General features: G+C 72.6%; 47 protein-coding genes (2 of these 47 only partly in view). 25 read left to right on the top strand and 22 right to left on the bottom strand.

The genetic code is table 11. The features are described 5' to 3' along the window. The 4 genes from ACFZB3_RS46505 to ACFZB3_RS46520 all read left to right on the top strand — a co-directional run. Positions 1–3,165: the 3' portion of a DNA polymerase III subunit alpha gene (locus ACFZB3_RS46505; RefSeq protein ID WP_391389251.1), read on the top strand. Its footprint begins 288 nt before the window's first position; 3,165 of the gene's 3,453 nt are visible here — the last part of the coding sequence; its start codon lies off the left edge, out of view; the stop codon is at positions 3,163–3,165. Between the two features lie 14 nt (positions 3,166–3,179). After that, a complete protein-coding gene (locus ACFZB3_RS46510; protein WP_391389253.1) occupies positions 3,180–4,160 on the top strand; it encodes an ImpB/MucB/SamB family protein in 981 nt (326 codons plus the stop codon). Between the two features lie 344 nt (positions 4,161–4,504). After that, a complete protein-coding gene (locus ACFZB3_RS46515) occupies positions 4,505–5,284 on the top strand; it encodes an alpha/beta fold hydrolase (RefSeq protein WP_391389255.1) in 780 nt (259 codons plus the stop codon). A gap of 520 nt (positions 5,285–5,804) precedes the next feature. Then, entirely contained in the window at positions 5,805–6,665 is an 861-nt protein-coding gene (locus ACFZB3_RS46520) for an alpha/beta fold hydrolase (protein WP_391389257.1), read from the top strand. A 73-nt stretch (positions 6,666–6,738) separates the two neighbouring features. Here ACFZB3_RS46520 and ACFZB3_RS46525 read toward each other — a convergent pair whose 3' ends face one another. Further along, complete coding sequence (locus ACFZB3_RS46525) at positions 6,739–7,689, bottom strand: lytic polysaccharide monooxygenase (RefSeq protein ID WP_391389259.1); 951 nt, start codon at positions 7,687–7,689, stop codon at positions 6,739–6,741. A gap of 181 nt (positions 7,690–7,870) precedes the next feature. Between ACFZB3_RS46525 and ACFZB3_RS46530 the strand changes: the two genes are divergently transcribed. Beyond that, a complete protein-coding gene (locus ACFZB3_RS46530) occupies positions 7,871–8,320 on the top strand; it encodes a GNAT family N-acetyltransferase (RefSeq protein WP_391389261.1) in 450 nt (149 codons plus the stop codon). 20 nt (positions 8,321–8,340) lie between these two features. Here the strand turns inward: ACFZB3_RS46530 and ACFZB3_RS46535 are convergent, their stop codons facing one another. Further along, positions 8,341–8,475, bottom strand: coding sequence for a hypothetical protein (locus ACFZB3_RS46535; protein WP_089102986.1), 135 nt, complete (start codon positions 8,473–8,475; stop codon positions 8,341–8,343). A 140-nt stretch (positions 8,476–8,615) separates the two neighbouring features. On the opposite strand from ACFZB3_RS46535, the gene ACFZB3_RS46540 reads away from it, so the two are divergent. Then, positions 8,616–9,230: a methyltransferase domain-containing protein gene (locus tag ACFZB3_RS46540; RefSeq protein WP_391389264.1), complete on the top strand. Its 615-nt coding sequence runs from the start codon at positions 8,616–8,618 to the stop codon at positions 9,228–9,230. Between the two features lie 36 nt (positions 9,231–9,266). Here the strand turns inward: ACFZB3_RS46540 and ACFZB3_RS46545 are convergent, their stop codons facing one another. Beyond that, positions 9,267–9,776, bottom strand: a complete 510-nt coding sequence (locus ACFZB3_RS46545; RefSeq protein WP_391389268.1) for a DUF402 domain-containing protein — start codon at positions 9,774–9,776, stop codon at positions 9,267–9,269. Beyond that, on the bottom strand, positions 9,757–10,686 hold the full coding sequence (locus tag ACFZB3_RS46550; protein WP_391389270.1) for a GNAT family N-acetyltransferase: 930 nt from the start codon (positions 10,684–10,686) through the stop codon (positions 9,757–9,759). Before ACFZB3_RS46550 ends, ACFZB3_RS46545 begins: the two co-directional genes overlap by 20 nt. Before the next feature lie 70 nt (positions 10,687–10,756). On the opposite strand from ACFZB3_RS46550, the gene ACFZB3_RS46555 reads away from it, so the two are divergent. Beyond that, the gene (locus ACFZB3_RS46555; RefSeq protein WP_391389272.1) at positions 10,757–11,128 is read left to right on the top strand and encodes a GntR family transcriptional regulator; all 372 of its coding nucleotides are present in this window, start codon (positions 10,757–10,759) and stop codon (positions 11,126–11,128) included. 213 nt (positions 11,129–11,341) lie between these two features. Here the strand turns inward: ACFZB3_RS46555 and ACFZB3_RS46560 are convergent, their stop codons facing one another. Together ACFZB3_RS46560 and ACFZB3_RS46565 are read right to left on the bottom strand one after the other, a co-directional pair. Then, positions 11,342–12,112 carry a DUF72 domain-containing protein gene (locus tag ACFZB3_RS46560; RefSeq protein ID WP_391389274.1) on the bottom strand — a complete coding sequence of 257 codons (771 nt, stop codon included), beginning with the start codon at positions 12,110–12,112 and terminating at the stop codon, positions 11,342–11,344. Positions 12,113–12,127: 15 nt separating this feature from the next. After that, the gene (locus tag ACFZB3_RS46565) at positions 12,128–13,222 is read right to left on the bottom strand and encodes a DUF5925 domain-containing protein (protein ID WP_391389276.1); all 1,095 of its coding nucleotides are present in this window, start codon (positions 13,220–13,222) and stop codon (positions 12,128–12,130) included. 205 nt (positions 13,223–13,427) lie between these two features. On the opposite strand from ACFZB3_RS46565, the gene ACFZB3_RS46570 reads away from it, so the two are divergent. Then, positions 13,428–14,852, top strand: coding sequence for a xylan 1,4-beta-xylosidase (locus ACFZB3_RS46570; RefSeq protein WP_391389278.1), 1,425 nt, complete (start codon positions 13,428–13,430; stop codon positions 14,850–14,852). 24 nt (positions 14,853–14,876) lie between these two features. Here ACFZB3_RS46570 and ACFZB3_RS46575 read toward each other — a convergent pair whose 3' ends face one another. From ACFZB3_RS46575 to ACFZB3_RS46600, 6 genes are all read right to left on the bottom strand, one after another. Beyond that, on the bottom strand, positions 14,877–18,692 hold the full coding sequence (locus ACFZB3_RS46575; protein WP_391389280.1) for a lipopolysaccharide biosynthesis protein: 3,816 nt from the start codon (positions 18,690–18,692) through the stop codon (positions 14,877–14,879). Then, a complete protein-coding gene (locus tag ACFZB3_RS46580) occupies positions 18,685–19,485 on the bottom strand; it encodes a polysaccharide deacetylase family protein (protein WP_391389282.1) in 801 nt (266 codons plus the stop codon). Before ACFZB3_RS46580 ends, ACFZB3_RS46575 begins: the two co-directional genes overlap by 8 nt. After that, positions 19,478–20,467, bottom strand: coding sequence for a glycosyltransferase (locus ACFZB3_RS46585; RefSeq protein ID WP_391389284.1), 990 nt, complete (start codon positions 20,465–20,467; stop codon positions 19,478–19,480). The genes ACFZB3_RS46580 and ACFZB3_RS46585 overlap by 8 nt, the downstream gene beginning before the upstream one ends. Then, positions 20,464–21,285, bottom strand: a complete 822-nt coding sequence (locus ACFZB3_RS46590) for a glycosyltransferase (RefSeq protein WP_391389286.1) — start codon at positions 21,283–21,285, stop codon at positions 20,464–20,466. The genes ACFZB3_RS46585 and ACFZB3_RS46590 overlap by 4 nt, the downstream gene beginning before the upstream one ends. 425 nt (positions 21,286–21,710) lie before the next feature. Continuing rightward, a complete protein-coding gene (locus ACFZB3_RS46595; protein WP_391389288.1) occupies positions 21,711–22,154 on the bottom strand; it encodes a hypothetical protein in 444 nt (147 codons plus the stop codon). Between the two features lie 156 nt (positions 22,155–22,310). Next, positions 22,311–23,519, bottom strand: coding sequence for a S8 family serine peptidase (locus ACFZB3_RS46600; RefSeq protein WP_391389290.1), 1,209 nt, complete (start codon positions 23,517–23,519; stop codon positions 22,311–22,313). Between the two features lie 327 nt (positions 23,520–23,846). Here ACFZB3_RS46600 and ACFZB3_RS46605 point away from each other — a divergent pair, with 327 nt between their 5' ends. Further along, positions 23,847–24,650 (top strand): GDSL-type esterase/lipase family protein, encoded by an 804-nt coding sequence (locus tag ACFZB3_RS46605; RefSeq protein WP_391389292.1) that lies wholly within the window; start codon positions 23,847–23,849, stop codon positions 24,648–24,650. Between the two features lie 31 nt (positions 24,651–24,681). On the opposite strand, the gene ACFZB3_RS46610 is transcribed toward ACFZB3_RS46605, so the two are convergent. The 4 genes from ACFZB3_RS46610 to ACFZB3_RS46625 are packed head-to-tail and all read right to left on the bottom strand — an operon-like array spanning position 24,682 to position 31,254. Further along, complete coding sequence (locus ACFZB3_RS46610; protein ID WP_391389294.1) at positions 24,682–26,286, bottom strand: protein kinase; 1,605 nt, start codon at positions 26,284–26,286, stop codon at positions 24,682–24,684. 45 nt (positions 26,287–26,331) lie between these two features. Beyond that, on the bottom strand, positions 26,332–28,113 hold the full coding sequence (locus ACFZB3_RS46615) for a nickel transporter (protein WP_391389296.1): 1,782 nt from the start codon (positions 28,111–28,113) through the stop codon (positions 26,332–26,334). Continuing rightward, entirely contained in the window at positions 28,110–29,681 is a 1,572-nt protein-coding gene (locus ACFZB3_RS46620; RefSeq protein WP_391389357.1) for a tetratricopeptide repeat protein, read from the bottom strand. The genes ACFZB3_RS46615 and ACFZB3_RS46620 overlap by 4 nt, the downstream gene beginning before the upstream one ends. 46 nt (positions 29,682–29,727) lie before the next feature. Continuing rightward, positions 29,728–31,254, bottom strand: coding sequence for a DUF4331 family protein (locus ACFZB3_RS46625; protein ID WP_391389297.1), 1,527 nt, complete (start codon positions 31,252–31,254; stop codon positions 29,728–29,730). 206 nt (positions 31,255–31,460) lie between these two features. On the opposite strand from ACFZB3_RS46625, the gene ACFZB3_RS46630 reads away from it, so the two are divergent. The 3 genes from ACFZB3_RS46630 to ACFZB3_RS46640 all read left to right on the top strand — a co-directional run bounded on the left by ACFZB3_RS46630 (position 31,461) and on the right by ACFZB3_RS46640 (position 33,210). Then, positions 31,461–32,003, top strand: coding sequence for a sigma-70 family RNA polymerase sigma factor (locus ACFZB3_RS46630; protein ID WP_362594403.1), 543 nt, complete (start codon positions 31,461–31,463; stop codon positions 32,001–32,003). Beyond that, entirely contained in the window at positions 32,000–32,803 is an 804-nt protein-coding gene (locus ACFZB3_RS46635) for an anti-sigma factor domain-containing protein (protein ID WP_391389300.1), read from the top strand. The genes ACFZB3_RS46630 and ACFZB3_RS46635 overlap by 4 nt, the downstream gene beginning before the upstream one ends. Positions 32,804–32,940: 137 nt before the next feature. Then, the gene (locus ACFZB3_RS46640; RefSeq protein ID WP_391389302.1) at positions 32,941–33,210 is read left to right on the top strand and encodes a hypothetical protein; all 270 of its coding nucleotides are present in this window, start codon (positions 32,941–32,943) and stop codon (positions 33,208–33,210) included. 23 nt (positions 33,211–33,233) lie between these two features. On the opposite strand, the gene ACFZB3_RS46645 is transcribed toward ACFZB3_RS46640, so the two are convergent. The 4 genes from ACFZB3_RS46645 to hmgA form a co-directional block, all read right to left on the bottom strand. Next, positions 33,234–34,424, bottom strand: coding sequence for a CoA transferase (locus ACFZB3_RS46645; RefSeq protein WP_391389304.1), 1,191 nt, complete (start codon positions 34,422–34,424; stop codon positions 33,234–33,236). A 69-nt stretch (positions 34,425–34,493) separates the two neighbouring features. Continuing rightward, positions 34,494–35,645 (bottom strand): type ISP restriction/modification enzyme, encoded by a 1,152-nt coding sequence (locus tag ACFZB3_RS46650; RefSeq protein ID WP_391389306.1) that lies wholly within the window; start codon positions 35,643–35,645, stop codon positions 34,494–34,496. 12 nt (positions 35,646–35,657) lie between these two features. Continuing rightward, the gene (locus ACFZB3_RS46655) at positions 35,658–36,407 is read right to left on the bottom strand and encodes a UTRA domain-containing protein (RefSeq protein ID WP_391389308.1); all 750 of its coding nucleotides are present in this window, start codon (positions 36,405–36,407) and stop codon (positions 35,658–35,660) included. 26 nt (positions 36,408–36,433) lie between these two features. Further along, positions 36,434–37,804, bottom strand: coding sequence for a homogentisate 1,2-dioxygenase (hmgA, locus tag ACFZB3_RS46660; RefSeq protein WP_391389310.1), 1,371 nt, complete (start codon positions 37,802–37,804; stop codon positions 36,434–36,436). Positions 37,805–37,961: 157 nt separating this feature from the next. On the opposite strand from hmgA, the gene ACFZB3_RS46665 reads away from it, so the two are divergent. The 12 genes from ACFZB3_RS46665 to ACFZB3_RS46720 all read left to right on the top strand — a co-directional run bounded on the left by ACFZB3_RS46665 (position 37,962) and on the right by ACFZB3_RS46720 (position 55,576). Then, positions 37,962–38,561, top strand: a complete 600-nt coding sequence (locus ACFZB3_RS46665; protein WP_391389311.1) for a hypothetical protein — start codon at positions 37,962–37,964, stop codon at positions 38,559–38,561. Positions 38,562–38,625: 64 nt separating this feature from the next. Further along, positions 38,626–39,243 (top strand): TetR family transcriptional regulator, encoded by a 618-nt coding sequence (locus ACFZB3_RS46670; protein WP_391389313.1) that lies wholly within the window; start codon positions 38,626–38,628, stop codon positions 39,241–39,243. Between the two features lie 66 nt (positions 39,244–39,309). Continuing rightward, positions 39,310–40,185, top strand: a complete 876-nt coding sequence (locus ACFZB3_RS46675) for a hypothetical protein (protein ID WP_391389315.1) — start codon at positions 39,310–39,312, stop codon at positions 40,183–40,185. A gap of 24 nt (positions 40,186–40,209) precedes the next feature. Then, complete coding sequence (locus ACFZB3_RS46680; protein ID WP_391389317.1) at positions 40,210–45,642, top strand: caspase family protein; 5,433 nt, start codon at positions 40,210–40,212, stop codon at positions 45,640–45,642. Between the two features lie 172 nt (positions 45,643–45,814). Continuing rightward, positions 45,815–48,082 carry a molybdopterin-dependent oxidoreductase gene (locus ACFZB3_RS46685; RefSeq protein ID WP_391389319.1) on the top strand — a complete coding sequence of 756 codons (2,268 nt, stop codon included), beginning with the start codon at positions 45,815–45,817 and terminating at the stop codon, positions 48,080–48,082. Between the two features lie 122 nt (positions 48,083–48,204). Then, positions 48,205–49,626, top strand: a complete 1,422-nt coding sequence (locus ACFZB3_RS46690) for a citrate:proton symporter (protein ID WP_391389321.1) — start codon at positions 48,205–48,207, stop codon at positions 49,624–49,626. A 72-nt stretch (positions 49,627–49,698) separates the two neighbouring features. Continuing rightward, positions 49,699–50,943, top strand: coding sequence for an MFS transporter (locus ACFZB3_RS46695; protein WP_391389323.1), 1,245 nt, complete (start codon positions 49,699–49,701; stop codon positions 50,941–50,943). Between the two features lie 101 nt (positions 50,944–51,044). Next, positions 51,045–51,806: a hypothetical protein gene (locus ACFZB3_RS46700; RefSeq protein ID WP_391389324.1), complete on the top strand. Its 762-nt coding sequence runs from the start codon at positions 51,045–51,047 to the stop codon at positions 51,804–51,806. Then, positions 51,793–52,449 carry a class F sortase gene (locus ACFZB3_RS46705; RefSeq protein WP_391389326.1) on the top strand — a complete coding sequence of 219 codons (657 nt, stop codon included), beginning with the start codon at positions 51,793–51,795 and terminating at the stop codon, positions 52,447–52,449. Before ACFZB3_RS46700 ends, ACFZB3_RS46705 begins: the two co-directional genes overlap by 14 nt. A gap of 87 nt (positions 52,450–52,536) precedes the next feature. Further along, positions 52,537–52,989: a DUF3574 domain-containing protein gene (locus ACFZB3_RS46710; protein ID WP_391389328.1), complete on the top strand. Its 453-nt coding sequence runs from the start codon at positions 52,537–52,539 to the stop codon at positions 52,987–52,989. 96 nt (positions 52,990–53,085) lie between these two features. Further along, positions 53,086–54,474 carry an aldehyde dehydrogenase family protein gene (locus ACFZB3_RS46715; protein ID WP_391389330.1) on the top strand — a complete coding sequence of 463 codons (1,389 nt, stop codon included), beginning with the start codon at positions 53,086–53,088 and terminating at the stop codon, positions 54,472–54,474. A 13-nt stretch (positions 54,475–54,487) separates the two neighbouring features. Further along, complete coding sequence (locus ACFZB3_RS46720) at positions 54,488–55,576, top strand: zinc-binding dehydrogenase (RefSeq protein WP_391389332.1); 1,089 nt, start codon at positions 54,488–54,490, stop codon at positions 55,574–55,576. A 7-nt stretch (positions 55,577–55,583) separates the two neighbouring features. Here ACFZB3_RS46720 and ACFZB3_RS46725 read toward each other — a convergent pair whose 3' ends face one another. Further along, positions 55,584–56,531, bottom strand: coding sequence for an EamA family transporter (locus ACFZB3_RS46725; protein ID WP_391389334.1), 948 nt, complete (start codon positions 56,529–56,531; stop codon positions 55,584–55,586). A gap of 274 nt (positions 56,532–56,805) precedes the next feature. Next, on the bottom strand, positions 56,806–57,462 hold the full coding sequence (locus ACFZB3_RS46730) for a TetR/AcrR family transcriptional regulator C-terminal domain-containing protein (RefSeq protein ID WP_391389335.1): 657 nt from the start codon (positions 57,460–57,462) through the stop codon (positions 56,806–56,808). Positions 57,463–57,523: 61 nt separating this feature from the next. On the opposite strand from ACFZB3_RS46730, the gene ACFZB3_RS46735 reads away from it, so the two are divergent. Next, on the top strand, positions 57,524–57,671 hold the beginning of the coding sequence (locus tag ACFZB3_RS46735; RefSeq protein ID WP_391389359.1) for an acyl-CoA dehydrogenase family protein. It continues 1,004 nt past the right edge of the window; 148 of the gene's 1,152 nt are visible here — the first part of the coding sequence; it begins with the start codon at positions 57,524–57,526; its stop codon lies beyond the right edge, outside the window.

The following is a 57,671-nucleotide window of genomic DNA, read 5'->3' on the forward strand; positions in this document are numbered from 1 at the left end:
CTGCGGTTCGTGCTGCTCGCCCAGGACCGGGCGGGCTGGGCGCGGCTGTGCCGGATCACGTCGGCCGCCCACGTCGGTGCCGTGTCCGGTGTGCCGCCGGTGGTGCCGTGGGAGGCGCTGCGCGAGCACGGCGGCCCCGGCCTGACCGTGCTGCTCGGCCCGCTCTCGGAGCCGGTGCGGGCGCTGTCGGTCGGCCGGGAGGACGTCGCGATGAGGCTGCTGGCGCCCTGGCAGGAGATCTTCGGAAGGGATGTTCGATTGGAAGCCGTTGCGCAGAAACGTTCCGGCATGGGTCCGGGATCCCTGCGCCTGGCCGCCCGCACCCTGGCGCTGGCCGACCGCACCGGCACGACCGCCGTGCTCTCCAACGCCGTCCGCTATGCCGACCCCGGCCAGCACCGCCTCGCCGACGTCCTGGACGCCGCCCGGCTGCTGCGCCCCATCGACCGGCGCCGGCTGGACAGCGGACAGCGCTGGCTCAAGGACGAGGGAGGGATGGCGGCCGTCGCCCGCATGATCACTGACTGCGCCGGAACGGACCCGCGCAGGGCCCGCCGGCTGCTGGCGGACACCGCCGCCACCGCGGACGCGTGCACCGTCGACCCGAAGGCGGACCTCGGCCTCGGCACCCCGCACCTCCCCGAACCGGCGCTCTTCGGCGCCGGGCCGGAAGCGGGCGGTGCGGCCCGGCTGCTGCGGCAGAAGTCCGAGGACGGCCTGGCCCGACGCGGCCTCGGCCGCGACCGGGAGGCGCTCGCCCGGCTGGACGAGGAACTCGCCGTCATCTCGCACTGGAACTACGACGCGTACTTCCTCGCCGTCGGACAGGTCGTCGCCGACATCCGGGCCAAGGGCATCCGGGTCGCGGCCCGCGGCTCCGGCGCCGGCTCCCTGGTCTGCCACGCCCTGGACATCGCCACCGCCAACCCGCTCGACCACAGCCTGCTGTTCGAACGCTTCCTCAGCAGGCGCCGGGAGTCACTGCCCGACATCGACATCGACGTGGAGTCCGCCCGCCGCCTGGAGTGCTACGACACCATCTTCGAACGCTTCGGCAAGGAGCGGGTGGCGGTGACCGCGATGCCCGAGACCTACCGGGCGCGCCGGGCCCTCAGGGACACCGGTCTCGCGCTGGGGATCGCCCCCGCGGACGTGGACCGGATCGCCAAGAGCTTCCCGCACCTGCGCGCCTGCGACATCACCGGCGCGCTCGCCGAACTGCCCGAACTGCGGCAGTTGGCGACGGAGGCGCACCGCTACGGACCCCTGTGGGAGCTCGCCGAGGGCCTGGACTCCCTGGTCCACGGCATGGCCATGCACCCCTGCGGCGTGGTCGTCAGCGACGCCGGCCTCCTGGACCGGCTGCCGGTCCAGCCCACCCCGCAGGGCGACTACCCCATGGCCATGGCCGCGAAGGAGGAGATCGAGGCGCTGGGCAACATCAAACTCGACGTCCTGGGCGTGCGCATGCAGTCCGCGATGGCCCACGCGGTCGCTGAAATCGAACGCACCACCGGCGACCACATCGACCTGGACGACCCCGGGCAGGTACCGCTCGACGACGTCTTCGCCTTCAAGCTCATCCGGGCCAGTCAGACCCTCGGCCTGTTCCAGCTGGAGTCACCCGGTCAACAAGATCTTTTGTCGAGACTGCAGCCGCGTGACGTGCAGGACGTCATCGCCGACATCAGCCTCTTCCGCCCCGGCCCGGTCGCCGGTGGCATGCCCGAGCGGTACATCGCCGCCCGGCACGGCGGTGCCCCCGCGTACGCCCACCGGGACCTGGAGCCGGTGCTCGCGGACACCTACGGCGTGACCATCTGGCACGAGCAGATCATCGAGACCCTGCGGGTGCTGACCGGCTGCGACCGGGCCTTCGGGGAGATCACCCGGCGGGCGCTCGGCGACAAGGAGCAACTGCCCGGGATCAGGGACTGGTTCCACGAGAAGGCACGCGCGCGTGGCTACAGCGCGGCGGTGCGGGACGAGGTGTGGAAGACGGTCGAGGCCTTCGGCGCGTACGGCTTCTGCCGGGCCCACGCGGTCGCCTTCGCCGTGCCGGCGTTGCAGAGCGCCTGGCTCAAGGCGCACTACCCGGCGTTCCTGCTGGCCGGCCTGCTCGAACACGACCCCGGGATGTGGCCCAAGCGGGTCCTGGTCTCCGACGCCCGCCGGGGCGGGGTTCCCGTGCTGCCCGTCGACGTCAACAACTCCCAGGTACGGCACACGGTGGAGAAGGCCGACGGGGACCGGTGGGGGGTGCGGCTCGCGTTGTCCGGGGTGCGCGGCATCAGCGAGGCGGAGTGCGCGCGGATCGAGGAGGGGCAGCCGTACGGGTCGCTGTCGGACTTCTGGCAGCGGGCCCACCCCAGCAGACCGGTCGCCGAACGCCTCGCCGAGATCGGCGCGCTCACCTGCCTGCACGACGGCCGGCTCACCCGCCGCGACCTGCTGCTCCAGATCGCCGAACTCCATCGCCAGTCCCGCAACCGGTCCGCGCACGAGGGCCAGCTGCCCATCACCACGGACGCGGTCGGCGGAGCCGAACCGAGCGGGCTGCCGGAGATGACCGGACGCGAGGCCCTCAGCGCGGAGCTGAACACCCTCGGCATCGACGTCTCCCGGCATCTGATGGAGCACCACCACCGGCTGCTGCGGGAGATCGGCGCGACCGACGCGGCGCACCTGGCCGGGATGCGTGCCGGTCAGCAGGTGCTCGTGGCCGGGGTGCGGGCCTCGACCCAGACCCCGCCGATCGCGAGCGGCAAGCGGATCATCTTCGTCACTCTGGAGGACGGCTCCGGCCTGGTCGACCTGGCGTTCTTCGAGGACTCCCACCCGGCCTGCGCGCACACCGTCTTCCACAGCGGGCTGCTCCTCGTCCGCGGCACGGTCCAGGTGCGCGGCACCCGTCGTACCGTCGTCGGCACCATGGCCTGGGACCTGGACGAGATCGCCGCGGCCCGCCGCGACCACGGTCCCCAGGCCGCCCTCGCCCTCCTCGGCGCGAGCCGCCCGCACCCGACCCCCGCCCAGCCGCACCGCACCCTGGCCGACGGCACCGCGGGCGCCCGCCTCCACCCCTACGCCGACCTCCAGCCCGCCGGCACCCGCTCCGCCGACCTGAAGAAGTTCGGCCACCGAAGCCCCGGGAGCGCGGGATGAGCGGAACGAGTGGGATGAGCACGCGTCAACGGCATATCGCCCACCTCCACCTGCACGCCTCACTGAGCGAGGCGCAGTACACCGACGTGATCGAATACCTGTCCGGCATCACGCCGCACGTCCAGGCCGTCCCGCCCGACGCCGTGCAGCTGGACCTGACGTCGGCGCTCCGGTACTTCGACCTGTCCCCGTACGACATGGTCCAGACGACGATGATGAGGTTGCAGGCCCTCTACGGCATCGACTGCAGTGCCGGGCTCGCGGGCAACCGCATGCTGGCGGCGATGGCGGCCGACGCCTCCGTGCCGGGGGAGACGACCTGGGTTCCCGCCGCCGACGCGGCCGACTGGCTGTATCCGCGGCCGGTCACGGCGCTCCCGGGGATCGGCCGGGCCACGGCGCAGACGCTCGGCAGATACGGCCTGCACACCATCGGCCAGGTCGTCGACCTGCCCGCGGGGACGCTGCAGCGGCTTCTCGGCGCGGGCCCCGCCCGGCTGCTGGCCGAGCGCGCCCGCGGCCGCGACCCCCGGCCGGTCGTCCCGTCGGAACCGGCGGCGCACCTGGCCGCCGACGTCGTGCTGGACCGGGACTCCCTCGACCCTGCCCGGCATCACCGCGCGGTACTGGGACTCGCCGACCGGATCGGCCAGCGCCTGCGCGGCGAGCGCCAGGTCGCCGGCCGGCTCACCCTCACCGTGCGGTACGCCGACCGCAGTTCCACCACCCGCACCCGTGCCCTGCCGGAACCCACCGACCACTCACCGGCTCTCGCCGCGGCGGCCCTGGGGCTGCTGGCCTCCCTCGGGCTGCAGCGCGCACGGGTCCGCGCCTTCGCGATCCGCGCCGACGGACTGCGGCCGGCCGACAGCGCCTACCGGCAGCTCTCCCTGGACCCCGGCGACGCCCGCGCCCACGCCGCCGAAGCCGCCGCAGACCGCGCCCGCCGACGCTTCGGACCGGAGGCCGTACGGCCGGCCGCGCTGGCCGGTTGACCGGCCGACGGGCCGATCGCCGAGCCGGCCGACGGGCCGATCGCCGAGCCGGCCGACGGGCCGATCGCCGAGCCGGCCGACGGGCCGATCGCCGAGCCGGGCGGTGACGGCCGTGTTCGGGGCGCCCGGCAAGCAGACCGCCCTGCCCGTCCGCGACTTCGACGGCGCCGGGGAGGCGTGGCGTGGACCCGATCGGCGGCAGCGTATCCGCCGGGCACCGGCCGCCACCCCACGATAAAATAGCTCTTTGGAGACATTCCGGCCCCTGGTGAAGGGCGCCGGGACCTGTCCGGCGTGCCCATCGGTCATCCGCCCCGTACACAGCCGTACATCAAAGGACGGTCATGATGGTGATCAGTCGTCGTCAGTTCTCTGCCCTCGGCGCCGGAGCCGCGGCCGTCACACTCTCCGGGGCGCCGGCGGCCCGGGCGGCAGGCCGTGACCGCAGGCCCGCGGTACGCAATGTCGTACTCGTGCACGGCGCCTACGCGGACGGGTCCTCCTGGTCGAAGGTCATCCCGCTGCTGCAGGCGGCCGGAATGAACGTCGTCGCGGTGCAGAACCCCCTCACGTCCCTCTCCGACGACGTCGCCGCCACGGACTTCGCGCTGGCCCGGCAGGACGGGCCCACGGTCCTGGTCGCGCACTCCTACGGCGGCACCGTCATCTCCCAGGCCGGGCTCGCGCCGAACGTCACCGGGCTCGTCTACGTCGCCGCCCGCGCACCGGAGGCCGGTGAGGACTTCGCGGCGCTCTCCGCGAAGTTCCCCCCGCCGCCGGTCAACTCCGGAATCGTCACCTCGCGCGGTTTCAAGTTCCTGAACCAGGAGGCGTTCCTGCGGGACTTCGCGAACGGCGTGCCCCGGAAGGAAGCGCTTGAGCTGTACGCCGTCCAGGGGCCGCTGTCGACCGCGCCGCCCACCACGAGCGTCGCCGCCTGGCACCGGAAGCCGACCTGGTACGCGGTCTCGAAGGACGACCGCACCATCAACCCCGAGCTCGAACGCTTCATGGCCAGGCGGATGAAGGCCACCACCGTCGAGGTCGACGCGGGCCACCTCTCGCTGGTCACCCACCCGGAAGCGATCAGCAGGCTCATCATGCAGGCCGCGGCCCCGAACTGACGGCGCCGCCACCGGTTTCGCGAGTCCTGCGCGCTCGCCCGTTCCCGTCGGCGGTCCCGACCGTGCGGCGCTGCTGACCTGCCGGGCGCGCGGGCACGCAGGCCCTGCCGCCGCGCCGCGCCGCCGGTTCGCCGCGGCTGCACGTGCCGGACGGCGGCGAGAAGGCCGCCGAGTTCGCCGCGCTGCCGGATTCCCGGGACCTGTACCACCCGCCGACCGCCCCCCGGGGATGTGCGGGTGCGGAGGTCGTGCGGGGCCTGGGTGATGTGCCGGGGGAGGGGGAAGTGCGCGTGTTGCGGGAGTGTTTGGGGTGGATCGCGCCCTATGGTCCCCTCAGGCCCAGCTGGTGACACCCCGTCAGGCGAGTGGCGTGCGGCCGGTTACTCGGAAGTTTTACCGACGCGTAACTTCACGCTTGCACTACTCGTCCGTAACTTGATGAGTGAACAGCATCCTTCGTGATCCGGATCACAGGGCGTAAGGCCGTCGTACCTCCCTTGAGCCGCAAGGAGATCACCCGATGCTGCCCTGGAAACGAGTGCTCAGACCCCTCACCGCGCTGCTCCTCGCCGCTGCCGTCGCCACCGTTCCCGCCGCCACCGCCCACGCCTCCAGTGCCCCCACCACCGGCTGGAACGACTACTCCTGCCGCCCCTCCGCCGCCCACCCCCGCCCGGTGATCCTGGTCCACGGCACCCTCGGCAACTCCGTCGACAACTGGCTCTCCCTCGCCCCGTACCTGGAGGACCGCGGCTACTGCGTCTTCTCCCTCGACTACGGCCAGCTGGACGGCGTCCCCGTCTTCTACGGCCTCGGCCCCATCGACAAGTCGGCAGAGCAACTCTCCGCCTTCGTAGACAAAGTGCTCGCCGCGACCGGCGCCGCCAAGGCCGACCTCGTCGGCCACTCCCAGGGCGGCATGATGCCCCGCTACTACCTGAGGTTCCTCGGCGGTGCCGCCAAGGTGAACGCCCTCGTCGGCCTCGCCCCCGACAACCACGGCGCCACCCTCAGCGGCCTCACCAACCTGCTGCCGTACTTCCCCGGCGCCTCGGACCTGATCAAGGCCACCACCCCCGGCCTCGCCGACCAGATCCCCGGCTCCGCCTTCCTCACCAAGCTCAACGCGGGCGGCGACACCGTCCCCGGAGTGCACTACACGGTGATCTCCACCAAGTACGACGAGGTGGCCACCCCCTGGCAGAGCCAGTACCTGACCGGCTCCGACGTCCACAACGTCCTGCTCCAGGACCTCTGCTCGCTCGACCTCTCCGAGCACGTGGCGATCGGGCTCTTCGACCGGATCGCCTTCCACGAGGTGGCCAACGCGCTCGACCCGGCGCACGCCACCGCCACCACCTGTGCGTCGGCGTTCAGCTGAGCCGCTGCCCAACTGAACGCCGCCGGGGCCTGTCCGGCCTGAGCCGCCGGTCAGGCCCCGGAACCATGAGGGATCAGCGCCGTGGCGCCCGCCGCCGTACCGACAGGAAGAGCGCGCTGGAGCCCAGCGCCAGGGCGGCCGCCCCGCCGATCGCCAGGTAGGGCGTGGAGCCGTCGCCGCCGGTCGCGGCGAGCGTCGTCCCCGCGTTTCCGGCGGGCTCGGGCGCGTCCGCCGCCGTGACCGGTTCGGCCGAGGTGCTCGCGTCGTCGTCGCCGTGACCGCCGTGCTCGACCGTCGACTTGCCGGCACCGGCCGCGATCTGCTCGTCGGTGGGGGCGGAGGCGGCCGGGGCCGGGGAGGCCGTGGTGGCCGTACCGGTGTGGGCGTCGTCACTGCCCCCGAAGTCCACGTCCGAGCAGGAGTAGAAGGCCTCCGGGCTGTCTGAGCGCTGCCAGACCGCGTACAGCAGCTGGCGGCCGGTGCGCTCGGGGAGGGCGCCGGAGAACGTGTAGAAACCGCCGGCGGCGACCGGGTCGGTTGCCGTCGCCACCGGGTGGTCGAGGTCCAGGTCCGCCCAGGCCGGCGGCTTGGCCGGGTCGTAGCCTGCCTTGGTGAGGTACACCTTGAAGGTGCCCTTGTGCGGCGCGGTCACCCGGTACCTGAAGGTGTACGACCCGCTGCTCACGTTCGTCGCCGGCCAGTCGGCGCGGGCCAGGTCGAGTCCCTTGAACTCGTCGTTGCCCGCGCTGCACAGCTTCCCGTCCGGTATCAGCGCCTGGTGCCGCCCGTTCGCGTCGCCGATGCGGATGCCGTTCCAGTCGTAGAGGGCCTGCGTGCCACCGGCCGCCACCGCCGCCCTGCACGCGTCCGACTTCGGGCTCTCCGGGTTCTCCGCATAACACTGGGCGACCCGGCTGACCGGGTCGCCCATCGTGCCGTGCGCGGCCGCGGGCGCGGCGGCGCACGTGACCGCACCCATGCCGAACACGACGGCGGCGGCGACCTGACGGCGTGTTGCGCGCATGCGGAGACTCCTCGGAACGGTCCTCGGGGGGCTCGGTCCAGCCGGGCCGGATCCCGTGGGGGCGATCAGAAAGCTAGCCCCAAGAAACCGTGAAATCGCCTGCTGGCGGCGGGCGACGGAGATCCTTATGGTCGCCTTAAGGGAGTGTTCGGACTGCGCTGAGGTAGCTAGCGTTCCCGCCATGACGAACGACGAGATCCGGCCCGCCCGGGCCGCCGACGTACCGGCCGTGAAGGCCGTGACCGACATGGCCTACCACCACTACATCGCGCGGATCGGGGTGGTGCCGCAGCCCATGGAGGCGGACCACATGGCGAATGTGGCCGCGGGCCGGGTGTTCGTCGTCGGGAAGCCGGTGGTCGGGCTCGTCGTCATCGAGGCCCACGAAGACCACCTGTTCCTCGACAGCATCGCCGTCCACCCCGACGCGCACGGCACGGGGGTGGGACGGCGGCTGCTGGAGTTCGTGGACGCACGCGCGCGTGCGCTGGGCCTGCCCGAGGTCAGGCTCTACACGAACGCGCTGATGTGGGAGAACCGGAAGATCTACCCGAAGTACGGGTACGAAGTGGTCGAGCGGCGTACGGACGGGCCGTACGACCGCATCCACTACCGCAAGCGGCTGGACTGAACGGCGCCGGGGGCGCACGGTCAGCCGTCCGGCCACCAGGTGCGTGCGATGTCCTTGCGCACCTCGGGGCGTCCGGCGGGGCGCTCGTCGGCCTCCTCGCGGATCCGGCGGCTGTCCGTCCTCTTCAGGGGCTTCTGCACGGTTGTGCGGCGCATGGCTGCCTCCTTCAGTGCCTACCGAGATCCGTGTTGTCGCGGAGGTAGACGCTTTTGGCGAGAGTTCCTCATCGGTGCCGGTCTGTCAGTGGTCGCTGTCACATGGATCGAGTGTCAGTGGTGGGTGTCACGCTGGGGGCATGAGGAATGAAAGTGATCGGACGGTTGCGGTGAGTGTCGACTGGGATGCCGAGGCGGCCCGGTTCGACGAGGAGCCGGATCATGGCCTCGGCACGCCCGAGGTCCGCGCGGCCTGGGCGGCGCGCCTGAGGGCGTGGCTGCCCGCACGCCCCGCCGACGTCCTCGACGCCGGCTGCGGCACCGGCAGCCTGGCCCTCCTCGCCGCCGAGCAGGGCCACCGCGTCACCGGGGTCGACAGCTCCCCGGCGATGGTGGCGCGGGCCCGCGCCAAGCTGGCCGGCCGTGACGCGGTGTTCCTGCTCGGCGACGCGGCGGCCCCGCCGGTGGGCGATCAGCTGTTCGACACCGTGCTCGTACGGCACGTGCTGTGGGCGCTGCAGGACCCCGCGCGCGTGCTGCGGCACTGGCGCGGCCTGCTGCGGCCCGGAGGACGGTTCGTGCTGGTGGAGGGGGTGTGGGGGACCGTGACCCCGGTCGGCATACCCGCCGACCGGCTCACCGCGCTCCTCGCACCGCTCGCCGCGGACGTGCGCGTGGAGCCGCTGTCCGCGGCGGCGGTGCTGTGGGGGAAGGAGGTGGACGACGAGCGGTACGCGGTGGTGGCGACGGTGTGAGAGGGCTGCACGGCAGCAGGGACACGTGAGGGGGCGTCACGGCAGCAGGGACAGCAGGGCGGCGAAATCCGGCTTCCGGGCCAGGGACTCCAGCGTGTCGAGCGCGGTCACAGCCGCCGCCGCGGCCCCCGGGTCCCGCTCCGCAAGGCCGCTCTCGGCGAACTCGTCCTCGTCCAGGCGCCGTACGTCCGTGCCGTCGGCGGAGCGCCACAGGTCCAGGTCGAGGTCCTCGACGACCAGCCGGCCGCCGGCGAGCGTCGCCGGACGGGTCACGTCGCAGTACCAGCCCTTCAGCGTGCCGTCGGCGGCGCGGACCTCCTTCACCGCGTACCAGCGGTCCCGCCAGTAGAACTCGGTGAAGACGTCGCCCTGTTCGAAGCGGACGAAGCCGAAGTCGCGGGGCGTGTCACCGGCCCAGGGGGCGCGTACGGCGATCCGGTTGCCGTCGTCGCGCAGCAGCTCGGCGGGATAACGGATCTTCGTACGGCCCGCCTTGACCAGCACGACGTCCACCGTGCCCGCCGGTTCAGCCGAGTTCACGGACATACCTGACCTCCGTCGCGCAGATCTCGTACCCGAACCACTTGTTGATCGCGAGCATCGGGCCGTTGCCGCTGTCGTTGCCCGTGAACGCCTCCGTGCAGCCGGCGGCGCGGGCCCGGTGCAGGGAGTCGTTCTTGGCGAGCTTGGCCAGACCCCGGCCGCGGAAGGCGCGGGCCGTGCCGGTCATCACGGTGCCGTACCGGGTGCCGCCGTCGGTGCGGGCCGCGCTGAAGGCCGCGGGGCGGCCGTCGGCCACGACGACCGAGGTCAGCTCCCGGCTGAACAGCGGGTGCCGCCAGGTCCCGTCCAGCCAGGCCTCGAAGTCGGCGAACTCCGTGTCGATGTCGCTCGGTTCGTCCAGCGTCGTCTCCGCGTCGAGGGCGAAGAGCGGGCGCGGGTCGTCGGCGAAGTCGGCGGCGGTGCGCAGCTCCACGCCGGGCGGGGGAGTCCGCGGCGGGGGGAGGGCGCCGTGCGCGAGGTCGAGCCGGAGGAAGTGGGCGGACCGGCTCGCCCGGTAGCCGCGCCGCTCGGCGAAGGCGCGGTTGGCCGGGGCGTCCAGGACCCAGGCGTACGACGTGCTCGCGCCGACGGCCGAGAGGTGCGCCTCCGCCGTACGGGCCAGGAGGGTGCCGGTGCCCCGGCCGGTGCGCTCCGGATGCACGTACACGTTGGCGAAGCCCTGGCCCGGCTCCGTGCTCTCGTGCGCGAGACCGACCTGGGCGGTGCCGACGACCTCGCCGTCCTCCTCCGCGACCAGCTGGCGGAAACGGGCGTCGGGGTGGGTGTGCGTGAGGTCGTGGACCAGGGACTCCGGGGTGAACAGCATGAAGGGCAGGGCGAGCTGCCGGACCCGGGCGAAGCCCTCGGCGTCGGACCGGACGTCGGGGCGCAGGTCACGCACGATCACTGTCATGGGCCGCACGGTATGCGGGGCGTGAGACCGGATGCCTCTCATTTTCCGGCGGGTGCGGGAGAATCGGGCCGTGACCTTGAAGATCCACATCGATGACAGCGCGCCGCCGTACGAGCAGGTAAGGGCGCAGATCTCCGAGCAGGCGCGGGGCGGGGTGCTGCCGGTGGGGTACCGGCTGCCGACGGTCAGGGGGCTGGCCGAGTCGCTGGGCCTGGCGGTGAACACGGTGGCCAAGGCGTACCGGGCCCTGGAGACGGACGGGGTGATCGAGACGCGGGGGCGCAACGGCACGTTCGTCGCCGCGGCGGGCTCGGCCGCGGAACGCGAGGCGTCGCTGGCCGCCCAGGCCTACGCCGAGCGGGTGCGGCGGCTGGGGCTGGGGGAGGAGGAGGCGCTGTCCGCGGTGCGGGATGCGGTGCGGGCGGCGTACGGCGAGCGCTGAGGACGGCTCGGCGCCGCCGGAACGCGCCGTCGTGGCCGGTCGCCGTCGCGGCGGAAGGAAATACGCCGGCGGCGGCCGGGCCGGACGCCCCTCCTCCGCCGAGCCCCCCTTTTTCCGCCGCGACGGTGTCCAGCCACGACAGCGGTGCCCGGCGGTGCCCGGCGGTGCCCGGCGGTGCCGGACCCGGCTCGGCCCGACGCCGGAAGCACGGCGTCAGCCGCTCGTGCTCAGCTCCGGCGTCCTGGTCACCGTCAGCCCCGCACGCTCCGCCACCCTCCCGAACGCCACCGCGTCCCGTACCGCCGCCCCGCCCGGGTCGTTGTTGAAGTACGCGTAGACGTCGGCCCTCCCGGGGTACGCCGTGGCGATGCGGTCGATCCAGGTCTCCAGGGAGCGGCGGCCGTAGCGGGGCCAGGGGCGGGCCCGGCCCTGGTGGAAGCGGACGTAGGCCCAGTCGGTGGTGCGCCAGAGGGGGCTCATGGGGTGGGCCTGGACGTCGGCCCAGCACAAGGCCGCACCCCGGGACTCCAGGACCTCGCGGGTCTCCCGCGTCCACCAGGAGTCGTGGCGCGGCTCCACCGCCACCCTCGTACCGCGCGCGAAGCAGGCCAGGCAGGCGTCGAGCAGCGGCGGGTCCGCCCTGAGCGTCGGCGGGAGCTGGAGGAGGACCGGGCCCAGCCGGTCGCCGAGGCCCGCCGCGTGGGTCAGCAGGCGGTCGACCGGCTCCGCCGGATCCCGCAGACGTCTGACATGCGTGAGATAGCGGCTCGCCTTGACCGCGATCACGAAGTCCGGCGGGACCCGGTCCCGCCAGGACTCGAAGTTCTCGCGGGTCGGGAGGCGGTAGAACGCGTTGTTCAGCTCGACCGTCGTGAAGTGCGCCGCGTACTCCTCCAGCCAGGCGCGCACCGGCACATCGGCCGGGTACAGGACGTTCCGCCAGTCCTTGTACTGCCAGCCCGAGGTGCCGACGAACAGGGGCATACCCTCATCAAAGCACTACAGGTACAGCCCCGCGTCCGCGCCCTCCCGCGCCCCCGGCACCGAGGTCGGCGCCGTGCCCCGGCGCAGCGCGTACAGCTCCGCCAGCGTCGCCCCGTCCCGGCCCACACCTTCCTCCGTACCGAGCCAGCCCACGGCCTCGCGGTGCGTCAGCGGGCCCACCTCGATCCGGGCCAGGCAGCGGCCGGGGCGGACCACGGCGGGGTGCAGCCGCTCCAGATCCTCGTTGGTGGTGACGCCGACCAGGACGTTGCGGCCCTGGCCGAGCAGTCCGTCGGTGAGGTTCAGCAGGCGGGACAGCGCCTGGCCCGCCGTGTGCTTGGCCTCGCCGCGGATCAGTTCGTCGCAGTCCTCAAGGAGCAGGAGCCGCCAGCGGCCCTTGCCGGCGCCGTCCTCCTCGCCGATCGCGATGTCCATCAGATAGCCGACGTCGGAGAAGAGCCGCTCCGGGTCGAGCACGCAGTCCACCTGGCACCAGTCCCGCCAGGAACGGGCGAGGGTGCGCAGGGCGGAGGTCTTGCCGGTGCCGGGCGGGCCGTGCAGCAGCAGGAGCCGGCCCGCGATGTCCTCCGGCGTCGTCTTCATCAGGCGGTCCATCGCGTCCGCGACCGGCGCCGTGTAGTTGGCGCGGACCTCGTCCCAGGTGCCCGCGGAGATCTGCCGGGTGGTGCGGTGCGGGCCGCGGCGCGGCGAGACGTACCAGAAACCCATGGTGACGTTCTCCGGCTGCGGTTCCGGCTCGTCGGCCGCGCCGTCCGTCGCCTCGTTCAGCACCTTCGCGGCCAGTTCGGCGGTGGTGGCGGTGACGGTGACGTCGGCGCCCCGGTTCCAGCGGGAGACCAGGAGGGTCCAGCCGTCGCCCTCCGCGAGCGTCGCGCTGCGGTCGTCGTCGCGGGCCACCCGCAGCACCCGCGCCTCCTTCGGCAGCAGGGTCGCCCCGGACCGCACCCGGTCGATGTTGGCCGCGTGCGAGTACGGCTGCTCGCCCGTCGCGAAGCGGCCGAGGAACAGCGCGTCGACGACGTCGGACGGGGAGTCGGAGTCGTCGACGTTGAGCCGGATCGGCAGCGTCTCGTGCGGCTTGGCAGACATGCCGCCATGATCCGCCACGGATGTGCTGCGCGCACGGCATTTCCCTCGGATGGCAGCGCCGGTCCGGAATGCCTGGGCGGCCGCGGGGCCGGGCGGGCCCGCGCGGCGCGGCCGCATGCCGAACAGGACCCCGCGCCCCTTCGGGCCGGGTGCGTGTGCCCAAGACCCGCCCCCGGGACGATTTCCGCCACTACTCTTGTCCCTGATGGCACGTCATGGGTGGAATTCGGGGGCTCGGCGGTGGCGGCTCACCGCCCTGCTCGGGGTGGGCGTGGCCGCGCTCGCCCTGATCGTCACACTGGTCAGCACACTTCCCGGGGGCGGCGCCGACACCGCGGGCACGACCCGCGACGGCGACAAGGTGCACGGCACCCCCGCCACCCCGCCGGACACCACAGGGCCGTCCGTGGGCTGGGGCTTCACCCACACCCAGTACAGCGCCGACGAGGGCAGTACGACCGCCACCGAGCGTGTCGAGGACCGGCTCTCCCAGGACGCCGGTATGCCGCAGGACCAGGCCATCATGGGCTGGGGCGCCGACAACCCCGAGCCGGTGAAGGGGCGTTACGACTTCGGCGCACTGGACCGGCGGGTCGACTTCATGCGCAGGTCGGGCGGCACCCCGGTGATCACCCTGTGCTGCTCGCCGGACTGGATGAAGGGCGGCAGGGCGGGGGTGGACAACACCGACTGGAGCCAGGCCGCCCTGGAGACCGCGCCCACCCCCGACCACTACCAGGACTACGCCGACCTCGCCGCGACCGTGGCGAGGCGCTATCCGGACGTACGGCACTTCATCGTCTGGAACGAGTTCAAGGGCTTCTGGAACAACGCGAAGGGCCGCTGGGACTACGAGGGCTACACCGAGCTCTACAACCTCGTCTACAAGGCGCTGAAGGCCGTGAACAAGGACATCATGGTCGGCGGGCCCTACCTCGTGATGGACAGCTTCGACCCGCGCCAGACCGAGAACGCCTCCACCACCCTCAAGGGCGACTGGGGCGTCCTGGACCAGCGGGTCGTCGACGCCTTCGACTACTGGAACACCCACAAGGCGGGCGCCGACTTCGTGGTCGTCGACGGGTCCAGCTACACCAACGACGACGACCTGCTGCCGGACGAGTTCGCCGCCACGGAGAAGCTGACCTACGTCAGTGAGTGGGTGCGGAAGCAGACGCACGACCTGCCGCTGTGGTGGGCGGAGTACTACGTCGAGCCCGCCGACGGCCGGGACGAACGCGACGGCTGGACCGAGGACCACCGGGTCGCCGTCCAGGCCGCCGGCATGATCGCCCTGGTCAGGGGCGGTGCCGACTCCGGTTTCTACTGGAACCCGGAGAACGAGAAGGGCGGCGACTGTGCCGGCTGCCTGTGGACCACGACGGACAGCGGGGACGGCGGGCAGCCGCTGCCCATGTACGACCTGGTGTCGCGGTTCGGCAAGGCGTTCCCGCCGGGGACCAGGTACGAGACGGTCTCCGTCGCCGAGGACGACGTGCCCAACGTCCGCGTCCTCGCCAGTGACAGGACGGTCCTGGTGGTCAACACCCTCGACCGGGCGATCAGCGCGCAGGTGGACGGGAAGCGGTTCGACATGAAGGCGTACGAGGTGAAGTGGCTCACCAGGTGAACCCGGCGAGCCACTTCGCTCCCGTCACTTGAGTGTCAGGAACCGCTGCGCCAGCGACGCCAGCACCACCGCGAGCAGCGGCAGCGAGAACCAGAAGCTGCCCTGCAGCCACCGCAGCTGACGCACCCCGGGCCGGACCGCGACCCGGACCACCTCCCGGGCCGTCAGCAGCAGGATCAGCGCGACGGCGGCGAGACCGCCGATCACCGACCACGGCGTCCAGGTGATCCGCGGCCCGATCGGCCCCGGATCCGGCTTCGCCACCGCGCCCGCGGGCTGCGTGCGCAGCGCGTACACGGTGACGTCGTCGTTGACCAGGACCTTCGTCAGGTCCTGCCGGTCGTCCAGGTTCCGGATCAGCCGGCTCTCCCAGGTCGCCGAGTACCCGGCGTCCATCCGGAGATAGACCACCTGGCTCCTGTTGACCATCAGATAGGAGTTCGGGCCCGCGTCCTTCAACGCCTTGACCAGGCCCGACACCAGCACCGGGTCGGTCGGGGCCAGTGTCGGCAGGTAGTCGACCCGCTCCATGTCCTTCGCGCCCCACGGGATCGCCGGGGTCACGTCGTTGACGGTGTCGTTGCTCAGCCACAGCAGCCGTACCGTCGGCCTGTCGTGGGCGTAGACGTAGTCCATGGCGGCGACCTCGCCGGGCCGGACCCGCTCGAAGGACTCGTTGCCCCAACGGGCCACCAGGAAGCCGCCCATGAGCAGCAGCCCGGCCATGAGCGCGGCCACCGGGGCCAGGCTGACCCTGTCCTTCTCACGCTCCTTCGCCGTGGCCCCGGTGCGCGGGAACAGGGCGAGCCCGGCCAGCAGGGCCGCGCCCGGCACGGCGAACATGAAGACGCGCAGCGCCATCTCGCCGCCGTACGACTGCATGCCGAAGCCCAGGAACGGGACGAAGGTCAGGACCAGCAGGGAACGCTCGCGGTACTTGTGGAAGCGGCGGCGCCACCAGCCCCAGACGGCGAACGCCATCATGCTCCCGGCCAGCAGGACCCGGACGTAGAGGACCAGCTTGTGGGTCGAACTGCCACCCTGGATACGGCCGGAGACCGAGGTGGAGACGTTGCTGCCGACCCCGCCGACCCCGCCGAACAGCTCGTTGAAGTGACCGGACCAGTACGGCTCGGCCATGAAGCCCAGCCAGACGGCCGCGACCACCCCGAACAGCAGCGGCAGACCGCGCAGTTCGGACCTGCCGACCAGCACCAGGACCGCCAGCACGCCCAGCATCACGAACGGGGTGAGCTGGTGCGCCGGGACCGTCGCCGCGTACAGGCCGATCAGCACCATGAGCAGCACGGCCTGCTGACGGCGGTTCGCCGGCTCGACCTCCGCCTCGCCCGGCCGGAACCTCGCCCAGACGACGTGCGGGGCGCGGAACCAGACGAGCAGGATCGCCACGAACATCAGATAGAGCAGGTACGTGAAGCCCTGGGGTGAGAAGTAGTCCTGGCCGACCCAGCCGCACAGCACGAAGAACCAGATGCCGGTCCACTTCGCCCGCCAGCTCGCCCGCAGCGAGCGTACGAGCAGGAGCATCGGTGCCAGGTAGGCGAGTTGGATGAACGTCGGCCACCAGCGGATGACCTCGGTGAAGTCCGTGATCCCGCACGCCCGGCCGATGAACGCGGCCGCCGCGAAGAAGCCGGGCCAGCTCCAGCGGGCGTCCAGGTCCGGCACCGCCGAGCCGGTGCGGTCGATGTAGTCGATGAAGCCGAGGTGCTGCCAGGCGGTCGGGAAGCGCGGCTCCGTCTCGATCACCGCGGGCAGGGCGTGCAGCGACACGACCGTCGCCAGCAGCGTGACCAGGAGCAGTGCCTTGTGCTCCCGGCGCAGCCACAGCAGCGCGGCGAACACCGCGACCAGCAGCGCCGCCCCGACCAGCGTGGGCAGCGGCAGCACCGAGATCAGCCCGAGCCCGCCCATCCGGTCCAGGTCGGCGTCGTCGAGCCGGGCCGCCGGCACCCAGTAGAGCAGCAGGGCGGCGACCAGCAGACAGCCGAGGACGACTCCCGAACGGGTCGGCGTCAGCCGCTCCCGCAGCGAGCGCGCCGGCGCGGGCTCCTCCGGAGCCCCGGCCGGTACGGCCGCCTCCTGCGACCCTGCCCCCGGCTCCGGTACGACCGCCTTTCCGAACGGCGCGTCGACCTCCGCCTCCTTCAGCAGCGACACCTCGGCAGGCCCCAGCGAGGCCTCCGCGTGCGGCTCCCTCTCCTCCACCGGCAACCCCAGGTTCCGCGGCGGCCGAAGCGCCCACGTCGGCCGGTCCTCCGGCCGGACAACGGGCGTACCGGTGGGCGGAGTTCCCGGCCCCGGCCGGACGTCGGGTCGCCGCTCCACATGGTCGAAGTCCACATGGATGCCGAGGGCGAGGGTGTCGGTGTCCAGCGCCCAGGCCGGGCCCCGCCTGCGCGGTGCGGCGGCCGGGACCTCCCGTGCCCCGAGATCGGCGAGGTCGCCGTCCGGAGCCGTGCCCGCGGGGATCTCCGCCGGGGCGGCCCGGAGCGTCCGCCACAGCCGGGGCGCCGCGATCGCCACGATCACCGCGAGGCTGGAGATCTCGGCCACGCCCGCCCCGGTCAGCCCCATCCGGGGCAGCAGGAGCAGCGTCAGCCCGAGCACCAGCACGCACAACAGGCCCTGCAGCCAGGCCAGTCCGGAGGTGCGGCTCTGTGCGCGCAGCACCGCGAAGTAGGTCTCCATCACGACCCTGAGCAGTGCGCCGACCGCGAACCAGCGCAGCAGCGGGGTCGCCGCGTCCGCGTAGCCGGGGCCGAACACGCCGAGGATCCAGGGCGCCCCGAAGAACAGCAGCGCGCAGATGGGGATCATGATGCGGGCCATCCGCCTCAGCGCGGCCCGGGTGTTGCCGGCGAGGCGGGCCGGGTCGTGCGAGCCCTCGACGGTCAGCGAGGCACCCATGTTGATGGCGAGCAGGTTGGTGGTGCCGCCGATGGTGGTGGTGATGTAGAAGTACGCGTTGTCCTCGGAGCTGACCTGCGAGGCGATGATGACCGGGACCAGGTAGACCACGGCGAGGGAGAACAGCGAGCCGGTGTAGTCGCCGGCCAGGAACCTGCCGATCTCCTTCAGCGTGGGCGGCTTGGCGTGGTCCGCGGTCGCCCTGACGTGCCGGGGCACCAGCCGCCGGAACACCAGCCAGCCCAGCGGCACGAACGAGGTGGCGATCGCGGCGACCCAGGAGACGAAGACGCCGGCCACCGGGACCGCCGCCGCGAAGGCGACGAGCAGCGCCAGCTTGACCGCCGAGAACACGGTGTTGCCCACCGGCACCCAGGGCGCGTTGCGCAGCCCGGTCAGCACCCCGTCCTGGAGCGTGAGCAGGTTCCAGGCGATCACCGCCACGACGAACCCGAGCCCGGGCAGCGGCCCGTGCAGGAAGCGGTACGACGGCCCCCACACGCCCAGCGTCATCAGGAAGACCCCGGCGGCCACCGCCACGACCAGCGAACTGCCCGCGTAGGTACGGAAGATGAGCTTGCCGGTCCGGCGTCCGGCGACCGGGATGAAGCGGGCCAGGGCGCCGGTCAGGGTCACCGCGGTGAGCCCCGCCAGGAGCTTCATGGCGGCGATCGCGGCCGAGCCCTGGCCGACGGCCGACTCGGAGTAGTAGCGGGCCGCGGCCAGCCAGAAGCCGAGGCCCAGGACGGCGGAGATGCCGGTGTTCAGCATCAGCGCGTAGGCGTTCCGGAAAAGTGGGCTGCCGCCGGACGAGCCGCCCCGGCCGGGCAGGCGAAGGCGGCGCCCCGACTGCTCGGGCGCCGCTGTGTCGGTTGTGTTGGCCTCTGTTGTGGTGGTCGTGTCAGACACGGGAGCGGATGGCCTTCCGGCGGACCTGGCGTGCTCTGCGGAGAACGGCGTAGCCCTTGGTGAGGGCACGGTCCCTGGCGAAGTTGCGGGCGATCGAACGGCCTTCGAGCAGCCGGGCGAACTCCGCGGCGTCCGTACTGCGGCGCACGGTGACGCGCTGCAGCGCGAACGGACCCTGACGGCGGCGGGCGAGACCGTTGCCGACGGCGAGCGCCTGGGCGTACCCGGCATTCCGCACGGCCTGCCGGACCCGGCGGCTCGAATAGCCGTACGGGTAGGCGAACGAGACGGGTCCGGCGCCCAGTTCGTCGGTGATGATCTCCCGGCTGCGCACCAGTTCGGTGCGCAGCCGCTCGTCGTCCAGCTGGTCGAGCTGCGGGTGGGTGTGGCTGTGCCCGCCGATCTCGCAGCCGGCGCCCGCGAGTTCGCGCACCTGGTCCCAGTCGAGCATGGCGTCCAGGCCGCCCCCGGTGTCGTACGCGCCCCTGATCCAGCCCGTCGAGACGAACAGCGTGGACGGGAAGCCGTGCTTGGCGAGCACGGGCAGGGCGTGCCGGTGCACGCCCTCGTAGCCGTCGTCGAAGGTGATCAGGACGGGACGGTCGGGGAGCGGGCCGCCGGAGCGCCAGCCCGCGCACAGGTCCGCCGTGCTGACGGGGGTGAGGCCCAGGTCGCCGACGAGCGCCATCTGCTCGGCGAACGCCTCCGGCGCCACCGACAGCGCGCGGGTGGCGTCGTTGGGCGAGGTCGCGACCGAGTGGTACATGAGGATGGGGACCGGGGCCTCAGCCATGGGAGCCCTCCTCGATCCCGGCGACGGTGAAGGTCGCCCCGCCCCGCCGCGCCCGCACGCTCCCGACCAGGTAGCCGCCCGCCGCCGTCAGCACCCCGGCGACGATCGCGCCGGCCCGGCCCGCGCCGCCCGGCCGGGCCAGCAGCGCGTCCCGCAGGCCACGAGCGACCCCCGCGGGCAGCACACGCGTGGTGTACCGGCGTTCGGACTCCAGGCCCTTGCCGGCGCCCACGCTGCGGGCGACCAGGGCCTTGGAGAGGCCCTCGGCGTAGGCGCGGGTGCGGAAGTACCCGAAGTGCTCACGGACTTCGGGGACCCGGTGGTGGATCACCGCGCGGTCGTCGATGAGCAGCACGGCGTCCGGGCGGGCCCGGGTGAGCCGGATGCACAGCTCGGTCTCCTCGCAGCCCAGCGGGCGCTTGTCGCCGTCGCGTCCGATGCCGGTGGCGAAGCCGCCCGCCGCGTCGAAGGCCGTACGCCGGAAGGAGGCGTTCCCGCCCAGTACGTTCCGGACCCGGACGCGGCCCGCCGGCAGTCCCCGGTAGGTGCAGCCGACCACCCAGTCGAACTCCTCCGGGAACCAGTCCGGGCGGCGGCCCGAGGCCCAGACCGGCATGGTCCGGCCGCCGACCGCCATCACCTTCGGGTCGGCGTACCCCTCGGCGAAGCGGCGCAGCCAGTCCCGCTCGGCGACGGCGTCGTCGTCGAGGAAGGCGATGACCTCGCCGCAGGAGGCGGCGATGCCCGTGTTGCGGCCCGCGGACAGGCCGCGGGGGCCCGCGTTGGCGAGCACCCGCACCCGGGCGGCCTCTTTGTACTCCTTCGTGAGCCGTTCCAGGAGCACCGGGTTGTGGTCGACGACCAGCAGGGTCTCCAGCGCCGGATACGACTGGGCGCGCACCGAGGAGACCGCCGCGAGGATGTCCTCCCAGCGGTCCTCGGTGTACACGCAGATCACGACGGAGATGTCGGGATCGCTCAAGACGACTCTCCCCGGCCCGTGCTGAGCATCGGGGAGTGCCGCACCTGCCGGCGCAGGTCGCGCCGGTTGGAGCGCTCCTTCAGGATCACCCTGAGCACCCGCAGCCCGTCGCGTACGGCCCGCAGGTTGCTGGTGCCGTGGATGCGGAGGTACTCGTAGCTCGGGATCTCCTGCACCTTCAGGCCCGCCTTGACCACCCGGATGTTGATCAGGGTCTCGATCTCGAAGCCGGTGCAGTCGAGGTCGATCTTGTCGAGGCAGTGCCGCCAGAACGCGTTGTATCCGTAGCAGAGGTCGGTGTACCGGGCGCCGAACTTGCGGTTGACGACCGTGCACAGCGCCCAGTTGCCGAGCTTGCGGATGAAGGTCATGTCGTCCGTGCCGCCGCCGTTGGCGAAGCGCGACCCCTTGGCGAAGTCGGCGCCCGAGACCAGGGCGGAGACGTACGACACGATCTCGTGGCCGTCGGCCGAGCCGTCCGCGTCCACCATGACGATGATGTCGCCGGTGCACGCCTCGAACCCGGTGATGAGGGCATCTCCCTTGCCCTTGCCACTCTGTTCGACGACTTTCACGTCGGGCCACAACTCCCGCGCCACTTCCACGGTGTTGTCGGTGGAATTACCGTCCACCAGGACCACTTCGTGTATCCAGGCGGGAAGCGTCTTGAAGACGTACGGGAGATTCTCCGCCTCATTCATCGCGGGAATCACCACACTCACCGGCGGTGTGATCGCCAGGTGGGAGGAGATCGGCCGGTATTCGGTGGCCATGAACGGATCTTGGCCCGAAGTCGGCTGACGCAGAACAGAACTCACGAGTCTTGTCCCTCTCGTCCGGTGGACCGCCCGCCCCTTGGGCGGCCCGCTTTGGTGTCCGGTTCGAAAGGGGGGTTCTTCTCACCCGTGGCACGGCGAAAGGATCTCCGTATCCGCAGGTGAGCTGGTAAAGCTGCCCGGTCTTCCGGTAAACGGCAGCCGGTCGCGCGGCACGACTCGGAAACGACAGTGGTCACACGAGAAACGAAAGTGGTCATTGCGGTCACCGAGCACGGCACCCCCCTACCGCGCCCCGCCCCGGAACATCGCGGTCCTTGAGCCCTCCCCTAGAGCCGCTTGATGACGATCCGATGCGGGTGAGATGTATGACGGTATTGACGATTGAACCAGTATGGCAAGTCCCGGAACTGGTCCTCACGTTTTTATTGGTTTGGCCGTTACGAAACTTTGGCCGACCTTGTTCTTCAACTCGAACGGATTTTCCCGGCTCGCCGGGACATCCGTTTGAGAATGCGTTCCACCGGTCGCAGGAGTACCAGCAGAAGCAGGAGAAGGCTGATCGCGGTCACGGCGACGACGCCGCCGCGCCAGGACCAGTGGTGCGTGGCGAGCATGCCCTGGGCGACCAGCATGTCCAGGGCGACGGCACCCGCCAGTGCGGTGAGCACGCGGGCCGGCGGATCGAGTCCGCGCAGCGCCGCGCCGATCGCCGCGGCCGGCGCGGCGAGCAGGAAGAACAGCGCGAACGGCCCGCGCAGCGACGAGCCCGAGTCGGTGAGCGCGAGCAGCGCACCGGTCCCGGCGACGGCCGTCGCGGCCCCCGCGAACAGGGGCCCCAGGTCCCTCCCCGGTCCTGGTCGTGCCCGTTCGTCCGCTGTTGATGATGTCTTGAGACGTATGGTCTGCATGGCCGACTTTGCCCCCCAAGGCGTCGGATGCCGGGCTTCAATGTCGCGCAGCCGAACTGGAGGCGTCAAGCAGGTCTCCGGACATGACCGTTCCCCGGAGACACCTGATGTCTCCGGGGAACAAGTCGCTCGATTTCGGTGCCTACCGGTGATCGATTACGACACGAGCTTCAGGAGCTTGTTGGGCGAGCCGGTGCCCACGCTGGTGAGCACGTTGGACGTGGCGCCGTTGACCAGAGCCGTGGCGACCTGGGCCGGGGTGGCCGAGGTGTGGCCCGCGAGGTAGACGGCGGCGGCGCCGGCCACGTGCGGGGTGGCCATCGAGGTGCCCGACAGGGTGGCGGTGGCGGTGTCGCTGGTGTTGTAGCCCGCCAGGATCGACGAGCCGGGCGCGAAGATGTCCAGGACCGAGCCGTAGTTGGAGTAGCTGGCCTTGGCGTCGGAGCTGGTGGTGGCGCCGACGGTGATGGCCGTGGAGACCCGGGCCGGGGAGTACGAGGAGGCGTTGGCGCTGCTGTTGCCGGCCGCGATCGCGTAGGTCACCCCACTGGCTATGGAGTTGGCGACCGCGGTGTCCAGCGAGGTGGAGGCCGAGCCGCCGAGCGACATGTTGGCGACCGCCGGGGTGGTGTGGTTCGACGTCACCCAGTTGATGCCCGCGATCACCCCGGAGGTCGTACCCGAGCCGCTGTTGTCCAGCACCCGCACCGCGACGATGTTCGCCTTCTTGGCGACCCCGTACGTGGAGCCCGCGATGGTCGTCGCCACATGGGTGCCGTGGCCGTTGCCGTCGGAGGCGGTGGTGTCGCCGTCGACCGCGTCGTAGCCGTAGGAGGCGCGGCCGGTGATCTGGGTGTGGGTGATCCGCACACCGGTGTCGATCACGTAGACGGTCACTCCGCTGCCCGCGGTGTCCGGGTAGGTGTAGGTGCCGGACAGCGGAAGGCTCGCCTGGTCGATGCGGTCCAGGCCCCAGGGGGCGCTGGACTGGGTGGTGTCGGTCAGGCGGACCGTCTGGTCCTGCTCGACCGTGGCCACCGCGGGGTCGGCGGCGAGTCTGGCGGCCTGGGTCGCCGAGAGCTTCGCCGAGTAGCCGTTCAGCACCGTGCCGAAGGTCCTCTTGACCGTGCCGCCGTACTCCTTCACCAGGCTCTTGCCCGCGGTCGAGGAGGCCTTGAAGCCGGCGCTGTTCTTGAGGGTGACGATGTAGCTGCCCTTGACGGCCGTGGGGGAGCCGGCGTGCAGCACCCTGCCGGTGGCGGGTGCGGCCTGGGCGGGGAGGGCGGCGAGTCCGCCGACGAGGGCGGCGGCGGCCACGGTGGTGACGGCGGCGAACCGCAGCTTCTGGATACGCAGATGTGCCATTACGAGGGAGTCCTCCTCATTGGCAGCGCGCGCCCGGGTCGGCGCGCGTGTGTGGGGGTGTGCGCGCGGCTTCGCGCACACGGGCCGGGAACGTCGCGTTCCGCTCACGGACCGAGTAAAGAATCGGTTTTCCCCAGGCAAAGAACAAGGGAGTTGACGACCTGTCACAGGGTTGTCATGGTCACGCAATCAAACATGCCGGGAACGCACAGGATCGGTCCGGTTAGGGCTGGTTGAGATCCTGAACAGTTTTGGCATGGACACTTCCCGTCAACACGCGTAGTTGCTACGACAGTTATGGCAGAGATCCTGCTAAAGGGAGGTTCCATGAGACGTTCCCGAATTACGGCATACGTGACTTCACTCCTCCTCGCCACCGGCCTCGCCCTCACCGGGGCGGCCGCGACGGAAGCGCAGGCCGCGACCGGGGGCTACGTGGCGCTCGGCGACTCGTACGCGTCCGGCGTCGGCGCCGGCAGCTACATCAGTTCCAGTGGCAGCTGCGACCGCAGCACCAACGCCTACCCCTACCTGTGGAACGCCGCCCACAGCCCGTCCTCGTTCTCGTTCCTCGCCTGTTCGGGCGCCACCACCGACGACGTGCTCTCCGGCCAGCTCGGCACGCTCAGCTCCTCGACCGCCCTGGTCTCCGTCACCATCGGCGGCAACGACGCGGGCTTCGCCGACGTCATGACGACCTGTGTGCTCAGCTCCGACAGCACCTGCCTGTCCCGCATCAGCACCGCCGAGGCGTACGTCGACTCCACGCTCCCCGGCAAGCTCGACAACGTCTACGACGCGATCAGCGCCAAGGCCCCCAACGCCAAGGTCGTCGTCATCGGCTACCCCCGCTTCTACCTGCTGGGCACCACGTGCCTCGGTCTCTCCTCGACCAAGCGCACCGCCATCAACAACGCGGCCGACTACATCGACACCGCGATCGCCAAGCGCGCCGCCGACCACGGGTTCACCTTCGGCGACGTGCGCAGCGCGTTCTCCAGCCACGAGATCTGCTCCAGCAGCTCCTGGCTGCACAGCGTCAACTGGCTGAACATCACCGAGTCGTACCACCCCACCGCGGCCGGCCAGTCCGGCGGCTATCTGCCGGTCCTGACCAGCAACGCGTCCTGAGTTCCAGGTCCAGAGCTCCAGAGCCCGCGCTCTAGTACGAACCAGAGGGCGAAGGCGAAGCGGAGGCCCCGTCGCTCGGGGTCTCCGTCGTCCTGGTGCAGGTGACCGAGAACGGCACCGAGTTGGACGTCGTCTCCACCGGGCTGCGCACCTCGACGGCGATCGCGTCGCTCAGCGTCCCGCTGTCGGACCAGGTCGTCACGGTCACCCCCGTCTGCCGGGTCCTCCCGCCGCCGTCCGGGAAGGACAGCGTCTTCCAGCCCTGGTCGTCGAGCTTCCCGTTCTTCAGCACCCACCGGTACTGCACGTCCTCGGGCACGCTCCCCACCGTGAACGTCGCCGTGAACGTGGGCGCCTGCGCCGTCGACGGCGGACAGGACCCCGAATAGTCCGTCCGGGACCCGGTCACACTGACCTTCACACTCTGCGCGGGCGCACTGCTGCTCGCGGACGCGGAGGGCGACGGGGACTCCGACCGGGTGCTGCTCCTGCTGGGCGCAGGGGAGCTGAGGTTGCTGGCCGACTGGCTCGCCCCGGCGTTGTTGCCGCCGCCGTCGCCGTTGTCGCGGTTGAGGAGGGCGTACGTCAGTCCGCCGAGCGCCAGGACGACCAGCGCCAGGCCGATGAGCAGCACGGTGCCCGCCCTGCGGTTGCCGTCCTGGTCGGAGGCGGGCGGCCGGGTGTCCGCCGGGGTGGACATCGGGGTGGGCGACGGGGGCGTGGGGGAGAACGGCCCGGGCTGCCGGGAGACCAGGGTCGGGGCCTCGTACGGTGCCGGGGCCGGCACGGTGGCGGCCGGATGCGGGGTGCCCCCTGCCGCGACCAGCCTCAGGTCCCGCTCGGCCTGTTCGGCGGGGATCCGCGCGGCCGGGTCCTTGCGGAGCAGCCCCTCGATGACGGGGCCGAGCGGTCCGGCCCGGTACGGCGGCGGCAACTCCTCGTCCACCACGGCCCGCAGGGTGCTCAGCGGGGTGTCCTGCCGGAACGGCGAGGCGCCCTCGACCGCCGCGTACAGCAGCACGCCGAGCGACCACAGGTCGGACTCGGGGCCGAACGCCCGCCCCAGCGCCCGCTCCGGGGCGAGGAACTCCGGTGAGCCGATCACCTCGCCGGTCATGGTCAGCGCCGAACTGCCCTCGACGGTGGCGATCCCGAAGTCGGTGAGCACCACCCGGCCGTCGTTCGACAGCAGCACGTTGCCCGGCTTGACGTCCCGGTGCAGCACCCCGGCGGCATGCGCGGCCCGCAGCGCGGACAGCACCTCGGCACCGACGCCCGCCGCCCGCTGCGGCGACATCGGCCCCTCCGCCTCCAGTACGTCGGCCAGGGACACGCCCGGGATCAACTCCATGACGATCCAGGGCCGTCCGCCCTCCATCGCCACGTCGTACACCGTCACCACGTTGCGGTTCGCCACCCGGGCCGCGGCCCAGGCCTCGCGCTCCAGCCGGGCGTACATCCGCTCGACGTCGGAGCCGGGCAGCCCGGCGGGCGCCCGCACCTCCTTGACGGCCACGTCGCGGCCCAGCACCTCGTCGCGGGCCCGCCACACGGTGCCCATGCCGCCCTCGCCCAGCGGCGACAGCAGTCGGTAGCGGCCCGCGATCACTCGCTCACGGCCCGGCTGTTCGGTCACGGGTGCCCCCCACGGCAGCTCGCGCGAATTCATCACAAACGTAACTCAGAGAAGTGCGGATGCAGCCCCCTTGAGCACCAGTCCGGCGCCCAGGGCCACGACCACGAGTGCCGAGACGAGCGGAATGGTCCTGCGGACCAGCGCCGCCATGGGGTGGGTGGTCCAGCGAGGGCGTTTGTCCATCACCCGAGTCATTTCCGTACCCAGCTTGACGACGGCGAACCCGGCGGCGGTCAGCGTCAGCGCGAGACCGACGCCGTAGGCGACCACCAGAAGCAGTCCGAACCAGGCCTGGCCGAGGGCGGCGGCGCCGACGAGCACGACCACGGCGGACGGGCTGGGGACGAGGCCGCCGGCGAAGCCGAGGAGGATGGTGCCGCGGAGGGTGGGGGCCGTGGGGTGGGTGTGGGTGAACCCGCCATGACTGTGCGGCACGCCGGTGTGGCCGTGATCGTGGGCCGCGCCCCCGGACCCCGCTTCGGCCCGGACGGCCTCGTCCTCGAACGCCGGACGGGCTGGAGAGTGTGGCTGGGCGCCGTGGTCATGGCCATGAACGTGGTCGTGGTCATGAGGGTGGTCGTGCCCGTGGTCGTGCGTGTGGTCGTGCGTGTGGTCGTGGTCGTGGTCGTGTGTGTGGGCGTGGGCACGGGCGTGCTCGTGTGTTCCGACCAGGGCCAGCTCTCGCTTCTCGGCCGTCGCGTGGGCGTGCGCGTGCTCATGGTCGTGATCGTGCCCGTGGTGATGGTCGTGGTCGTGGTCGTGCCCCTGGGCGTGTTCGTGACCATGGCCGTGTGCCTGCTCGTGGGCCCTGTTCCGCCATGCCCTGCGGGTCAGGTTCGCGCCCGCCGCCAGGACCATGAGGCCGCTCGCGATGCCCAGCCAGGCGATCACCGACGGGGTGGCCGCCGAGCCGGCCGTCACCAGGATGCCCAGGGCGACCACGCCCAGGGTGTGGGTGACCGTCACCGACGCGGCCAGCGGGAGGACGTCGCGCAGGCGGGCGCGGCCGCCGCGGGCCGCCGCCGTCGCCGCCATCAGGGTCTTGCCGTGGCCCGGCGCGAGGGCGTGCATCGCGCCGAGGACGATCGAGACGAGGAGCGCGAGCGCCGCGAAGCCGACGGTGAGGTGGTTGCGGGCGACCAGGTCGGTCAGGGCCTGGGTCCAGCGGTCGATGCCCCGGGGGAGGATCTCCGCGCCCGGGGTGTCCTGCCGTTCCTGGCCGAGGGCCGGGCCGCCGGGCCGCACGTGGACGGCGGCGGTGGTGATGTCGGCCGGGGAGGAGAGCAGGTCCTTGGGATAGCTGGTGAGTTCGTGGGAGACGGACGTCTTCGGTACGTCCGACTTCGTCAGCGTCATCCGGTCGCCGCGCGCCGTGATCTCCCGCCAGCCGGGCCCGGTGTCGGCGCCCGCGCTGTGGAAGGCGAGGGTGGCCGTGGTGCCCCGGGGCAGGGGCGCGGTGAAGCGGCACTCCACGCGGAGCGTGTTCAGGCCCGCCTGGCCGGGGCGGAGTTCGGCGTGGCTGGTCCGTACGGTCAGCGGGGTCGTACGGCCGTCGACGGTGAGCCTGCTGCCGTCGGCCGCGGTCGTGCAGCGCTGCTCGGCCCACTTGGCGGTGCCCAGCCGCTTCAGGTCCGGCTTGGCCTGGGTCGCCGGGATCTCGGCGAGGTCCTCGACGTGGTCGACGCGGAGCTGCCCGGGAGCGGCGACGAGACCGTCGTACTTGTTGACGGTGAAGTTGCCGAGCGGGTGCGCGCTCGCGCCCGTGGCGGACAGCAGTGTCGCGGCGCAGGCCACGGCGAAGACGGCGGCGGTCCGGCGGAGGTTCACTTCGAGTCCTCCAGCGCCTTGCGGGCGGTACGGGCGCCCAGCGGGGAGAAGCCGGGGTTGAGCTTGAGGGCCTTGGTGAGGGCGGCCCGGCCGGCCGACTTCTCGCCGTTGGCCAGCTCGATCATGCCGAGGTGGTAGGTGAAGGAGGCGTTGTGGTAGCCGGTGGCGGTGGCCTGCCGGGCGTACGGCAGCGCCTCCTTCTTCTCGCCGTTGACGTACAGGGCCCAGCCCAGCGCGTCCGCCGTGTGCACGGTGTGGCGGCGGGCCCACTCGGCGCGGGCGGCCTTCAGCGATTCGGCCTTGTTGCCGTGGTCGGCGGCGGCGAGGGCGGTGTCCAGGTCGGCGTTGACGCCGTTGGCGCGGGCGAGCGCGATCCAGGCCTCGACGAGCGCGTACTGGTCCTCGGCCTTCGCCTTGTCGCCCTCGGCGTCGCGGTCCTCGTACAACTCGCCCAGTTCGACGAGCTGCTGGGGGAGCGGATAGCGGGAGACGACCAGTTCCATGCCCTTGATCGCGTCGGCCCGGTCGCCGAGCGCCGCCTGGACGCGCGCCCGGCCCTCCAGCGCCGGAATGTAGGTGTCGTCGGAGGCCAGGGCGCGGGCGTAGTAGTCCTGCGCGGTCTTGTAGTCGCCCTGGTTCCAGGCGAGCAGACCGAGCTGGGCGGCCACGTAGGAGATGTCGCCCTTCGAGGTGGCCGTCGACAGGGCCTGCTCCAGCACCCGCCGGGCGCCCTTCACGTCACCGCGCAGCTCCCGGACGTACGCGAACCGGGTGAACACCGGTACGCCCGGCTTGCGCTGGTCGGCCAGGTCGGCCGCCTTGCTCGCCTCGTCGTAGCGGCCGAGTTCGACCAGGGCGTCGATCCGGGAGGACAGGGCGTTCGCGCTGTACGGGTTCTGCTTCAGGGCCTGGTCCGCGTAGGTGAGCGCCGGTGCGAACTCGTGCCGGGCTGCGGCCAGCGCCGCCTCGCCGGCCAGGGCCTGGTCGTTGTGCGGGGTGATCTGGAGCGCGCGCTTGAGGGACTTCTCGGCCTGCGGGTAGCGGGACGGGTCGCCCTTGGTGCGGGCCTGCTCGACGTAGGCGAGGCCGAGGGTGGCCCAGCTGTCGGAGTCCTTCGGCTGGGTGCGGAGATGGGCCTGGAGGGAGGCGATGGTCGTGTCGAGGTCCCCGCTCGCGAGCATCCCCGGGTCCACCGCGCTCGACGTGGCGACCGGTGCCGCACCGCCGTCACCGGTGGACCCGAAGGCGATCGCCCCGCCGGTCAGCGCGATGGCCATCAGCACGGCGGAGCCCGCGAGCTGGGCCCGGCGCCAGTTGCGCCCCGCGGCGGCGAACCGGCGCAGGGCGGTGACGCGCTCGTCGTCCTTCGTCTCGGCGGGCTGCTTGTCGTTCGTACCCGGGGCCATGCCCTCTCCTAGTAACAGTTCGCGCGGGGCGGCGCGGCCCGCGCCGTGGGGGATTGGGTGGGTGCGGGCCGCGCCAGTACATGAGGGGCGTGCATCGAGCGCCCCGTAAGGGGCGCTGGGGGCACCCCCGGCCGAAGGCTGGGGGAGGAACTGCGAGATCAGCCACCGCCGACCCGCAGCCGCCCGACTGCCCCGAAAGGAAAGGCGATTAGTACGGTCGCCGCATCCGGCGCCGCCACCAGCCGAACCCGGTGCCGATCAGCAGCACGCCCGCCGCACCCGCGGCCGCCGAGCCCGCGATGAGCGTCATGTTGTTGTCACCGGAACCGGTCAGGGCGTCGCCCAGCGCGCTCTTCGTGCTGCTGCCGGCCGCCGCCTTGGCGATCTTGCCGCGCGAACCGGCCGTCGGCTCCGCCACGTACGGGAAGTACTTCTCGAAGCTCTTGTCGTTCTTGTCGACCGCGTCGCCCAGGTCGTTCTTGGAACCGACCAGTTCGCCCTCCATGACCTGGAGCGCCTCGTCGATCACGTCGTCGGTGAGCCGCCGCCCGTTCGGGAAGCCCTGGTTGTCACCGTCCAGCACACCGAGCCGCTTGGGCTTGGCGGTGGGCTTGATGGACGTGTTCAGGCGGAGCATCTCCGACGGCTTCGCCTGCGGCTGCAGCGTGTTGAGGCCCTTGACGCCCGTGAGGAACACGCTGACGAGGTCGTTGCGGGGCTCGGACGGCGCCTTGATGTTGTAGATCGCCTGGATCAGCTTCGGCAGTTCCGGGTTGGTGACGTTCTTCAGGAACTGCGCGTCGTCCTTGGGCTGGGACGCGTTGAACTTGTCCTTGTCCTTCTGCGGGTTGACGACCTCGTTGACCAGCGGGTTGCCGAGGCGCGAGACCTGCGAGTAGTAGCCCTGGGCGTTCCTGCGCTGGGTCGTCGCGTAGATGCCGACGGTCGGGCGCGAAGCCGACTGCCGGATCAGGGAGTTCGGCACCTGGAGGGCGATCGTGTTGACGTTGTAGCCCTTGAGGGTGTCGTTGCCGACCTCGCTGAGGTTGCCGCCGTACAGCAGGTCGAAGACGCGCAGGTCGGCGAAGAACGGGTCGTCCGCCTGGCCGGCGAAGGTCGCGCCGCCGCCCACGGTCTTGTAGATGGCCTGGGAGCGCAGCTTCGCGTAGTCGGGCATCGACGCCTTGCCGACGTCCGACGGGGCCGCCGGGACGTCGCTGGCGATCCTCGTCGTGTGCTGCTGCCGACCGTTCTTCAGCTTGATCAGGTCGAGGTTGTACGACTGCGTGACGTTCAGGTCGGGGTCGGTCAGGTTGTCGACCACACCCGTGTTGTAGAGGAACGTCTTCTTGTTCTTGATCTGGGTCTTGAAGGTGTAGCGGAAGATCAGGTCGTCCAGCGCGTCACCGTTGTTGTCGACGTGGATGTCGTACTGGGCGTCGTCGGCGAACTGGTAGAAGTTCGGGCCGCCGGCCGGCTCCTCGAAGGGGATGTAGTCCGACACGATCGTCGTGGTGTCGGGCTTGTCCGGGCTGACGAACGCGTACAGGTCCGTGTTGTCGTACTGCGGGGTGCCCGAGATGAGCGGGGCCTCCCGGTGGGAGGAGGCGGAGGCCGCCCCCGGTTCCAGCGCGGCGACGCTGGCGGCTGTGATCCCGCCGGTGGCCAGTGCCCCACAGATGAGCGTGACAAGGCCCTTGCGCCCTGCGCCGCCCCTGGAGTTAAGAGGTGTCATGCCGTCCGTCCCTCGGTCCCAACTTGCTTGACGGACGGGTATACGGAGCCGGAGGGCCGTTTGGATTGGTCGGAAGAAAAAAATCTTTTCTTCCTGCTCGACCCGCGTTTTTGCCTTCCGCATACGTACTTCTGCCGGAGGTGCGTCAGTTGCGAATGCCTGGTGTGGGAGGACGGGCCGGGTGCGGCCACAGGAGGGGGGACGGGATGGAGGCGGACGAACTGCTGGTGCTCGTCGCCGGTGGCGACCAGAAGGCGTTCGAGGACCTCTACGGACTGGTGTCCGGGCCGGTGTTCGGGCTCGTACGGCGCGTGGTCCGCGACCCCGCCCAGTCCGAGGAGGTATCCCAGGAGGTGCTTCTCGAACTCTGGCGCTCCGCCGCCAAGTTCGACCCCGGCCGGGGCAGCGCCCTCTCCTGGATCCTCACCCTCGCCCACCGCCGCGCCGTGGACCGGGTGCGCAGTGCCCGCGCGGCCGGCGAACGCGAACAGCGCGAGGCGCTGCGGGCCGGCGAACCCGCCTTCGACCAGGTCGCCGAAACGGTGGAAGCCGGCCTGGAACGCGAATGGGTACGCCGCTGCCTGGACCGCCTCACGGCCCTGCAGCGCCAGTCCGTCACCCTCGCCTACTACGACGGCTACACGTACCGTGAGGTCGCCGAGCGGCTGAAGCTGCCGCTGGGCACGGTCAAGACACGGATGCGCGACGGACTCACCCGGCTGCGCGACTGCCTGGGAGGTGTGGCGTGAGCCTGGTCGGCCGCCTGCTGCACCGCGAGGACCTGCACTCGCTGGCCGCGCCCTATGCCCTGGACGCCCTGGAGCCCGGCGAGCGCCGCCGCTTCGAGAAGCACCTGCGGGACTGCGACCGGTGCGCCGAAGAGGTCCGGGAGCTGACCGAGGACACGGTACGGCTCGCCTTCTCCGCGGCGGCCCCGCCGCCCCTCGCGATGCGCGACCGGGTGCTGGCAGCCGTCCGCGCCACCCCCCAGGAGCCGGCCCCCGGCCAGGAGCGCGTGCCCAATCTGCCGCCGCACGTCTGGGGTGCACAGCCCCCGCCGCCGCGCCGGCGCCCGCGCCCGCTGTTCGTGCCGTTCGCCACCGCCACCGCGGCCGCCGCGCTGGTCGTCGCCTCGCTGTTCGCGGTGCAGGCCGACCGGACGCAGAACCAGCTCGACGCCGAGCGGGCCCAGTCGCGTGAGATCGCCCACGTTCTGGCCGCGGCCGACGCCCGCGCGACCACCTACAAGGACGCCCAGGGCCGAAGTATCGGAGCGGTGGCCTCCGTATCGGAGGGGCAGGCCGTCGTCACGCTCAGCGGATACGGCACCCCGTCGAACGGCCGGGTGCACCAGCTCTGGCTCATGCGCCCCCGTGTGCAACCACGCTCCCTCGGGCTCTTCGAGGCCGACACGCCCCTGGTCGCCACGGGTCTGGGCAAATCGGCGACGTCACTCGCGGTGACCGTCGAGCCCGCCGGCGGATCAGCTCAGCCCACCAGCCAGCCGGTTGTCCAACTCGCCCTGAAATCGGTTGGATTCGGAGAGTAGTCAAAGTGTAGTTCAAGAGGGGTCGTCAACACCCTTGCGGGGAAGGTGAATCCTGTGACCGCGATACACGAGTGCCCCATCGGGGCGATAGGGTTACCCTGCCCGGGCCGGGTGGACTCGTACGGGTGGGGAGTGACATGGATCAGATAACACGCAGCAGGGCGAGGGTTCCTGCGATCACCTGCGGGAGTGGCGCGACCAGTTCGCGCCTCGACCGCCATCTGTCGGTGCTGGCGGGTCCCGCCATACCGCAGCAGCAGGCGGTCGAGGCGACGTCGCTGATGCGTGAGCTGACCGCACGTGAACCCGCGCAGCGCAGCGACCGGGTCGCACGGGTCAGCCGGGTCTCCCTCTTCGCGCCACTGCGGCGGCTGCGCCGTTCGCTGTTCGGCAGCAGCAAGCACTGACCGTCCGACCGTAAGGCCCGCGCTCAGGCCGCCACACCGTCCCGGCGCAGCGCTGCGATCTCGGCGTCCGTCATCCCCACGGCACGCAGCAGCGCCTCGGTGTGCTGCCCGAGTGCGGGCACATCCCCCATCCGCGCCTCGTCCCCGCCCGGCAGCGTGATGGGCGGCAGCAACGCACGCAGCGGCCCGACCGGCGACCCCACTTCCCGCCACCGCTCCCGGGCCGCCAGCTGCGGGTGCCCGGCCAGCTCCGCCAGATCCCGCAGCCGCGCGCACGCGATGCCCGCTGCCTCCAGCCGGGCCAGCGCCTCGTCGGCGTCGAGCGCCTTCAGCGCCGTCCCGACCAGGTCGTCGGTCCGCGCCCGGTTCGCCACCCGCGCCGCGTTCGTCGCGAACTCCGGATCCGTTCCCAACTCCGGCAGCCCGATCACCTGTTCGGCCAGCCGCCGCCACTCCCGGTCGTTCTGCACCGACAGCAGCACCCGCCCGCCGCCCGCGACCGGATAGGCGTCGTACGGCGCGATGACCGCGTGCGCCAGACCGGTGCGCTCCGGCGGCGTCCCGCCGTGCATGGTGTGATGCAGCGGATGCCCCAGCCACTCGGCCAGCGCCTCCAGCATCGACACCTCCACCGGCCCGCCCCGCCCGGTCGTCCCGCGCCGCACCAGCGCCGCGAGGACCCCCGAGAAGGCGTACATGGCCGCCGCGATGTCCGCCGCCGGGATCCCGGCCTTCACGGGCTGCTCCGGCGTCCCGGTGACCGACACCAGACCCGCCTCGCACTGCACGAGCATGTCGTACGCGCGTTTGCCGGCGTACGGCCCCGACGCCCCGTACCCGGAGATGTCCACGGCGATCAGCCGGGGGTGCGCGGCGCACAGCGTGGCCGCGTCGAGGCCGAGCCGGGACGCGGCACCGTGGGCCAGGTTCTGCACGAAGACGTCCGCGTCCGCGATCAGCCGCCGTACGGCGTCCAGGCCGCGGGGGTCCTTCAGGTCCAGCGCGATGGACTCCTTGCCGCGGTTGCACCACACGAAGTGCGAGGCGAGGCCGCGGGCGGCGGTGTCGTAGCCGCGGGCGAAGTCGCCGCCGTCGGGGCGTTCGACTTTGATGACCCGGGCGCCGAGATCGGCCAGTTGCCGGGTGGCGAAGGGGGCGGCGACGGCCTGTTCGACGGCGACGACGGTGATGCCTGCGAGGGGGAGAGGGTCCATGAGCGCCGTCCTTGTCCGCGGGTGGGTGGGGGCTTGTCGCGCAGTTCCCCGCGCCCCCGAACAGGTCGGTCACAGCAACGTGAACTGGCCTGCCGGGCCTTCCTCGTGGTGGTCCAGGACCGACGCCGGTCTGCGGGACGTCTCCGGAGGCGGGAGTACGCCCGCTGTCGTCAGGTCGGTCGTCGTGATCTGTGTCCTGATCTCCAGGGTGGCCTGCTGCGTGCGGACGTCCGCCAGCAGGGCCAGGATCGTGATCAGCTCCAGCAGTTCCGAGGTCCGGGGCTGGGGCCAGGCCGGTGGGGTGATCGCCGCCAGAGTGCCCGGTTCCGCCTGCCGGGTGCGGGCGGCCGTCCACGCTTCCAGGACCCGCACGTCACCCATCGTGAAGTCCCATGCCTCCGGCGGTACCGGGGAGATGCGGCCCTCGTCGAGGTGGAGGGTCTCCCCGTCCGGGTCGTAGTGGACCGTGCGGGGGCGGGCGGGGAGCGGGGCCCGGACGTACGGGCGGCGGCCGCCCGGGAGTTTGGGGCGGTCGCCGTGCCGGCGCAGCAGCCACAGGGCCCGGTGGCCGAGATCCACGCCCCGGGCCCAGACGTCGGGATCCGCGGTGAGCGGGACCGTGCGGTCCGGGCGGATCGCCGTCAGGGCCCAGGCCAGGACGTCCGGCGGCGTGACGTCCCGGCCCAGCCGGTCGGCCAGGTACGCCGGCAGTCCCGGTGCCAGGTTCGGCTCCGCACCGCCCGGGCGGCGGTACAGCGGGCGGATGCGGCCCGCGCGCAGGGTGGGGAGGAGGGAGGTCGTCAGCAGGGGCATGCCCTCCGGCGACTCGACGGCGAACACCTGGTGGTCGTCCGCGACCCGCCACAACTCGGGGCGGGCCGTGTCGATCAGGCGGTGGTCCGGGATCAGCCACTGCTCGTCGAACGGGGCGGCCAGGACGCGGACCGGGGCCGGGCAGGGGCCGGACGCGTCGGCGAGCGGTTCGGTGCCGCTGGGCTGGCCGGGGAGCTGGGCGACCGCGGAGTGCACCGTGCGGGCGCGCGTCGGCTCGAACAACGTCTCCCGGTCGGGGCCCTCGGCCTTGAGGAGGGCGTCCCAGCGGGTCTTCAGGGTCGCCGGTTCGGGAGCCGTCGGCCACCCCCGGCCGAGCCGTAGTGGTGCGACGGACCACGGCATGAGGTCCGCAAGCAGCGGAGCGTCGTCGCGCGTCACGCCCGGCATCGTACGACGACTTCAGGTGGCGTCGAGCGTGACCGTGAAGGAGAAACGGTCGCCGCGGTAGTGGATGACCGCCAGGTCCAGGACCCGGCCGGCGGTGTCGTAGGTGACACCCGTGTAGTGCAGGATCGGGCTCAGGAGCGGGACCTGGAGCAGGCGGGCGGTCTCCGGGTCGGCCAGCCGGGCCGCCACCGTGTCCGTGATGCGGCTGATGTCCGCGCCGACGACGTCCTGGAGCACCTTGGTCATCGGCTGCCGGGCCAGGTCCTCCGGGTCGATGCGCTCGGCCAGTTCGGGGCGGACGTGGTTGCGGGCGTGGTTGGTGGGCTCGCCGGTCTGCTCGTCGCTGCGGAGCCGGTGATAGGCCGCCACCTCGGTGAGGTCCGGGAAGTACTCGCCGAGTTCGCCGGTGACGGGCACCGTGCCGTGGTCCAGCAGCTCCGCCCGCATCCCCGACTGCTGGGCCACGATCGCGTCCACCGAGCCGAGCAGCCGTACCGGGGTGCCCCGCCGGGCGTCCGGCTCGATGAAGGTGCCCCGGCGGCGGTGCCGGCTGATCAGGCCCTCGTCCTCCAGCTCCTTCAGGGCCTGCCGCATGGTCAGCACGCTCACGCCGTAGTGCTCCGCGAGCTGTTCCTCGGTGGGCAGCCGGAGCGGGTCCCGGGGCGAGCGGCCGAGTATCGAGGCGCGCAGCGACTGCGACACCTGGTACCAGAGCGGCAGCTTGCGGTTCAGGACGATCGAGTCCGGGGCGAAGGAGGTCACGGGCCATCCGTACCGGTGCGAGATCTTCAGTGCAAGGGGCGGAAGTGCCGTTCCAGGCCCCGCCACACGTCGTCGTAGCGCTGCTGGAGGTGATCGGCGTCCGCCGCCTGCGGGGTGAGCGTCACCGGCCAGCGCGTCTCGAACATGAATGCCAGGCCGTCGTCCACCTTCTGGGGCTGCAGTTCGGCCGCGCTCGCCCGGTCGAACGTCTCCCGGTCCGGACCGTGCGCCGACATCATGTTGTGCAGCGACCCGCCGCCCGGTACGAAGCCCCCCTTCCCGGCCGTCTTCGCGTCGTAGGCACCCTCCACCAGCCCCATGTACTCGGTCATCACGTTCCGGTGGAAGTACGGCGGCCGGAAGGTGTTCTCGCCCACCAGCCAGCGCGGCGCGAAGACCACGAAGTCGACACCGGCCAGGCCCGGGGTGTCGGACGGGGACGTCAGCACCGTGAAGATCGACGGGTCCGGGTGGTCGTACGAGACGGAGCCGATCACATTGAAACGGCGCAGATCGTAGGCGTACGGCACATGTGTGCCGTGCCAGGCGACCACGTCCAGCGGGGAGTGGTCATAGGTGGCCGTCCACAGGTTCCCGCAGAACTTGTTGACCACCTGCACCGGGCCCTCGACGTCCTCGTAGGCGGCGACGGGGGCCAGGAAATCCCGGGCGTTGGCGAGGCCGTTGGCGCCGATCGGGCCGAGGTCGGGGAGGCGGAACGGCGAACCGTAGTTCTCGCACACATAACCCCGGGCCGTGGCATCCAGCAGCTCCACACAGAAGCGGACCCCACGGGGGATCAGCGCCACATGTCCCGGCTCCACATGCAGCAGGCCGAACTCCGTGTGCAGCAGCAGACCGCCGCGCTCCGGGACGATCAGCAGCTCGCCGTCCGCGTCGGAGAAGACCCGGTCCATGGAGGCGTCGGCGTGGTAGAGGTGCACGGCCATGCCGGTGCGCTGGGCCGCGTCGCCGTTGCCGCCCAGGGTCCACAGGCCGGCCAGGAAGTCCGTGCCCGGCGCGGGCTCCGGCAGGGGGTTCCAGCGCAGCCGGTTCGGGTCCGGGGCGGTGTCCGTGAAGGGAGCGGTGCGCAGCCCGCCGTTGCCGGCGGCCCGGGTGAACGCCGGATGGGCGGCCGAGGGGCGGATCCGGTACAGCCAGGAGCGGCGGTTGTGGGCCCGCGGCTCGGTGAAGGCCGTGCCGCTGAGCTGCTCCGCGTACAGGCCGAGAGGGGCGCGCTGCGGGGAGTTGCGGCCCTCGGGCAGGGCGCCCGGCACCGCCTCCGAGGAGTGCTCGTTGCCGAACCCGGAGAGGTACGCCAGCCCCTCGGCGCTCTTCCGTGCCTCCCCGCGGTCCCGCCCGAACGCGCTCGCGCGGGAGGTGCCCCCATCGCTCATGATCGCTCCCTGAACCTGCCTGCCGTCGATTCCTATGCATCACCGTAGGATTGCGTGGAGGCTGGTGCAAGAGGGCGGGGGCCATCCCGGCGGGGGATGGCGAGAACCCGACTTCAGGGGGATCCGGTCCGCGGCGTGCTGTTCTACGCTCCCGGGCATGTCGTGGACGCGTGGACTGCCGGGTGCGCTCGCGGTCTGTGTGCTGCTGCTGGTCGCCGCGGCGGGGTGCGGGACCGGAGAGCCCCACGGACAGCGAGGGGCGGAGTCGCCCGCACCGGTGGGCAAGATCCTGGACGACACGGACGAGAGCGGACGCCACTACCGCGAGGTGGACCGGAAGCAGGCGCCCGAGGTGGGCACGGTGGTCACCCCGGACGCGTCCGGCGGCTGGGACGTACGGCTCGACGTGCACCGCTTCCGGTTCTCCCGGGCGGGCGCCGCGGCGAGGGCGGTCGCCGGCCGCGGGCTCGCCTACCTCTTCGTGGACGGCAACCTGGTGACGCGGCTGCGCACCCCCGCGTACCACCTGCCCGCCGGCCTCGTCCCGCACGGCACCCACCACGTCACCGCCCGGCTCTACGCGGACGACGGCACGGTCTGGGCCGTGCACGGCAAGCCGGTGGAGAGCACCGCGGACGTCACGGCGTCCGGCGCGGAGACGGCGACGCCGGCTCCGCCGGGGGCCGGGTCCGCCACCCCCTCGGCCACCGGTACCACCGGCACCGGCACCCGTGCGACCAGCCCGGACGCCGGATGAGTGCATGGGCCATCCGCCCGCGTACTGGGGGGCGAGGTTCACCTGATCCCGGCGGAAAGGCATCATGAAGCCCGTGCCCCCAGCGACACCGCTTCGCAAAGCGCCCGTACAGCGCCGCAGCGCCGAACGGCTGACCCGGATCCTCGACGCCTGTGCCGACCTCCTCGACGAGGTCGGCTACGACGAACTGAGCACCCGGGCCGTCGCGGTGCGCGCCGGGGTGCCCATCGGCTCCGTCTACCGCTTCTTCGGCAACAAGCGGCAGATGGCCGACGCCCTCGCCCAGCGCAACCTGGAGCGCTACTCCGAGCGCGTCACCCAGCGGCTGAAGGACGCGCCGAAGGGCGACTGGCGGACCGCGATGGACGCGGTGCTCGACGAGTACCTGGCCATGAAACGCACCGCCCCCGGCTTCTCCCTCGTCGACTTCGGCAACCAGATCCCGGTCGGCGCCCGCCACTCCGAACCCAACCGCAGAGTCGCCGACCGCCTGACCGACCTCCTCTCCGGCTACCTCGGCCGCACCCCCGACGAGGCCCTGCGCCGCACCTTCCTGGTGGCCGTGGAAACCGCCGACACGCTGGTCCACCTCTCCTTCCGGGTGGACCCGGAGGGCGACGCGGAGATCATCAGGGAGATGCGGGAGCTGCTGCGGGCCTATCTGGGGCGGGTGCTGGACTGAACGGGCTCCGCAGGGGCTCCCGTTGCTAGTCTGAGAGCACGCTGGGCGCGCGCACGGGGGGACCGTATGGCTCGGGTGGTCTGCATCCACGGAATCGGCCGGCAGCACACGGGGGAGCGGGAGTTGCGCGGGGCCTGGCACCCCGCCCTCAGCGACGGCCTGACCCGCGCCGGAGCCGTGACCGACCTCGCGGCGGACGACGTGCGCTGCGTCTTCTACGGCGATCTGTTCCGCCCGCCCGGCCGCACCCTCGCACTCGGCGACCCGCCCCTGGACGCCTCCGACGTCGCGGACGGCTTCGAGGCCGAACTCCTGCTGGCATGGTGGGCGGAGGCGGCCCGGACGGACGGCACGGTACTGCCGCCCGACGCCCGTACCCTGGCCCGCACCCCCCAGGCGGTGCAGCGGGCCCTCAACGCCCTCAGCCGCTCCCGCTTCTTCGCCGGCGTCGCCCTGCGCGGTCTCGTACTCGACCTCAGGCAGGTCCGCGGGTACCTGTGCGACCCCGCCCTGCGGGACGCCGTCCAGCAGCGGGTCGCCGACGCGGTGACCGAGCGGACCCGGGTCGTGGTGGGCCACTCGCTCGGCAGCGTCGTCGCCTACGAGGCGCTGTGCGCCCGCCCGGACTGGCCGGTGCGCACCCTGCTGACGCTGGGCTCGCCGCTCGGGGTGCGCAACCTGGTCTTCGACCGGCTGCGCACCGGCCCCACCGGATCGCCCGGTGACTGGCCGGGCTCCGTACGGCACTGGACCAACCTCGCGGACGCGGGGGACGTCGTCGCCCTGGTGAAGGACCTCCGGCCGCTGTTCGGCGAGCGGGTCAGGTGTCAGGTGGTCCACAACGGGGCACGGGCTCATGACGCGACGCGGTATCTCAACACGGCGGAGGCGGGACGCGCGGTGGAGGAGGGGTGCCGGGAGACGGGGGAGGCCGGGGTATGAGCGGCAGACGCCGGTCGGTGGACCATGGGCGCGGCACGGCGCCCCGCTGAGGCGGCGGACGGCCCGCTGCCGGGCACCCCGCGCCGCTTCCTCATCGCCGCCGCCGTCACCTCCGTGGCCGCGCATCCCGAGGCGGAGCGCGCGGAACTCGCCGACGACGTACGCCGGATCGAGGAACTCTTCCTCGGGCCGCTCGGCTACCGCCGGGGCACGGACCTCGCCCTCGACCCGACCCGCCGCCAGCTCCAGGACGCGCTGCGGGCGTTCGCCACGGCCCCGGACCGCAGTCCCGAGGACTACGTCGTCCTCTATCTCGCCACGCACGGGGTCACCGCCGAGCACAGCGGACGCCACTACCTGCTGCTGAACGACAGCGACGCCCGCGATCTGCGCGGCACCGCCCTGCCCACCGAGGACCTGGTCGCCCAGCTCTGGGAGGACACCCCCGTCGAGCGGCTCCTGGTGCTGATCGACGCCTGCTACTCCGAGGAGGGGGCCGACCGGGCACTGCGCGGCGCGCTGGAGGCCCGCCGCTTCCGGGAGCCGGTCACCGAGCACGGCACCACCGGCCTGGTCCTCGTCTCGTCGTCCCGCCGGAAGGAGGAGGCGTACACCGGCGCTCTGTCGGCCGCCTTCGACCGGGCCGTGCGGCGCACGGCCACCGCCGGGAACGCGCCCGCCCACATCAGCCTCGAACACGTCATGGCGGCCATCCGCAGCGACCCCGAGATCCCCGCCGCCCAGCGGCCCGTCTGGTCCCTCACCCACGCCACCGGGGACATCCCGGCCTTCCTCCCCAACCCCCGGTACGTGCCCGACTCCGCCGGGCTCAGGCTGGAGGAGATCGACCGCATCGTCGATCTCGGCGCCCGCGAACGCGGCGCCCGCGACCAGGACATGCGGGAGTTCTTCGTGCCCCGCGCCCGCGGCACCGACGTGCCCACCGAGGACGTCTGGGACTTCACCGGCCGCCACGCGGCGCTGGGCGACATCACCACCTGGCTCGACCCGCGCCGGGCCGGGGAACGCCTCTGCGTGGTCACCGGGGACCCCGGGTCCGGCAAGTCCTCACTGCTCGGCATGGTGGCCGTCCTCACCGACGACCACCGCAGCGAGTCGGTGCCCCGCACCGGGCTGCCCGCGCTGCTGCCCCGCCCCGGCGACGTGGACGTCCGCATCAACGCGAGCCATCTCTCCACCCGCCAGCTCCTCGACGCCCTGTCGGCGGCCGCGGGCTGCGCCGCCGACTCCCTCGGGGCGCTCACCGCGCACCTCCAGACCAGGACCCGCCCGCTCGTCGTCCTCGTCGACTCGCTGGACGAGGCGCTAACCCCGCACGACGCCCTGGACGAACTGTTCCTCCCGCTCAGCGACCCCGAACGCCGTCTCCAGCTGCGCCTGCTGATCGGCGCCCGCCCCCACGTCGCCGCCCGCCTGACCGCCGCCAGCCCGCGCATCGACCTCGACTCCGAACGGTACGGCGACCCGGACGCGGTGCGCGCCTACACCCGCAAGCTGCTGTGCGCCGACGGCTCGGTCCTCAGGACCGCCGTACCCCGGCTGGTGGACGAGATCGCGGAGGCGGTCGCGGAGGCCGCCGGCCGGTCCTTCCTGGTCGCCCGGATCACCGCCCGCACCATCGCCCGCGAACCCCGGCCGCCGGACCCGTACGACCGGCGATGGCGCGACGGGCTCCCGCGGCTGCCGGGCGAGGCGATGGAACGCGACCTGGTCCAACGCCTCGGCCCGCTGGCCGCCCGGGCCCGCGACCTCCTCCTTCCGCTCGCCTACACCCAGGGCGCCGGCCTGCCCTGGGCCGGCATCTGGCCCCGGCTGGCCTCGGCGCTCACCGGCACGCAGTACCGCGACGAGCACATCGTCTGGCTGCGGCAGGCGGCCGGGTCCTACGTGGTGGAAAGCGTCGAGAGCGGCGGGTCGGTCTACCGGGTCTACCACCGCGCGCTCATCGAGTACCTGCGCGAGGGCCGGGACGCGGCGGCGATCCAGCGCACGGTGACGAGGGTGCTGCGGGACATCGAACACCCCTATGTCCGGCGGTACCTGGCCCTGCACGCCGGCGCGGGCGGGGTCCTCGATCCCCTGGTCCAGGACGCGGCCTTCGTCCTGGGCGCCGAACCGGGCCCGCTGCTCGCCGCCCTGCCCGGCCTCCGCACCCCCGAGGGCCGCCGCGCCGGGCAGGCGATACGCGACCTGGAGGAGCAGCTGCGGGACCGGGCGGGCGCCGGCGCGGACCCGCGGATCCGGGCCCGACTGCGGCTGGCGGCGGTGTGCCGCAAGGCGCAGCCCCTGGCGGACTCCTGCGACACCGGGGAGGGCGAGCTGCCGTGGCGCGCACGCTGGGCGGCATGGAACCCGCACGAGGGCAACCGGCGGTACGCGGCGATGATGTTCGGGGTCGGGAACGGAGTGGTGGTGCCCGAGCAGTACGGCGCCCGGTTCCTGGACCTGTCGCCCTGGGACGGGGCGATGTGGTGCGACCTGGACAGCGGCACCTGGCAGCAGGTGCACCCGCAACGGGGTGACCCGTACGCGTGGACGATCACGGCGACACCCCAGGTGGCGGGCGCCGCGGCCGGCCTGACCTGGACCAGGCGCCTGGCGATCGAGAACAAGAAGATCGTCACGAAGAACTACGCGCGCCTGCTCCACCTGTGGGGGGACTACGGGCGGCAGACCTGGCTGCTGCCGCCCGCCCCGACGGACACCGAACCCGAGCGGCGCCTTCCGGAGCCGCCGTCGGAGGTGGCCGTACTCGCGGGGGCCGACGGCCGGGCCGGCACGGTGGCGCTGCGCCTCGACGGCGGGCTCCTCGTCTACCGGCTCGGCGCCACCCGCGCCCACCCTCCGCTGACCCGGGTGCAACGCCGGGCCCTGTGGGACTTCCAGATCAGCGACTGGGAGGAGCGCGCGGAGGAGCAGTCGGCCGAGTTCCTCCTCGCGCTCACCCCCGAGGGACCGGGCACCCGGATCACCGCGTGCGCGGCGCCCGAGGGCCTGCCGGACCTGACGCTGCTGCTGGGGTACGAGGACGGCCGGGTGGTGCCGTTCGACACCGAAAGCCGCACAGCGGGCGTCGAGGTGACCACCGGGCACGAGGGACCGGTCACCCGGATCGAGTGGGTGGCCGGCCACCCGCAGGGCAGCCTCTTCGTCACCGCGGGCGACGACCACACGGTCCGGCTGTCCGCCGTCGCCACCCGCGGGCCGCTGCGGACCCTGCTGCGGAGCGCCTTCGCCGTCGCGTCCTTCGCGGTCCACCGGGTCGGCCGGCAGCGGATCGTCGCCGTGGTCACGGCCGACGGCCAGCTGCACCGGATCGACCTGGACAGCGGCCGTCCGATCGGCCTGCCGCTGCGGGTCGACCCCGGTACCGCGAGCCGGGTGGCCGCCTTCGACCTCGGACCCACCGCCTGTGTCTCCGTGCAGGGGAACAACAGCGGTCTCCAGCTCTACGACCTGGTGTCCGGGGAGCGCGTGGGCGGCCAGGTCCGAAGACACGCCGCCGCGGCCGTCTGCGCGGCCGGCGGCACGGTCTGCGCGGGCGGTTCCGACGGGGTCGTCCGCTTCTGGCCCTCCGTCCACGCCGCCGACTCGGTGCAGATCACCGCGCACGAGGGCGCGTTGCTGGCCGCCGGTGAGATCCGCGGACCGGGCGGCGCGCCCGCGCTGCTCACGGTCGGCGTGGACGCCCGGATCCGCTGCTGGGACCTGGACCGGCCGCACGAGCTGTGGCGCCGCCGGGTCCTCGACCCGGGTCTCTGGGAGGTCCCGCTGATCGGCTGCGCCGCCGTGGGGCACACGGCGGACGGCCGGTCCTACGTGGTCACCGGAGAGCACGGCGGCCGGGTCGCGGTACTCGTGCTGCGGGACGGACTCCCCGTGGCCGAGCAGGAGTTCGTCCTTCCCGAGATCGTCACCGCCGTCACGGCGGGCCGCGTCCGGGGCCGGGACGTGGTGGTCGCCGGTACCGGGTCCGGCCGGATGGCCTGCTGGGACGTGGGCGCGGGCCGGATGTACTCGCTCGGCCCGGCCCCGGACGAGCCGGTGTGGCTCACGGCGCTCGCCCTCGCCCCCGACGGCTCGGGGCGGCTGGCGGCCGGCGCGTTCGACGGATCCGTCCGGGAGTGGTCGCTGCCGGGGTACCTGCCGCTGGGACCGGCCCGTGCCGCACACCGGGGCACCGTCCTCGCCCTGGCCCATGCCGGCGGCCGGCTCTTCGGCTGCGGCACCGACTCCCGGCTGGTCTGCCTGGACGACGGCTGGGAGCGGCGGATGCCGCAGCCCGTCGGCTCGCTGCACGCCACCCGCGACGGACTGCTGTGCGGGGACGAGCAGGGACAGGTCTGGCAGGTGCGGGAGACTCCCGAGGGCCGGCGCGCGGTGGAACTGCTGGACGCGGTAAGGCCCGTGTCCGCGGTGTCGGCGGTGACCCTCGACGGGCGCCTGGCGGTCGTCGCGGGCAGCGCCGACGGGTCGCTCCAGGTACGGGACGGCGAGACCGGGGCGCTGCTGCGGCGGCTGCGCCCGGTCAGCGGCGGCGGGGTGCAGCAACTCGCCACCGTCGCCTGGCGGTCGCCCGGCCGGGCGGTCCGCCCGCTGCTGTTCTCCCGGGGCGCCGACGGCCTGCTGGAATACTGGGACTTCGGCACCCGCGGAGCCGTCGCCTCCGCGGGACGGCCCCTGGTCACCCCCGTGCCGCACCAGCGCCGGGAGCGGGTACGGCTGGCCGTGCTCCCGGACGGACCGGACGCCCAGGCGCTGCTCTCGCTGGCGGTCTGGGACGCGCGGCCCAATCCGCTGGCCTACGGCACCGTCGCTGACCTCCATGTCGCCGTCCACGACATCGCCCACGGACCCCGGTACGACCAGCCGTGCTCGGCCGAGGCGGAGGACACCGAGGCCGGCACGGTGCGCGCGGTGCAGTGCGCGGGCCGGCTGCTGGTCCTGGTCCACGTCGACGGGGTGGGCGTACGGGTGCTGGACACGTCGACCCGCCGCTGGGCGGTCCTGCACGGGCTGGACATGACCGAGGCGTTCACCCTGACGGGGCCGGGCGGCGACGAACTCCTGGTGACCGGCGGGCACTACACCCGCATCATCCCGTGGGAGTCCCTGCTGCCCCGCTTCACCGGTCCCGACGAGCGCCCGCCCCGGCACCGTCCCGCCACCGGCGGACGCCGCCTCTACCGCCGTCCGCCGTCACCGCCGCCCGTGGCCCACGAGCACGTCACACGCGTGGACGTCGACCACGCCGCCCTCCTGCCGGGCGGCACGTCCTATGCCGTGGCGAGCAGGGACGCGCTGGTCGTCCTGGACACCCGCACCGGCACCGTCCGCCGCGAAGTGGACCTTCCCTCCCCGTGCACCGCCCTCGCCGCCGGCCCCCGCGGCGAACTGATAGTCGGCACCCGCAACGGAATCATCCTCTTCGACTGAGGCGCCCCCTGAGGCGCCCACCTGCGGTGCCCCGCCAAGCGCCCGCGCCCCGGCGCCGGCCCGGGTGATGCGCGTGCGCGCAGGTTTGCGACCTCACCCCCGCCAGGGGCTCCCCACTCGACATACCGATCGGTATGCTCGGGCCGAGTTCCGTGACTTCCGGGAGGCCCCCATGCCCCGCACCGCCCTGCGCATCTGCCCCCTGTGCGAGGCCACCTGCGGCCTGACCCTCAGCATCGAGGGCACCCGCGTCACCGGCGCCCGCGGCGACCGCGACGACGTGTTCAGCAAGGGGTTCATCTGCCCGAAGGGCGCCTCCTTCGGCGCCGTCGACGCCGACCCCGACCGGCTGCGCACCCCCCTCGTCCGCAGGGACGGCGAACTGCGCGAGGCCACCTGGGCGGAGGCCTTCGACGCGGTCGCCGCCGGGGTGCGGGGCGTCGTCGAGCGGTACGGCCCGGACTCCGTCGGGGTCGTCCTCGGCAACCCCAACGTCCACACCGTGGCCGGCGGCCTCTACCCGCAGGTCCTGGTCGGCGCCCTCGGCACCCGCAGCGTCTTCACCGCGTCCACCGTCGACCAGATGCCCAAGCACGTCTCCAGCGGACTGCTCTTCGGCGACGCCAACGCGATACCGGTGCCCGACCTCGACCACACCGACCACCTGCTCCTCATCGGCGCCAACCCCCTGGAGTCCAACGGCAGTCTGTGCACCGCCCCCGACTTCCCCGGCAAGCTCAAGGCGCTCAAGGCCCGCGGCGGCACCCTCACCGTCATCGACCCGCGCCGCACCCGCACCGCCAAGCTCGCCGACCGGCACATCGCCATCCGGCCCGGCGCCGACGCCCTGTTGCTCGCCGCGATGGCCCAAGTCCTCTTCGAGGAGGACCTGGTGGACCTCGGCCACCTCGCCCCGCACATCGACGGGCTCGACGAACTCCGCGCCGAACTGGGCGACTTCACCCCGGACGCGGTCGCCGACGCCACGGACGTCGACGCCGGCACCATCCGCGTCCTCGCCCGCGAACTCGCCGCCGCCCCCACCGCCGCCGTCTACGCCCGGATCGGCAGCTGCACCGTCCCGCACGGCACCCTCGCCAGCTGGCTCGTCGACGTCCTCAACATCCTCACCGGCAACCTCGACCGGCCCGGCGGCGCGCTCTTCCCGCTGGCCGCCACCGACCGGACCCCGCGCCCCGCCGGGCCCGGGCGCGGCTTCGCGCTCGGCCGCTGGCACTCCCGGGTCAGCCGGCACCCCGAGGCGAAGGGCGAGTTGCCGCTCTCCGCGCTCGCCGAGGAGATCGACACCGCGACGCCCGAGGGCGAGCCGATCCGGGCGCTGATCGCCATCGCCACCAACCCCGTCCTCTCCGCCCCGGACGGCGACCGCCTCGACAAGGCCCTGGACTCCCTCGACTTCATGGTCAGCGTCGACCCCTACCTCAACGAGACCGCCCGCCACGCCGACGTCGTGCTGCCCCCGCCGCCGCCCTCGCAGAGCCCGCACCACGACTTCGCCTTCAACACCCTCGCCGTACGCAACCAGGTCCGCTACTCCCGCCCCGCCGTCCCGCTGGAGCCCGGCCGGATGGCCGAGACCGAGATCCACGCCCGGCTGATCCTCGCGGCCGGCGGCATGCACGGCGCCGAACCGTCCGCCGTGGACGACATGGTCATCGGCCAGACCCTGGGGAAGGCGGTCCGCGAGACCCACTCGCCCGTGCACGGCCGGGACCCGCAGGAACTCGCCGGGCTGCTCACCGGGGACACCGGCCCCGAGCGCCGGCTCGACCTGATGCTGCGCCTCGGCCCCTACGGCGACGGCTTCGGCGTCCGGCCCGACGGCCTCACCCTGGAGCAGCTGCTCGCCCACCCGCACGGCATCGACCTCGGGCCCCTCACCTCCCGCCTCCCGCAGCCGCTGAAGACCAGGAGCGGCAAGGCCGAACTGCTGCCCCGGCCCCTCGCCGACGACCTGCCCCGGCTGCGCGCGGCCCTCGGCACCAGCCCCGCGGCCCTCGTCCTCGTCGGCCGCCGCCACCTGCGCTCCAACAACAGCTGGATGCACAACGTGCCCGCCCTCACCGGCGGCACCAACCGCTGCACCCTGCACATCCACCCCGAGGACGCCGAACGGCTCGGCGTGCGCGACGGCGCCGACGTACGCGTCAAGGGCGCCGGCGGCGAGGTGGTCACCCCCGCCGAGGTCACCGACGGCGTCCGGCCCGGCGTCGTCAGCCTCCCGCACGGCTGGGGCCACGACCGCCCCGGCACCCGGCTCAGCCACGCCGCCACCGCCCCCGGCGTCAACGTCAACCAGCTCCTCGACGGCAGCCTGCTCGACCCGCTGTCCGGCAACGCCGTCCTCAACGGCATCCCCATCGAGGTGACCGCCGAAGTGGCCGCCGAGGTGACCGCCGAAGTGGCCGCAACCCCGTGACCTGGACTTTCGCGCTTATTGCTCGCGTGTCAACGTCTTGTTAACGACGTTTGACGCGACCTAACGTCGTCGCACCGCCGGCCCTGGTGGGAGTTCAAGGGCGAACGTTAGGTAATCCACTCATGCTGACCATCCTCGGCTTCGCCATGATCGCGACCTTCCTGGTCCTGATCATGCTGAAGAAGATGTCGCCGATCGCGGCGCTCGTGCTGATCCCCGCACTGTTCTGCGTGGTCGTCGGCAAGGGTGCCCACCTCGGCGACTACGTCATCGACGGCGTCACCAGCCTCGCGCCCACCGCGGCGATGCTCATGTTCGCGATCGTCTACTTCGGTGTGATGATCGACGTCGGCCTCTTCGACCCGGTCGTCAAGGGGATCCTGAGGTTCTGCAAGGCCGACCCGCTGCGGATCGTCGTCGGTACGGCCGTACTCGCCGCGATCGTCTCGCTGGACGGCGACGGCTCCACCACCTTCATGATCACCGTCTCGGCGATGTACCCGCTGTACAAGCGCCTGAAGATGAGCCTGGTCGTGATGACCGGTGTCGCCGCGATGGCCAACGGCGTGATGAACACCCTGCCCTGGGGCGGCCCCACCGCCCGCGCCGCGACCGCGCTCAAGCTGGACGCGAGCGACATCTTCGTGCCGATGATCCCCGCGCTGGCCACGGGTCTGCTGTTCGTCTTCGCCCTCGCCTACGTCCTCGGCCGCCGCGAGCGCAAGCGGCTCGGCGTGCTGACGCTGGACGAGGCGCTGGTGGAGGACCCGCAGACGGAGACCGTCCTGGTCGGTGCCGGTGCCGGTGCCGGTGCCGGAAGCGGCAAGGGTGCCCGGAGCGTCGGCGGGTCCGGCAGCGGCACCGGCGGCGCGGACCCGGCCGACGAGCCGGAGGCCGACGGCTTCCAGGGCCTCGACCCGCACCGCGAGACCCTGCGGCCCAGGCTGTACTGGTTCAACGCGCTGCTCACGGTCGCCCTGCTCACCGCCATGATCATGGAGTGGCTGCCGATCCCGGTGCTGTTCCTGCTCGGCGCGGCCCTGGCCCTCACCGTCAACTACCCGCAGATGCCCGCTCAGCGGGCCCGGATCGCCGCGCACGCCGAGAACGTCCTCAACGTCTCCGGCATGGTCTTCGCCGCCGCCGTCTTCACCGGCGTCCTCCAGGGCACCGGCATGGTCGACCACATGGCCGACTGGCTGGTCGGCAACATCCCCGACGGCATGGGCCCGCACATGGCCCTCGTCACCGGCGTGCTGAGCATCCCGCTCACGTACTTCATGTCGAACGACGGCTTCTACTTCGGCATCCTCCCGGTGCTCGCCGAGGCCGGGCAGGCGCACGGCGTCCCCGCGGTGGAGATCGCCCGCGCCTCGATCGTCGGCCAGCCGCTGCACATGTCCAGCCCGCTGGTGCCCGCCGTCTACGTCCTGGTCGGCATGGCCAAGGTCGAGTTCGGCGACCACACGCGGTTCGTCGTGAAGTGGGCTGCGCTGACTTCGGTGGTGGTGCTCGGGGCGGGGATCCTGTTCGGTGTCATGTGACATAGCACTCAGCGCTATGTGACATGGCACCGGGCGGGGGAAGTATGTGACATACCACTGGGAGGTTTCACCATGGCGCCCGGCAGGAACCGCCGCTGGCTGCTCCGTCTCGTCATCGCCTTCGGCTTCGCGCAGGGCGCCGTCTCGATGGCCCGCCCCGCCGTCTCCTACCGGGCGCTCGCCCTCGGCGCCGACGAACGGGCCGTCGGTGTCCTCGCGGGTGTCTACGCCCTGCTCCCGCTGTTCGCCGCCGTACCGCTCGGGCGCCGTACCGACCACGGCCGCTGCGCACCCCTGCTGCCCGTCGGCGTCGTCCTGATATCCGGCGGCTGCGCGCTCAGCGGACTCGCCAACTCCCTCTGGGCGATGGCCCTGTGGAGCGGGGTGATGGGCCTCGGCCATCTCTGCTTCGTGATCGGCGCGCAGTCGCTGGTGGCCCGCCAGTCGGCGCCGCACGAACAGGACCGCAACTTCGGCCACTTCACCATCGGCGCCTCACTGGGCCAGCTGGTCGGGCCGATCGCCGCGGGGGCCGTCATCGGCGCGCCGGACATGGCGGGGACGAGTGCGCTCGCGCTGGTGGTGGCGGGTGCGGGGGCGGCGGTCGCGTTCACGTCGCTGTGGCGGATCGAGGACCGTACGGCGGTCGCGTCGGGTCCGGCGGCGGGGGACCGGGTGCCGGTGGGCCGCATCCTGCGGGCCCGGGGGGTGCCCGCCGGCATGCTGATCAGCCTCTCGGTGCTGTCCGCGACCGACATCCTGACCGCGTATCTTCCCGTGGTCGGCGAGCACCGGGACATCTCCCCGGCCGTGGTCGGCGTGCTGCTCAGTGTGCGGGCGGGGGCGACGATCGCCTGCCGGCTCGTCCTCACACCGCTGCTGCGGCTGCTCGGGCGGCCGCTGCTGCTGACGGTGACCTGCTTCCTGGCGGCCGTGCTGTGTGCGGGGATCGCGGTCCCGGTGCCGGTGTGGGCGCTGGCCCTGATGCTCGCCGTACTCGGCTTCTGCCTGGGGGTCGGGCAGCCGCTGTCGATGACGACGGTCGTCCAGGCCGCGCCCGAGGGCGCCCGTTCGACGGCGCTCGCGCTGCGGCTGACCGGCAACCGGCTGGGACAGGTGGCCGCGCCGGCCGGGGCGGGGCTGCTGGCGGGAGTGGCCGGGGTGGCCGCGCCGTTCGTGATGCTGGGGGCGTTGTTGCTGGTGTCGGCGGGGGTTGCGGTGCGCTCGCCGGGGGCTGCGGGACAGGGCGGGGGCGCGGGTGCGGTGCCGTCGACGCGGCGGAAGGGCCCGGCGTTGCGCCGCACGAGCGATATCTGACGGCGCGTCGGACGTGGATGCCGCGGGTCGTGGAGTGCATGGGTGACAGTCCAGACGAAAGGTCGATTTGTATGAAAATCATCTAACTCGGAGGAGCTTGCATGGTCACGCTCACACATCCACGCACCGCCGGTTCCCGTGCGGGCGCCACCGTCGTCCTCACCGCCCTCGCCGCGGCGGGAGCGTCGTGGGTGGCGGCTCCGAACGCGGCAGCCGTGGGGGAGAACGGCGACATCAGGCTCCACCGCGTGGGCGTGCCCTTCGGCGTCTCGAAGGACGACCCGCTGGTCTGCAAGTTCTACCTCGACGCCGTCAACTTCGACATCCTGCGCACGATCGACTACACCATCACCCCGCAGCCCCCGCTGCCCACCGCCGCCAGCGTCACCGGCAGCATCCAGCTCGCCGGAGGCGCCGGTCACACCGACCCGCTGGGGCTGGCCGACGGGCAGTACCGGCTCACGTGGATCGTGAACGGTGCGAACAAGGAGAAGATCTTCCGGGTCAACTGCCACGACGGCAGGCAGGACGGGGCGCAGGACCAGAACGGCCAGAACGGTCCGAACGGCCAGGACGGCCCGAACGACCAGAACGGCGGCCCGAACGGCGGTTCGAACGACCAGGGCGGTCAGGGCGGTCAGAACGGGCAGATCCAGGACGGCCAGCGGAGCGACTCCTCCTGGGGGCAGGGCGGTGACGACCACAACGGCCCGCAGGGCGGTGTGCACGCGGGCGGCGGCGGCATCGCCGACACGACGGCCGCGTTCTCGCCCGTGGCCGCGGCCACGGCCGTCACCCTGGTCGCCGCCAGCGGCGTGGTGTACGTCCGGCTGATCCGCCGTCGCCCCCATGGCGCCGCGTAGGCGCAGACGCAGGCCCTGGTACCGGACCCGTGCCTACCGCCTCGTCAGGACGGCGCTGCTGGCGATCGTCCTGGTGACAGTGGTCCGGTGGTGGGGGCACGACGGGTCGGCCGCGCCGGACGGGTCGGACGCCCTCGCGGCGGCCGGCCCGGGCGCGGACGACTCCGGGCCCCCGCCCCGCCCGCTCTCCCGGTCCCGGCCCACGTCGATGAGCATCCCGTTTCTGGGTGTCGACGCGCCGGTGATCGGGGTCCGGCTCGACCGGGGCCGGCAGCTGGAGACACCGCCGGTGGACGACCCGAAGCTGATCGGCTGGTTCCAGGGCGGCGCCACGCCGGGCGAGTCCGGCCTCGCGATCGCCGTCGGCCACCGCGACACCAGGACGGGACCCGCCGTCTTCGCGGCGCTCGCCCAGGTCAAGCCCGGCAAGCGGATCGACGCCCGGCGCGCGGACGGCCGTACCGCCGTGTACACCGTGGACCGGGTGAAGGTCTACGACAAGGCCGGCTTCCCCGACAAGGAGGTGTACGGCCCGACCAGGCGCCCCGAACTCCGCGTGATCACCTGCGGCGGCCTCTTCAGCCGGCGGACGGGCTACACCAGCAACGTGGTGGTCTTCGCCCACCTGACCGCGACGAAATGACCCGTGGGGGACCGCATCTCGACCTGGACGAGTGAACCCGGGCGGGAATCGGGGACCTGGGAGGGGCGGCGCCTCTAGGAAGGAGGCATGGGCACTCACTCCCTCCGCAACCGGTCGGCCCTCGCCGTGGCCGGCGTCCTGCTGGCCGGCGTTCCGACCGCGTTCACGGCACTCGCCGACGACCATCACTCCGCCGCGCCGGCGCGTGGCAAGCCGTACATCGAGACCAGGCTGCTCTTCGGCACCGCCCGCCCGGACGGCGGACCGGCGGTCACCGACCGGCAGTTCACGGCCTTCGTCGACAAGGAGGTCACCCCGGACTTCCCCGACGGGCTCACCGTGCTGAACGGGCGCGGGCAGTGGCGGGACGCGCACGGGACGATCGAGAAGGAGCGGTCGTACGTGCTGGTCCTGCTGTATCCGGAGGCGGCGGCGAAGGGCGGCGGCCGGAAGATCGAGGAGATCCGGCGGGCCTACGAGAAGGCCTTCGCGCAGGAGAGCGTGGGCAGGGTGGACGAGCAGGCCCAGGTCGACTTCTGATGGCCCCGAAGCGGGTCCCGGGGCACGTCTGGCGCGCTAAAACTATCGCCGCTAGTTTGTGACTCGGACGACGCAGCCCCGCCGGGAGGAAGCAGCATGAAGGCACACGACGGCCTGTACATCGACGGCGCCTGGCGCGCCGCCGAGAGCCGGGACGTGATCGAGGTCGTGAACCCGGTCGACGAGCAGGTCGTCGGCCGGGTCCCGGCGGGCGGCGCGCTGGACGTCGACACCGCCGTACGCGCCGCCCGTGCCGCCCTCCCGGTCTGGGCCGCCACCCCGCCCGCCGAGCGGGCCGCCCGGCTCGCCGCGCTGCGCGACGCGCTCGCGGCCCGGAAGGACGAGATCGCCGAGACGGTCACCGCCGAACTGGGGTCGCCGCCGCAGTTCTCCCAGGCGGTCCACGCGGGCGTGCCGATCGCGGTCGCCGGCTCGTACGCCGAACTGGCGGCCACCCACCCCTTCGAGGAGAAGGTCGGCAACTCCACCGTCTACCAGGAACCGGTGGGCGTGGTCGGCGCGATCACCCCCTGGAACTACCCGCTGCACCAGATCGTCGCCAAGGTCGCCCCGGCGCTCGCCGCGGGCTGCTCGGTCGTGCTGAAGCCCGCCGAGAACACGCCGCTCACCGCCCAGCTGTTCGCGGAGGCGGTGCACGAAGCGGGCTTCCCGGCAGGCGTGTTCAACCTGGTCACCGGCCTCGGCCCGGTCGCCGGGCAGGCTCTCGCCGAGCACCCGGGTGTCGACCTGGTCTCCTTCACCGGCTCCACGGCCGTCGGCAGACAGATCGGCGCGGTGGCCGGGGCCGCAGTGAAGAAGGTCGCCCTCGAACTGGGCGGCAAGTCCGCGAACGTCATCCTGCCGAGCGCCGACCTCGCCAGGGCCGTCAACGTCGGCGTGGCCAACGTGATGTCCAACTCCGGCCAGACGTGCAGCGCCTGGACCCGGATGCTGGTGCACGCCGACCGGTACGAGGAGGCGGTGGAGCTGGCGGCCACGGCGGCCGCGAAGTACGGCGAGCGGATCGGGCCGGTGGTCAGCGCCAGGCAGCAGGCCCGGGTGCGCGGTTACATCGAGAAGGGCATCGCGGAGGGCGCCCGGCTGGTCGCCGGCGGTCCCGAGTCACCGCACGAGCAGGGCTACTTCGTCAGCCCGACCGTCTTCGCCGACGTCACCCCCGAGATGACGATCGCGCAGGAGGAGATCTTCGGCCCGGTCCTGTCGATCCTGCGCTACACCGACGAGGACGACGCCCTGCGCATCGCCAACGGCACGGTCTACGGGCTCGCGGGCGCCGTCTGGGCCGGGGACGAGGCGGAGGCGGTGGCCTTCGCCCGCCGGATGGACACCGGTCAGGTCGACATCAACGGCGGACGTTTCAACCCCCTTGCCCCGTTCGGCGGTTACAAGCAGTCGGGCGTCGGCCGCGAACTGGGTGCGCACGGCCTCGCCGAGTACCTCCAGACCAAGTCCCTGCAGTTCTGAGGAGGCCGCTGCGATGACATTCACGGTCCGAGCCGCCGTACTGCCCGCCGTGGGCGCCCCGCTGGCGGTCACCGCCGTCGAACTCCCGGACCCCGGCCCCGGACAGGTCCGGGTCCGCCTCGCCGCCGCCGGTGTCTGCCACTCCGACCTCTCCCTGTCCGACGGCACCATGCGGGTGCCGGTCCCGGCGGTCCTCGGCCACGAGGGCGCGGGCACCGTGGCGGCCGTGGGGGAGGGCGTCACCCGTCTCTCGCCCGGTGACCCGGTGGTCCTCAACTGGGCCCCTTCCTGCGGAAGTTGCCACGCCTGCGCGCTGGGCGAGGTCTGGCTCTGCGCCAACGCGCTGAACGGCTCCGCCGAGGTCTACGCCCGCACCGCGGACGGCACCGACCTGCACCCCGGCCTGAACGTGGCGGCCTTCGCCGAGGAGACCGTGGTCCCCGAGTCCTGCGTCCTCCCGCTCCCGGCCGGCATCCCGCTCACCGACGCCGCCCTCCTCGGCTGCGCGGTCCTCACCGGCTACGGGGCCGTCCACCACTCGGCGCGGGTCCGCGAGGGCGAGACGGTGGCGGTGTTCGGTGTCGGCGGGGTGGGCCTGGCCACCGTCCAGGCGGCCCGGATCGCGGGCGCCTCCCGGATCATCGCGGTGGACGTCTCACCGGAGAAGGAAGCGCTGGCGCGGGCGGCGGGCGCCACGGACTACGTCCTCGCCTCCGACACCACGCCCCGCGCGATCCGCTCCCTCACCGGCAAGCAGGGCGTCGACGTCGCCGTGGAGTGCGTGGGCCGCGCGGTCAGCATCCGCGCGGCCTGGGAGTCCACCCGCCGGGGCGGCCGTACGACGGTGGTCGGCATCGGAGCCAGGACCGAACAGGTCACCTTCAACGCCCTGGAGCTCTTCCACTGGGGCCGCACCCTCTCCGGCTGCGTCTACGGCAACTCGGACCCGGCCCGCGACCTGCCGCTGCTCGCCGAACACGTCCGGGCGGGCCGCCTGGACCTCGGCGCGCTGGTGACCGAACGGATCGCGCTGGCGGACATCCCGGTCGCCTTCGAGAACATGCTGGCGGGCAAGGGCGGCCGGGCGCTGGTCGTCTTCTGACTGGCCGTCACGGCACCTGCTCGGAACGGGGCTCCCCGGCCGTGGTCACGGCCCGGGGAGCGTCCGCCCGCGCCGCCCGGGACCGGGACACGGCCACACCGGCCAGGCACACCACCCCGCCCGCCAGGGTGACCGGCCCCGGGACCTCGCCGAGGGCCAGCCACGACATCAGCACCACCAGCGCCGGCACGGCGTACGTCGTCGCGCCCATCCGGCTGGCAGTGGTCCTGGCCAGGGCATACGCCCAGGTCGTGAAGGCGAGCGCGGTCGGGAAGACACCGAGATACACCATGTTGAGGGTGGCGGACAGGGGAGCGTCGGCCGCCTGCCGCACCAGCTGCCCGGCGAACGGCAGACAGGCGACGGCGCCGACCAGGCACCCGTACGTCGTGACCTGGAGCGCGCTCGCCCGGGCCAGCGCGGGCTTCTGGGAGACGACACCGGCCGCGTAGGCGACCGCCGCGAGCAGGCACAGCACCACCCCCAGCACCGAGGAGCCGCCTCCGCCGGCCATCGACAGCCCCACGGTCACGGCGCCCGCGAAGGACACCGCCATCCCCGCGAGCAGCCGGGGCGGCATGGGGTCACCGAGCAGCCGGGCTCCGAGCAGGGCGATCAGCAGGGGGCCGACGTTCACCACGAGGGCGGCCGTCCCGGCGTCCACCTGCTGCTCACCCCAGTTCAGCACGACCATGTAGAAGCCGAACCACAGCACGCCGGACAGCGCGATGCCGCGCCACGCGGACCTGGGCGGCAGCCCTTCGCGCCGCACGACACACAGGAGCCCGAGCACGGCCGCCCCGGACAGCAGCCGGCCGAGGGCGAGCGCGCCGGGGGAGTAGAAGTCGCCCGCGCTGCGGATCGACACGAACGCCGACGCCCAGAGCACGACGGCGACGACGGCTGCGGCGACGGGGAGGAGGCGGTGCGGAGTGGTAGCGGCGGGCTTGTTCATGTGGTCGAGGGTAAGGAGGCGGGGCGGGCCGGGGCTGGCGGATTTCGGACGGGTGGGTCGGGGCTGAGGGCCGGGGGAGGGGACGCTCACCGGCGCTGGCCGGGCGCCACCCGCGCCCACCCGTGCCGCCCCAGCGGCACGACTGCCCGCGGCTGAGAAGCTGCGACGCCGCCCGCGGCTTTGAGACGCGGCCGCTGCAGCGCCCCTTCAGGGGCGCGGGGAACTGTGCGACCAGCCCCCACGCGCCCGCAGCCGAAGCCGGGCCGAACCACCCCTACGCGGTCCCCCGCACTCGCGGAAACTGCTCCTGCAACCCGTCCAGCAACGCCCGCAACCCCGTCTCGAACGCCCGCTCGTCGATCTTCTCCTGGCGTTCCGAGAGGAGATGCGCCTGGCCCAGGTGCGGATAGTCGGCCGGATCGTACGCGCTCGCGTCGTCCACGAAGCCCCCGGCGAACGACCCCAGCGCCGACCCCATGATGAAGTACCGCATCAGCGCCCCGATCGACGTCGCCTGCGCCGGCGGCCACCCCGCGTCCACCATCGCGCCGTAGACCACGTCGGCGAGCCGCAGGCCCGCCGGGCGGCGGCCGGGTCCCCGGGCGAGGACCGGGACGATGTTCGGGTGGGCCCGCAGTGCCGCCCGGTAGGACACCGCCCAGTCGTGCAGCGCGGTCCGCCAGTCCCGCCCGCCGTCGTGCCCGAATTCTTCGAACATCGACAGGTCGACCTGCGCGCTGACCGAGTCCGCGACCGCCTCCAGGATCTCGTCCTTGGTGCGGAAGTGGTTGTAGAGCGAGGGCCCGCTCACCCCCAGTTCGGCGGCGAGCCGGCGGGTGGAGACAGCCGCCAGGCCCTCCGCGTCCACGAGTTCCCGGGCCGCCCGGACGATCCGGTCGGTGCTGAGGAGGGGCTTGCGCGGTCGGGCCATGGCGCACATAGTAGGGCCGGGGAAAGAAACTAGCAGTGCTAATTTAAAGGGTGATCACATGGTGAACCTGGGGCTCAGCGAGGAGCAGACCGCCGTACGGCAGCTCGCCCGGGACTTCGTCGACCGCGAGATCACCCCGAACGTGATCGCCTGGGACCGCGCCGAGGAGGTCGACCGGGGGATCGTGAAGAAGCTCGGCGAGGTCGGCT

Source organism: Streptomyces sp. NPDC008092, assembly GCF_042957285.1.
Lineage (GTDB): Bacteria > Actinomycetota > Actinomycetes > Streptomycetales > Streptomycetaceae > Streptomyces.

Bases quoted from the DNA above. Each gene is read 5' to 3' on its own strand.
- ACFZB3_RS46640 (WP_391389302.1), top strand. From the start codon at position 32,941: ATGGATCAGATAACACGCAGCAGGGCGAGGGTTCCTGCGATCACCTGC.
- ACFZB3_RS46595 (WP_391389288.1), bottom strand. From the start codon at position 22,154: ATGCAGACCATACGTCTCAAGACATCATCAACAGCGGACGAACGGGCA.
- ACFZB3_RS46570 (WP_391389278.1), top strand. From the start codon at position 13,428: ATGGCACGTCATGGGTGGAATTCGGGGGCTCGGCGGTGGCGGCTCACC.
- ACFZB3_RS46675 (WP_391389315.1), top strand. From the start codon at position 39,310: ATGGCTCGGGTGGTCTGCATCCACGGAATCGGCCGGCAGCACACGGGG.
- ACFZB3_RS46515 (WP_391389255.1), top strand. From the start codon at position 4,505: ATGATGGTGATCAGTCGTCGTCAGTTCTCTGCCCTCGGCGCCGGAGCC.
- ACFZB3_RS46715 (WP_391389330.1), top strand. From the start codon at position 53,086: ATGAAGGCACACGACGGCCTGTACATCGACGGCGCCTGGCGCGCCGCC.
- ACFZB3_RS46580 (WP_391389282.1), bottom strand. From the start codon at position 19,485: ATGGCTGAGGCCCCGGTCCCCATCCTCATGTACCACTCGGTCGCGACC.
- ACFZB3_RS46700 (WP_391389324.1), top strand. From the start codon at position 51,045: ATGGTCACGCTCACACATCCACGCACCGCCGGTTCCCGTGCGGGCGCC.
- ACFZB3_RS46600 (WP_391389290.1), bottom strand. From the start codon at position 23,519: ATGGCACATCTGCGTATCCAGAAGCTGCGGTTCGCCGCCGTCACCACC.
- ACFZB3_RS46525 (WP_391389259.1), bottom strand. From the start codon at position 7,689: ATGCGCGCAACACGCCGTCAGGTCGCCGCCGCCGTCGTGTTCGGCATG.
- ACFZB3_RS46710 (WP_391389328.1), top strand. From the start codon at position 52,537: ATGGGCACTCACTCCCTCCGCAACCGGTCGGCCCTCGCCGTGGCCGGC.
- ACFZB3_RS46705 (WP_391389326.1), top strand. From the start codon at position 51,793: ATGGCGCCGCGTAGGCGCAGACGCAGGCCCTGGTACCGGACCCGTGCC.
- ACFZB3_RS46530 (WP_391389261.1), top strand. From the start codon at position 7,871: ATGACGAACGACGAGATCCGGCCCGCCCGGGCCGCCGACGTACCGGCC.
- ACFZB3_RS46630 (WP_362594403.1), top strand. From the start codon at position 31,461: ATGGAGGCGGACGAACTGCTGGTGCTCGTCGCCGGTGGCGACCAGAAG.
- ACFZB3_RS46625 (WP_391389297.1), bottom strand. From the start codon at position 31,254: ATGACACCTCTTAACTCCAGGGGCGGCGCAGGGCGCAAGGGCCTTGTC.
- ACFZB3_RS46645 (WP_391389304.1), bottom strand. From the start codon at position 34,424: ATGGACCCTCTCCCCCTCGCAGGCATCACCGTCGTCGCCGTCGAACAG.
- ACFZB3_RS46725 (WP_391389334.1), bottom strand. From the start codon at position 56,531: ATGAACAAGCCCGCCGCTACCACTCCGCACCGCCTCCTCCCCGTCGCC.
- ACFZB3_RS46510 (WP_391389253.1), top strand. From the start codon at position 3,180: ATGAGCACGCGTCAACGGCATATCGCCCACCTCCACCTGCACGCCTCA.
- ACFZB3_RS46550 (WP_391389270.1), bottom strand. From the start codon at position 10,686: ATGACAGTGATCGTGCGTGACCTGCGCCCCGACGTCCGGTCCGACGCC.
- ACFZB3_RS46540 (WP_391389264.1), top strand. From the start codon at position 8,616: ATGAGGAATGAAAGTGATCGGACGGTTGCGGTGAGTGTCGACTGGGAT.
- ACFZB3_RS46680 (WP_391389317.1), top strand. From the start codon at position 40,210: ATGGGCGCGGCACGGCGCCCCGCTGAGGCGGCGGACGGCCCGCTGCCG.
- ACFZB3_RS46650 (WP_391389306.1), bottom strand. From the start codon at position 35,645: ATGCCGGGCGTGACGCGCGACGACGCTCCGCTGCTTGCGGACCTCATG.
- ACFZB3_RS46565 (WP_391389276.1), bottom strand. From the start codon at position 13,222: ATGTCTGCCAAGCCGCACGAGACGCTGCCGATCCGGCTCAACGTCGAC.
- ACFZB3_RS46670 (WP_391389313.1), top strand. From the start codon at position 38,626: ATGAAGCCCGTGCCCCCAGCGACACCGCTTCGCAAAGCGCCCGTACAG.
- ACFZB3_RS46695 (WP_391389323.1), top strand. From the start codon at position 49,699: ATGGCGCCCGGCAGGAACCGCCGCTGGCTGCTCCGTCTCGTCATCGCC.
- ACFZB3_RS46605 (WP_391389292.1), top strand. From the start codon at position 23,847: ATGAGACGTTCCCGAATTACGGCATACGTGACTTCACTCCTCCTCGCC.
- ACFZB3_RS46685 (WP_391389319.1), top strand. From the start codon at position 45,815: ATGCCCCGCACCGCCCTGCGCATCTGCCCCCTGTGCGAGGCCACCTGC.
- ACFZB3_RS46690 (WP_391389321.1), top strand. From the start codon at position 48,205: ATGCTGACCATCCTCGGCTTCGCCATGATCGCGACCTTCCTGGTCCTG.
- hmgA (WP_391389310.1), bottom strand. From the start codon at position 37,804: ATGAGCGATGGGGGCACCTCCCGCGCGAGCGCGTTCGGGCGGGACCGC.
- ACFZB3_RS46520 (WP_391389257.1), top strand. From the start codon at position 5,805: ATGCTGCCCTGGAAACGAGTGCTCAGACCCCTCACCGCGCTGCTCCTC.
- ACFZB3_RS46545 (WP_391389268.1), bottom strand. From the start codon at position 9,776: ATGTCCGTGAACTCGGCTGAACCGGCGGGCACGGTGGACGTCGTGCTG.
- ACFZB3_RS46535 (WP_089102986.1), bottom strand. From the start codon at position 8,475: ATGCGCCGCACAACCGTGCAGAAGCCCCTGAAGAGGACGGACAGCCGC.
- ACFZB3_RS46720 (WP_391389332.1), top strand. From the start codon at position 54,488: ATGACATTCACGGTCCGAGCCGCCGTACTGCCCGCCGTGGGCGCCCCG.
- ACFZB3_RS46730 (WP_391389335.1), bottom strand. From the start codon at position 57,462: ATGGCCCGACCGCGCAAGCCCCTCCTCAGCACCGACCGGATCGTCCGG.
- ACFZB3_RS46560 (WP_391389274.1), bottom strand. From the start codon at position 12,112: ATGCCCCTGTTCGTCGGCACCTCGGGCTGGCAGTACAAGGACTGGCGG.
- ACFZB3_RS46665 (WP_391389311.1), top strand. From the start codon at position 37,962: ATGTCGTGGACGCGTGGACTGCCGGGTGCGCTCGCGGTCTGTGTGCTG.